General features: G+C 68.2%; 50 protein-coding genes (1 of these 50 only partly in view). 28 read left to right on the plus strand and 22 right to left on the minus strand.

Annotation, left to right across the window (positions count from 1 at the left end; genetic code table 11):
• A partial coding sequence (locus A8M77_RS25055; protein ID WP_238136963.1) for a hypothetical protein occupies positions 1-1,443 on the plus strand: 1,443 nt, incomplete at its 5' end.
• A gap of 1 nt (position 1,444) precedes the next feature.
• On the opposite strand, the gene A8M77_RS25060 is transcribed toward A8M77_RS25055, so the two are convergent.
• The 4 genes from A8M77_RS25060 to A8M77_RS25075 are packed head-to-tail and all read right to left on the minus strand — an operon-like array spanning position 1,445 to position 5,932.
• On the minus strand, positions 1,445-2,224 hold the full coding sequence (locus tag A8M77_RS25060) for an enoyl-CoA hydratase (protein WP_086924233.1): 780 nt from the start codon (positions 2,222-2,224) through the stop codon (positions 1,445-1,447).
• A gap of 59 nt (positions 2,225-2,283) precedes the next feature.
• The gene (locus tag A8M77_RS25065; RefSeq protein ID WP_086924234.1) at positions 2,284-4,077 is read right to left on the minus strand and encodes a M61 family metallopeptidase; all 1,794 of its coding nucleotides are present in this window, start codon (positions 4,075-4,077) and stop codon (positions 2,284-2,286) included.
• The gene (locus A8M77_RS25070) at positions 4,077-4,799 is read right to left on the minus strand and encodes a DsbC family protein (protein WP_086924235.1); all 723 of its coding nucleotides are present in this window, start codon (positions 4,797-4,799) and stop codon (positions 4,077-4,079) included. Before A8M77_RS25070 ends, A8M77_RS25065 begins: the two co-directional genes overlap by 1 nt.
• Before the next feature lie 23 nt (positions 4,800-4,822).
• Positions 4,823-5,932, minus strand: coding sequence for an FAD-dependent monooxygenase (locus tag A8M77_RS25075; protein WP_086924289.1), 1,110 nt, complete (start codon positions 5,930-5,932; stop codon positions 4,823-4,825).
• Positions 5,933-5,984: 52 nt separating this feature from the next.
• Between A8M77_RS25075 and A8M77_RS25080 the strand changes: the two genes are divergently transcribed.
• From A8M77_RS25080 to A8M77_RS25090, 3 genes are all read left to right on the plus strand, one after another.
• Positions 5,985-6,869, plus strand: coding sequence for an MOSC domain-containing protein (locus tag A8M77_RS25080; RefSeq protein WP_086924290.1), 885 nt, complete (start codon positions 5,985-5,987; stop codon positions 6,867-6,869).
• A gap of 95 nt (positions 6,870-6,964) precedes the next feature.
• Entirely contained in the window at positions 6,965-8,056 is a 1,092-nt protein-coding gene (gene ychF, locus A8M77_RS25085) for a redox-regulated ATPase YchF (protein ID WP_086924236.1), read from the plus strand.
• Between the two features lie 2 nt (positions 8,057-8,058).
• On the plus strand, positions 8,059-8,733 hold the full coding sequence (locus A8M77_RS25090) for a glutathione S-transferase family protein (protein WP_086924237.1): 675 nt from the start codon (positions 8,059-8,061) through the stop codon (positions 8,731-8,733).
• A 15-nt stretch (positions 8,734-8,748) separates the two neighbouring features.
• On the opposite strand, the gene A8M77_RS25095 is transcribed toward A8M77_RS25090, so the two are convergent.
• Complete coding sequence (locus tag A8M77_RS25095; RefSeq protein ID WP_086924238.1) at positions 8,749-9,219, minus strand: YqaA family protein; 471 nt, start codon at positions 9,217-9,219, stop codon at positions 8,749-8,751.
• 172 nt (positions 9,220-9,391) lie between these two features.
• Between A8M77_RS25095 and dusB the strand changes: the two genes are divergently transcribed.
• The 3 genes from dusB (at position 9,392) to purH (ending at position 12,424) form a co-directional block, all read left to right on the plus strand.
• Positions 9,392-10,450: a tRNA dihydrouridine synthase DusB gene (gene dusB, locus A8M77_RS25100; RefSeq protein ID WP_086924239.1), complete on the plus strand. Its 1,059-nt coding sequence runs from the start codon at positions 9,392-9,394 to the stop codon at positions 10,448-10,450.
• Between the two features lie 30 nt (positions 10,451-10,480).
• On the plus strand, positions 10,481-10,717 hold the full coding sequence (locus A8M77_RS25105) for a Fis family transcriptional regulator (RefSeq protein ID WP_068683508.1): 237 nt from the start codon (positions 10,481-10,483) through the stop codon (positions 10,715-10,717).
• Between the two features lie 129 nt (positions 10,718-10,846).
• Positions 10,847-12,424, plus strand: a complete 1,578-nt coding sequence (gene purH / locus A8M77_RS25110; protein ID WP_086924240.1) for a bifunctional phosphoribosylaminoimidazolecarboxamide formyltransferase/IMP cyclohydrolase — start codon at positions 10,847-10,849, stop codon at positions 12,422-12,424.
• Positions 12,425-12,471: 47 nt separating this feature from the next.
• On the opposite strand, the gene A8M77_RS25115 is transcribed toward purH, so the two are convergent.
• The 3 genes from A8M77_RS25115 to thiD are packed head-to-tail and all read right to left on the minus strand — an operon-like array spanning position 12,472 to position 15,253.
• Positions 12,472-12,978 carry a hypothetical protein gene (locus A8M77_RS25115; protein ID WP_086924241.1) on the minus strand — a complete coding sequence of 169 codons (507 nt, stop codon included), beginning with the start codon at positions 12,976-12,978 and terminating at the stop codon, positions 12,472-12,474.
• Positions 12,975-14,273, minus strand: coding sequence for a glutamate-1-semialdehyde 2,1-aminomutase (gene hemL / locus A8M77_RS25120; protein ID WP_086924242.1), 1,299 nt, complete (start codon positions 14,271-14,273; stop codon positions 12,975-12,977). The genes A8M77_RS25115 and hemL overlap by 4 nt, the downstream gene beginning before the upstream one ends.
• 14 nt (positions 14,274-14,287) lie before the next feature.
• On the minus strand, positions 14,288-15,253 hold the full coding sequence (gene thiD / locus A8M77_RS25125; protein WP_086924243.1) for a bifunctional hydroxymethylpyrimidine kinase/phosphomethylpyrimidine kinase: 966 nt from the start codon (positions 15,251-15,253) through the stop codon (positions 14,288-14,290).
• Positions 15,254-15,362: 109 nt separating this feature from the next.
• On the opposite strand from thiD, the gene A8M77_RS25130 reads away from it, so the two are divergent.
• The 6 genes from A8M77_RS25130 (at position 15,363) to A8M77_RS25155 (ending at position 25,343) form a co-directional block, all read left to right on the plus strand.
• Positions 15,363-15,533 carry a rubredoxin gene (locus tag A8M77_RS25130; RefSeq protein WP_007838397.1) on the plus strand — a complete coding sequence of 57 codons (171 nt, stop codon included), beginning with the start codon at positions 15,363-15,365 and terminating at the stop codon, positions 15,531-15,533.
• A 77-nt stretch (positions 15,534-15,610) separates the two neighbouring features.
• The gene (locus A8M77_RS25135; protein WP_086924244.1) at positions 15,611-16,009 is read left to right on the plus strand and encodes a response regulator; all 399 of its coding nucleotides are present in this window, start codon (positions 15,611-15,613) and stop codon (positions 16,007-16,009) included.
• A complete protein-coding gene (locus tag A8M77_RS25140; RefSeq protein WP_086924245.1) occupies positions 16,010-16,375 on the plus strand; it encodes a response regulator in 366 nt (121 codons plus the stop codon). It begins immediately after the preceding gene.
• 19 nt (positions 16,376-16,394) lie between these two features.
• A complete protein-coding gene (locus tag A8M77_RS25145) occupies positions 16,395-16,925 on the plus strand; it encodes a chemotaxis protein CheW (protein ID WP_086924246.1) in 531 nt (176 codons plus the stop codon).
• Between the two features lie 40 nt (positions 16,926-16,965).
• Positions 16,966-19,317 carry a methyl-accepting chemotaxis protein gene (locus A8M77_RS25150; RefSeq protein WP_086924247.1) on the plus strand — a complete coding sequence of 784 codons (2,352 nt, stop codon included), beginning with the start codon at positions 16,966-16,968 and terminating at the stop codon, positions 19,315-19,317.
• A 17-nt stretch (positions 19,318-19,334) separates the two neighbouring features.
• A complete protein-coding gene (locus A8M77_RS25155) occupies positions 19,335-25,343 on the plus strand; it encodes a hybrid sensor histidine kinase/response regulator (protein WP_086924248.1) in 6,009 nt (2,002 codons plus the stop codon).
• Between the two features lie 74 nt (positions 25,344-25,417).
• Here A8M77_RS25155 and A8M77_RS25160 read toward each other — a convergent pair whose 3' ends face one another.
• Positions 25,418-26,920 (minus strand): cryptochrome/photolyase family protein, encoded by a 1,503-nt coding sequence (locus A8M77_RS25160; protein ID WP_086924249.1) that lies wholly within the window; start codon positions 26,918-26,920, stop codon positions 25,418-25,420.
• Here A8M77_RS25160 and A8M77_RS25165 point away from each other — a divergent pair.
• The 8 genes from A8M77_RS25165 to A8M77_RS25200 all read left to right on the plus strand — a co-directional run bounded on the left by A8M77_RS25165 (position 26,919) and on the right by A8M77_RS25200 (position 32,609).
• Positions 26,919-27,518 carry a YqgE/AlgH family protein gene (locus A8M77_RS25165; RefSeq protein ID WP_086924250.1) on the plus strand — a complete coding sequence of 200 codons (600 nt, stop codon included), beginning with the start codon at positions 26,919-26,921 and terminating at the stop codon, positions 27,516-27,518. The genes A8M77_RS25160 and A8M77_RS25165 overlap by 2 nt on opposite strands.
• Before the next feature lie 10 nt (positions 27,519-27,528).
• Positions 27,529-27,951, plus strand: a complete 423-nt coding sequence (gene ruvX / locus A8M77_RS25170) for a Holliday junction resolvase RuvX (protein ID WP_086924251.1) — start codon at positions 27,529-27,531, stop codon at positions 27,949-27,951.
• Positions 27,948-28,442 (plus strand): bifunctional pyr operon transcriptional regulator/uracil phosphoribosyltransferase PyrR, encoded by a 495-nt coding sequence (pyrR, locus tag A8M77_RS25175; RefSeq protein WP_086924252.1) that lies wholly within the window; start codon positions 27,948-27,950, stop codon positions 28,440-28,442. Before ruvX ends, pyrR begins: the two co-directional genes overlap by 4 nt.
• An 88-nt stretch (positions 28,443-28,530) precedes the next feature.
• Complete coding sequence (locus A8M77_RS25180; protein WP_086924253.1) at positions 28,531-29,493, plus strand: aspartate carbamoyltransferase catalytic subunit; 963 nt, start codon at positions 28,531-28,533, stop codon at positions 29,491-29,493.
• Positions 29,490-30,761 (plus strand): dihydroorotase, encoded by a 1,272-nt coding sequence (locus A8M77_RS25185; protein ID WP_086924254.1) that lies wholly within the window; start codon positions 29,490-29,492, stop codon positions 30,759-30,761. Before A8M77_RS25180 ends, A8M77_RS25185 begins: the two co-directional genes overlap by 4 nt.
• Positions 30,762-30,778: 17 nt before the next feature.
• Entirely contained in the window at positions 30,779-31,522 is a 744-nt protein-coding gene (locus tag A8M77_RS25190) for a lysophospholipid acyltransferase family protein (RefSeq protein WP_086924255.1), read from the plus strand.
• Between the two features lie 374 nt (positions 31,523-31,896).
• Entirely contained in the window at positions 31,897-32,274 is a 378-nt protein-coding gene (locus A8M77_RS25195) for a hypothetical protein (protein ID WP_086924256.1), read from the plus strand.
• Positions 32,271-32,609, plus strand: a complete 339-nt coding sequence (locus A8M77_RS25200; protein ID WP_086924257.1) for an I78 family peptidase inhibitor — start codon at positions 32,271-32,273, stop codon at positions 32,607-32,609. The genes A8M77_RS25195 and A8M77_RS25200 overlap by 4 nt, the downstream gene beginning before the upstream one ends.
• Positions 32,610-32,637: 28 nt before the next feature.
• On the opposite strand, the gene A8M77_RS25205 is transcribed toward A8M77_RS25200, so the two are convergent.
• The 7 genes from A8M77_RS25205 to A8M77_RS25235 form a co-directional block, all read right to left on the minus strand.
• Complete coding sequence (locus tag A8M77_RS25205) at positions 32,638-33,711, minus strand: NUDIX domain-containing protein (protein ID WP_086924258.1); 1,074 nt, start codon at positions 33,709-33,711, stop codon at positions 32,638-32,640.
• A gap of 120 nt (positions 33,712-33,831) precedes the next feature.
• Entirely contained in the window at positions 33,832-34,815 is a 984-nt protein-coding gene (locus A8M77_RS25210) for a Bug family tripartite tricarboxylate transporter substrate binding protein (RefSeq protein ID WP_086924259.1), read from the minus strand.
• Between the two features lie 38 nt (positions 34,816-34,853).
• Positions 34,854-36,794, minus strand: a complete 1,941-nt coding sequence (locus A8M77_RS25215) for an acyl-CoA synthetase (RefSeq protein ID WP_086924260.1) — start codon at positions 36,792-36,794, stop codon at positions 34,854-34,856.
• A gap of 75 nt (positions 36,795-36,869) precedes the next feature.
• Positions 36,870-38,021 carry an acyl-CoA dehydrogenase family protein gene (locus A8M77_RS25220; protein ID WP_086924261.1) on the minus strand — a complete coding sequence of 384 codons (1,152 nt, stop codon included), beginning with the start codon at positions 38,019-38,021 and terminating at the stop codon, positions 36,870-36,872.
• A 13-nt stretch (positions 38,022-38,034) separates the two neighbouring features.
• A complete protein-coding gene (locus A8M77_RS25225; RefSeq protein WP_086924262.1) occupies positions 38,035-39,243 on the minus strand; it encodes an acyl-CoA dehydrogenase family protein in 1,209 nt (402 codons plus the stop codon).
• An 11-nt stretch (positions 39,244-39,254) separates the two neighbouring features.
• Entirely contained in the window at positions 39,255-40,445 is a 1,191-nt protein-coding gene (locus A8M77_RS25230; protein WP_086924263.1) for an acetyl-CoA C-acyltransferase, read from the minus strand.
• Between the two features lie 21 nt (positions 40,446-40,466).
• Positions 40,467-42,602, minus strand: a complete 2,136-nt coding sequence (locus tag A8M77_RS25235; RefSeq protein WP_086924264.1) for a 3-hydroxyacyl-CoA dehydrogenase NAD-binding domain-containing protein — start codon at positions 42,600-42,602, stop codon at positions 40,467-40,469.
• A gap of 143 nt (positions 42,603-42,745) precedes the next feature.
• On the opposite strand from A8M77_RS25235, the gene A8M77_RS25240 reads away from it, so the two are divergent.
• Complete coding sequence (locus tag A8M77_RS25240) at positions 42,746-43,666, plus strand: LysR family transcriptional regulator (RefSeq protein ID WP_086924265.1); 921 nt, start codon at positions 42,746-42,748, stop codon at positions 43,664-43,666.
• Here A8M77_RS25240 and A8M77_RS25245 read toward each other — a convergent pair whose 3' ends face one another.
• The gene (locus A8M77_RS25245) at positions 43,667-44,026 is read right to left on the minus strand and encodes a hypothetical protein (RefSeq protein WP_086924266.1); all 360 of its coding nucleotides are present in this window, start codon (positions 44,024-44,026) and stop codon (positions 43,667-43,669) included.
• Positions 44,027-44,347: 321 nt separating this feature from the next.
• Entirely contained in the window at positions 44,348-45,259 is a 912-nt protein-coding gene (locus tag A8M77_RS25250; protein ID WP_086924267.1) for a LysR family transcriptional regulator, read from the minus strand.
• 101 nt (positions 45,260-45,360) lie between these two features.
• On the opposite strand from A8M77_RS25250, the gene A8M77_RS25255 reads away from it, so the two are divergent.
• The 4 genes from A8M77_RS25255 to A8M77_RS25270 all read left to right on the plus strand — a co-directional run bounded on the left by A8M77_RS25255 (position 45,361) and on the right by A8M77_RS25270 (position 50,428).
• Positions 45,361-46,245, plus strand: coding sequence for an SDR family oxidoreductase (locus tag A8M77_RS25255; RefSeq protein WP_086924268.1), 885 nt, complete (start codon positions 45,361-45,363; stop codon positions 46,243-46,245).
• Entirely contained in the window at positions 46,242-47,738 is a 1,497-nt protein-coding gene (locus tag A8M77_RS25260) for an AMP-binding protein (protein ID WP_086924269.1), read from the plus strand. Before A8M77_RS25255 ends, A8M77_RS25260 begins: the two co-directional genes overlap by 4 nt.
• A 26-nt stretch (positions 47,739-47,764) precedes the next feature.
• Positions 47,765-48,742 (plus strand): Bug family tripartite tricarboxylate transporter substrate binding protein, encoded by a 978-nt coding sequence (locus A8M77_RS25265; protein WP_086924270.1) that lies wholly within the window; start codon positions 47,765-47,767, stop codon positions 48,740-48,742.
• 123 nt (positions 48,743-48,865) lie between these two features.
• Complete coding sequence (locus A8M77_RS25270) at positions 48,866-50,428, plus strand: methyl-accepting chemotaxis protein (RefSeq protein WP_086924271.1); 1,563 nt, start codon at positions 48,866-48,868, stop codon at positions 50,426-50,428.
• Between the two features lie 4 nt (positions 50,429-50,432).
• Here the strand turns inward: A8M77_RS25270 and A8M77_RS25275 are convergent, their stop codons facing one another.
• From A8M77_RS25275 to A8M77_RS25290, 4 genes are read right to left on the minus strand one after another with little or no spacing between them, the layout of a single operon-like run.
• Positions 50,433-50,831, minus strand: coding sequence for an ABZJ_00895 family protein (locus tag A8M77_RS25275; protein WP_086924272.1), 399 nt, complete (start codon positions 50,829-50,831; stop codon positions 50,433-50,435).
• A 25-nt stretch (positions 50,832-50,856) separates the two neighbouring features.
• Positions 50,857-51,294, minus strand: coding sequence for a JAB domain-containing protein (locus A8M77_RS25280; RefSeq protein ID WP_158100993.1), 438 nt, complete (start codon positions 51,292-51,294; stop codon positions 50,857-50,859).
• A gap of 22 nt (positions 51,295-51,316) precedes the next feature.
• Positions 51,317-52,567 (minus strand): RNA-binding domain-containing protein, encoded by a 1,251-nt coding sequence (locus A8M77_RS25285; protein WP_086924274.1) that lies wholly within the window; start codon positions 52,565-52,567, stop codon positions 51,317-51,319.
• Positions 52,568-52,597: 30 nt separating this feature from the next.
• The gene (locus tag A8M77_RS25290) at positions 52,598-55,255 is read right to left on the minus strand and encodes a TrlF family AAA-like ATPase (protein WP_086924275.1); all 2,658 of its coding nucleotides are present in this window, start codon (positions 55,253-55,255) and stop codon (positions 52,598-52,600) included.
• A gap of 206 nt (positions 55,256-55,461) precedes the next feature.
• Here A8M77_RS25290 and pyrC point away from each other — a divergent pair, with 206 nt between their 5' ends.
• Both pyrC and A8M77_RS25300 read left to right on the plus strand, forming a co-directional pair.
• On the plus strand, positions 55,462-56,508 hold the full coding sequence (gene pyrC, locus A8M77_RS25295) for a dihydroorotase (RefSeq protein ID WP_086924276.1): 1,047 nt from the start codon (positions 55,462-55,464) through the stop codon (positions 56,506-56,508).
• A 3-nt stretch (positions 56,509-56,511) separates the two neighbouring features.
• A protein-coding gene (locus A8M77_RS25300) for an NYN domain-containing protein (protein WP_086924277.1) crosses the window boundary here: on the plus strand, positions 56,512-56,766 show its start. Its footprint extends 546 nt past the window's final position; the window shows 255 of its 801 coding nt (coding positions 1-255); it begins with the start codon at positions 56,512-56,514; its stop codon lies off the right edge, out of view.

The following is a 56,766-nucleotide window of genomic DNA, read 5'->3' on the forward strand; positions in this document are numbered from 1 at the left end:
CAAGCGACGCCCGCCGCCGTGGACAACCCTGCGCCGCAGCTCCACTACGACTGCAATGAAAGAGAGGGTAGTCCAGTGAGCGGCATCATGGAAAGCGACGACGGCATGGACGATCTGCGCGACGAGCGGCTGCGGCGCGCACTGGCCCACGCACCGGACCACGCCGCGGCGCCGGACTGGCGCACGCGCAAGGCGATCCTCGATCAGGCGCGTGAAGCGGTCGCGCCCTCGCTGGCGGTGGTGCCGATGGAGCCGGCGCGATCGTGGTGGCAGCGCCTATTGGGCCTGGGCGGATCGGGCGGCGGTGCCCGCATGCCCTGGAACGCCGCTTTCGCGACCGTGCTGGTCGGGGTGCTGGTGACCGTGCTCTGGCAGCGGGAGCCGGTGCCCGGTGCGCGGCCCGATGGTGAGCCGCCTGCTGCGGCAACCGCTGCGAGGCCCGCCGAATCGCCCGCGGCGCCTCCTGCTGCGCCTGCCGCTGCACCGCCCCCCGCGCCGGTGCAGGCGCCGACGCCAGCTCCGGTGCCAGCCCCGTCCCAGCCAATGAGCGAGCGGGCGCTGCCGTCCAGCCAGGACATCCCGGGCACGCCCTTGCCCCCGCCCGAGCCGGCCCCGCCGGCCGCGGCGAAGGCAGCGCGGCCGGCGCGGCCGCCGGAGCGCCCCAATGCCGCGCCCGCCGAGCCGGCGCGCCGGCAGGCCGAGGAAGCGGCACTGGCGGCATCCGCCGGCGACAGCGCGAAGGAAGCGAGGAAGCGGGAGACACCCGCGATCCAGCCCGCGCCGCCGCCGGCGATGGCAGCTGCGCCTGCACCGGTCACGCCCCCGTCAGGGGCTGCCGGCGCGGCCGCTTCCCGCGATGCTTCGCTCGAGGGGCTGCGCCGGGAGGCAGAGCGAAGCGCCTCGAGTCAGCGCTTTGCCGCGCCGTCCGGTCCGACGCCCGGCGCGGCTCGCGCTGCCAACGAGCCCCCGCGCCCGGCCGCGGCCGCAGCCGCAGCCGCAGCCGCACCCCCCGCGCCGCGCGCCGCCGAATCGAGCGAGCTCCCCAGCTTTGCCGCGCTCTCGCAATGGAACCGCATGACCATCACGCCGCGCGGCGGCGCCGGCCGCAGCCTGTCGCGCAGGGAGGCGATGGAGCTCAATGCGCTGCTGGGGTCGGCCGCGCTCTCGGCCGTCGGCCCGCAGCCGCTGGCGGGCACGGCCGAGTGGCGCGTCACCCTCGAGCGCGGCAACGGCGAGGTGCTGGCCACCTTCGAACTGGGGCGCAACCAGGTGCGTTGGCGCGAGGGCCAGAAGCCGGCGACGACGGGTGCGCCTTCCGCAGCGTCGCTGGCCGCCCTGCGCGATGCCCTGCAGCACGCGGTGGAACCGCCGGCGCAGCCGCCCGCGCTGCCATGGAGACCGGCGCAGCCGCCGGCCGAGCCGGAGACAGCGCCTTCCCGCTGACTCACTCGTGCTTGAAGGCCGCCTTGCGCTTGTTGACGAAGGCGTCCATGCCTTCCTTCTGGTCCGTGGTGGCGAACAGCGCGTGGAACAGGCGCCGCTCGAACATCACGCCGTCGGCCAGGCCGCTTTCGAAGGCGCGGTTGACCGACTCCTTGGCCGCCATCACCGCCACCTGCGAGAAGTCGGCAATGATCAGCGCGGCACCCAGCGCCTCGTCCATCAGCTTGTCGTAGGGCACGACGCGGCTGACCAGGCCCGAGCGCTCGGCTTCGGCGGCGTCCATCATGCGGCCGGTCAGCGTCATGTCCATGGCCTTGGCTTTGCCGACCGCGCGCGGCAGGCGCTGCGTGCCGCCGGCGCCGGGGATCACGCCGAGCTTGATCTCGGGCTGGCCGAATTTCGCGTTGTCGGCCGCGATGATGAAGTCGCACATCATCGCCAGCTCGCAGCCGCCGCCCAGTGCGAAGCCGCTCACCGCCGCGATCACGGGCTTGCGCACGCTGCGGATGGTTTCCCAGTTGCGCGTGATGTAGTCGCCCTTGTAGACGTCGACGAAGCTGTAGCTCGCCATGGCGCCGATGTCCGCGCCCGCGGCGAAGGCGCGCTCGCTGCCGGTGACGATGATGCAGCCGATCGCCGGGTCGGCATCGAAGGCCTTGAGCGCGGTGCCGAGTTCGGTCATCAGCGCATCGTTGAGCGCGTTCAGCGCCTTGGGCCGGTTCAGCGTCACGATGCCGACCTTGCCGGCCTCGGTGCGGACTTCGATGGTTTCGTAGCTCATGGGGGAGGTCTCCTGGAAGGAAAGGAAGCGGGGGGCGGAAGAGGGAAGCGCCGCGCTCTCTACTGCGGCGCCAGCCATTGCGCGAGCTTCGCGGCGTCCTGCACGGCGAGCCGCCAGGTGGTGACGCCGCTGGGCAGCGTGAGCGGCAGGCGCAGCAGCCGCCGGTCGCGCGCCACCAGCGCGGTGATCTTCTTCAGCGGGCCGAGGTAGAGCGCCAGGTCGTCCAGCCGCGCGATGCGCCAGCCCTGCGCCGGCCGGCCCTTGTGCGCTGCCAGTTCGATGCCGATCCACTCGTCGTTGGCCGAGAAGCCGGCTTGCTCGGCTGCGCCGCCACGCAGCACCATCTTGACCTGCACGCTGCCGTTGGCTTCGGCCACGCGCAGGCCCAGTTCCTGGGCGCGCTGGGCCGGGTCCTCGTTGGCGCTCACGCCGTGTCGGCCCAGCTGCTCGGCCAGCGGCAGCTCATCGGTCGAATGCACCCACTGCGCGATCTCGTCCGCGAATGAGCGCCCGCCCACGGCCTCGAGCGCGGCCGCGAAGTCCGGCTCGGCCACCGGGCCGCCGCCGCTCTTCGTCCACAGCAGCCGCATCACGTCGTCCAGGGAGCCCTTGCCCTCGGCGCGCAGCGTCAGGTCGAAGCACAGCGCCACCAGCGCGCCCTTGGTGTAGTAGCTGATGGTGGTGTTGGCGGTCTGCTCGTCCTGCCGGTAGTACTTGACCCAGGCATCGAAGCTCGCCTGCGCCACCGACTGCACATGGCGCCCCGGCGCCTGCAGCACCTGGTTGGCGGTTTTGTTGATGAGCCGCAGGTAGCCCGCATCGTCCAGGCGCCCGGCGCGGCGCAGCAGCAGGTCGTCGTAGTAGCTGGTGAAGCCCTCGAACAGCCACAGCAGCTGCGTGTAGTTCTCCTGCGCGTAGTCGTAGCGCTCGAACTCCGCGGGCCGCAGGCGCTTGACGTTCCAGGTGTGGAAGTACTCGTGGCTGATCAACCCGAGCAGCGTGGTGTAGCCCTCGCCCTGCTTCTGCACGCCGAGCTGCGGCAGGTCGCGCCGCGTGCAGATGAGCGCGGTCGAGTGGCGGTGCTCGAGGCCGCCGTAGCCGTCGTCCACCGCGTTCAGCATGAAGACGTAGCGGTCGTGCGGAGGCTTCGGGCTGCCGCGCTTGCCGACCTTCGGGCCGTGCCAGAAGCGCATCTGCGTCTCGCAGATGGCGCGCGTGTCGGCGATCAGCCGCTCGCCGTCGAAGGAGGGCGGTGCGCCCGCGACCACGAAGCGGTGCGGCACGCCGCAGGCCTCGAACTCGGCGCTCCAGAAGGCACCCATCTCCACCGGACTGTCGGCCAGCTCGTCGTAACCGGCGGCCAGGTAGTGACCGAAGCCGTGGCGGTCGGTCTTGGTGGGCTCCAGGGCTGTGGCGCAGGACCAGCGTTGCTCGTCCGGTGCCAGCTTCGGCCCGACGATCTCGATCGCATGCGGCGCCTCGGCCTGGCCATCGACGCGCAGGCACAGGCTGGTGCCGTTGAAGAAGGCGCGCGTCGCATCAAGCCAGGCGGTGCGCACCGAGTTGTCGTAGGCGCAGACCTGGTAGCGCAGCTCCAGCGGCTTGCCGGGCGTGCAGTCGATCTGCCAGCTGCACTTGTCGAGCTGATGCACGGCCAGTGCGCGACGGCCCTGGCGGGCCTGGAGATCCTGCAGGTTCTTCGCGAACTCGCGCACCAGGTAGCTGCCCGGGATCCAGACCGGCAGCGCGACGCGCTGCCGCGCCGCGGGCCGCTCGATGCGCAGCAGGACGGCGAAGAGATGCGCGTGTCGGTCCGCGCACTCGACGCGGTAGTGGACAGCCGGCGCCACCATCAGTTGATTGCGGCGAGTTGTTTCTCGACCTGCGCTGCCGGAATGGCGCCCGGTGCGCGCGTGCCGTCACCGAAGATCAGCGTGGGCGTGCCGGTGATGTTGTACTTCTGGCCGAACTCGCGGTTGCGCGTGAGCGCGCCCGTGTCGCACTCGGCGTTCTCGGGCGCGGTGCCGCGCTGCATCCAGTCGGCCCAGGCCTTGGCCTTGTCCTTCGCGCACCAGATGTTGCGCGACTTGGTCACCGAGTCCGGCCCCAGCACGGGGTACAGGAAGAGATGGATGGTGACGTTGTCGACCTTGGTCAGGTCGCGTTCGAACTGCTTGCAGTAGCCGCAGTTCGGGTCCTCGAAGACGGCCAGCTTGCGCTTGCCGTTGCCGCGCACGATCTTGATCGCGTCCTTCACCGGCAGCTTGTCGAAGGCCACCTCGCTGAGCTTCTCGACGCGTTCCTCGGTCAGGTTGCGCCGGGCCTTGACGTCGATGAGGTTGCCCTGCAGCAGGTAGTTGCCCTGCTCGTCGGTGTAGTAGATCTCGAAGCCGTTGATGCGCACTTCGTAGAGGCCCGGCATGGGCGCCTTGCGGATCTCGTCGATCTTGGCGAACTGGGGAATGCGCGCGGCCAGGTTCTGGCGGATCTCTGCTTCGCCGGCCGCGGCGGTCAGGCTGCAGCCCAGGGCCAGTGCGGCAAGCCATGCAGCGAGGGGTGCGGATGCGGATTTCATGATGGTGGTGCTCGTTGCAGGGTTCAGGACAGGCCCATGGCCTGCTTCGCGATCCAGTTCTTGATCAGGCGCGTGCGGTCGAAGCCGCGCATGCCCCAGTTGCGCAGCGCCGGCAGCGGATCGGCGCTGTGCGCGAAGAGCTGCTGCAGACCGTCGGTGGCGAGACTCATCGACAGCACGTCGGCGCGGCGCGCGCGCTCGTAGCGGCGCAGCAGGCGGGCATCGCCCACGCTGCGCCAGTAGTCGCGGTCCTTGATCACGTCGGCCAGCGCCGCGGCATCGGCCAGGCCCAGGTTCAGGCCCTGGCCCGCCAGCGGATGCACCGTGTGGGCGGCATCGCCGGCCAGGGCCCACGCGTTGCCGTCGGCCAGGCGGCCGGTCCAGCGGTCGGCGATGGCGCGCTGCAGCGGCCACGCGGCGCGCTCGCTGACCAGGCGCAGACCGCCCAGTGCCCCGTGGCTGGCCTCGTGCAGCGCGTGGTTGAATGCGTCGGCGCCGAGCGCCAGCAATTCGGGCGCTCGCAGCTGGTCGACCGACCAGACCAGCGCGAGCTGCTTGTCCGTCATCGGCAGCAGGGCGAAGACCTCGCCCCGGTCGTTGAACCACTGGCGCGCGGCGCCGTCGTGCGGCTCGTCGGCGACCACGCGCGCCGCGATCGCGTGCTGCGGGTAGCGCGTGACCTCGTAGCGCACGCCCAACTGCTCGCGCGTGGCGCTGATGCGGCCTTCGCAGACCACCGTCAGCGGCGCCGCCACCGGCTCGGCGACCACCTCGATACGGGACTGGAAGCGCACCGCGTCGGCCAGTTGCTGCTCGAGCGCCGGCACGTCCACGATCCAGGCCAGGGCGTCGACCTTCTGCCGCGCCGCGTGGAACTGCACGCGGCCGCCTTCGTCACCGTGCACCAGCATCTCGCGCACCGGCGTGGCGTGCGGTGCGTCGGGCCAGCCGCGCAGCGATTCGAGCAGGGCCCTGGAGGCAGCATTGAGCGCATAGGCGCGCACGTCCTGCCGCTCGGGCGTGGCGGCGGGCGCCACCAGCGCCACCCGCACGCGCTCGCGTGCCAGCAGCAGCGCCAGCGTCCGGCCGACGATGCCGGCGCCGCGAATGCAAACCTCGGGGGGAAGAGCCATCGGGGCATTGTAGGAGTGCGGGACAATCGCGCCATCGCCCAAGGACTTGCCCGTGACCGCTCCCGCCGACTTCGACCTCCAGGCCCGCATCGCCCGTCTCTTCGTCTATCCCATCAAGTCCTGCGCCGGCGTCGAGCTGCCCGAGGCGCTGCTGACCGAGACCGGCCTGGAGTTCGACCGTGCGTGGATGGTGGTCGACGAGAACGGTGAATTCGTCACCCAGCGCGAGCTGCCGCGGATGGTGCTGATCCGCCCGCAGATGAAGTACTCGGAGATGGTGCTGCGCGCCCCCGGCATGCTGGCGCTGCACATCGCTTTCGACCGGGTCGAGCAGCCGGTGCGGGTACGCGTGTGGAACGACGAGGTGGCAGCCTACGACATGGGCGACATCGCGGCCCAATGGTTCAGCGACTTCCTGTCCGAGCCGGGCCGGCCGCGCCGGCTGCGCCTGGTGCGCTTCGACCCCGAGCACAAGCGCCTGTCGAGCCTGAAGTGGACCGGCGGCGTCGAGGCGCTCAACCAGTTCGCGGACGGCTATCCGCTGTTGGTAGCCAGCGAGGGCTCGCTGGCCGAGTTCAATGCGCGCCTGGCGGACGGTGGCCATTCGGCGGTCGGGATCGAGCGCTTCCGCCCCAACATCGTGCTGGCCGGCATCGAGGCGCATGACGAGGACCGGGTGGAGATGCTGCACGTGCAGACCGCCGAAGGCGAGGCGCGGCTGCAGCCGGTGAAGCCCTGTTCGCGCTGTCCCGTGCCCGACATCGATCCGGCGACCGCCGCATCCAGCCCCGAGGTCGGCGACACGCTTCGCCGCTACCGGCAGGACCCGCGGGTGGACGGCGCCATCACCTTCGGCATGAACTGCATCGTGCGCGAGGGCGTGGAGCATCTCTTCAAGGTCGGCCAGCCGGTGGCGGCGAACTACCGCTTCGATTGACCTGCCTGCGGCAGTGACACTGCCGGTGCCCGGGGCGCGCCCGGAGCCAGCGCCTAAAATCGCCGGCTTCCCAAGCATCCTGAGAAAGCCCCGCCATGAGTCTCCAGTGCGGCATCGTCGGCCTGCCCAACGTCGGCAAGTCCACCCTCTTCAACGCGCTGACCAAGGCCGGCATCGCGGCCGAGAACTACCCTTTCTGCACCATCGAGCCCAATGTGGGCGTCGTCGAAGTGCCCGATTCCCGGCTGGCCCAACTGGCCGAGATCGTGAAGCCGGAGCGCGTCGTGCCGGCCATCGTGGAGTTCGTCGACATCGCAGGCCTGGTGGCCGGCGCCAGCAAAGGCGAGGGCCTGGGCAATCAGTTCCTTGCACACATCCGCGAGACCGACGCCATCGTGAACGTGGTGCGCTGCTTCGAGGACGACAACGTGGTGCACGTGGCCGGCAAGGTGGACCCGATCTCCGACATCGAGGTGATCCAGACCGAGCTGTGCCTGGCCGACCTCGCCACCGTCGAAAAGGCCTTGGCGCGTCACGCCAAGACGGCGCGTTCGGGCGACAAGGAAGCGATCAAGCTGGTGGCGCTGCTGGAGAAATGCCAGGCCGCGCTCAACGACAACAAGCCGGTGCGTACGGTCGAGTTCAGCAAGGAGGACAGGCCGCTGATGAAGCAGTTCTCGCTGATCACCGCCAAGCCCGCCATGTTCGTCGGCAACGTGTCCGAGGACGGCTTCGAGAACAATCCCTTCCTCGATCGCCTGCGCGAATACGCCGCCGCGCAGAACGCGCCGGTGGTGGCCATCAGCGCCAAGATCGAATCGGAACTGGCCGACATGGACGAGGAGGACAAGAAGATGTTCCTCGCCGAGATCGGCCAGGAGGAGCCGGGCCTCAACCGCCTGATCCGCGCGGCCTATTCGCTGCTGGGCCTGCAGACCTACTTCACCGCCGGCGTGAAGGAAGTGCGCGCCTGGACCATCCACATCGGCGACACCGGCCCGCAGGCGGCCGGCGTGATCCACACCGATTTCGAGAAGGGCTACATCCGCGCGCAGACCATCTCCTTCGCCGACTACATCGCCTACAAGGGCGAGCAGGGCGCGAAGGACGCCGGGAAGATGCGGGCGGAAGGGAAGGACTACGTGGTGAAGGATGGGGATGTGATGAACTTCCTGTTCAGCGCCTGAACATGATCACCGTCCACCATCTGAACAACTCGCGCTCGCAGCGCGTGTTGTGGCTGCTCGAGGAGCTCGGGTTGTCTTATGAGATCGTCCATTACCAGCGCGACCCGAAGACGATGCTCGCGCCGCCCAGCCTGCGCGCCGTGCATCCACTGGGCAAGTCGCCGGTGGTGACGACCGGGGACGGCCTGGCGCTCGCCGAGTCGGGCGCCATCCTCGAGACGCTGGTCGAGCGCTACGGCGAGGGCCGCCTCGCGCCCGCCGCGGGCACGCCCGAGGCCTTGCGTTATCGCTATTGGATGCACTATGCGGAAGGTTCGGCCATGCCGCCGCTGTTGCTCAAGCTGATGTTCGACCAGATCGAGAAGGCGAAGATGCCGTTCTTCGCCAGGCCCATCGCCAAGGGCATCGCGGCCAAGGCGAAGGCCGCCTTCATCGTGCCGAACATCCGCAACCACCTCGACTTCATGGAGGCCGAACTCGGCAAGAGTGAATGGTTTGCCGGCGCTGACTTCTCTGGCGCGGACATCCAGATGAGCTTCCCGGTCGAGGCGGCGGTGGCGCGCGGTGGCCTGGATGCGAAGCGGCCGAAGCTGATGGCCTATCTCGAGCGCATCCATGCGCGGCCTGCATACCAGCGTGCGCTGGAGCGCGGCGGGCCCTATGGCCTGCTCAGTTGAAGGTCCCGACGCCTTTCAGTTCGGCCAGATGTACAGCAGCGCGACGGTCATCGTGACGTAGCGCGCGAACTTGCCGATCGCCATGTAGACCACGCAGGGCCAGAAGGAAAGGCGCAGCCAACCTGCGACCGCACAGAGCGGATCGCCCACGATCGGCAGCCAGGCCAGCAGGCAGGCCTTGGGCCCCAGCCGCTCGAGCCATGTCAGCACGCGCATGTGGTGCTTCGAGTGTGAGTACTTGTCCGCCACCTGGTGCGCGGCATAGCCGATCCACCAGTCGACGATGCCGCCCAGCGTGTTGCCGGCGGTCGCCACGAGCACGGCGGGCCAGAACAGTTCGGGATTGAGCTTGAGCAGTCCGAAGAGCGCCGGCTCCGAGCCGACCGGCAGCAGGGTGGCCGATATGAAGGCGACGATGAAAAGGGTGCTGAGCCCGAACTGCGGAAGCGCGAGAAGCGCGAGAAGGGAGTCGAGCCAGGCTTGCATGTGCGCCTCAGTATAGAAAGGCGCGCTGTTATTCGGCCTTGGCGTATACGCGATCTGCGCGTATTTCGGTTGTCGCGTAAAGTGCAAATCGTTGCAGCGGCGGCTCCGAGGCGCCGCTACAATCGTGCCTCATTTTTCAGCAGCACCCGGCGCGCTCGCCACTTTCCTCTCCATGAATCTGCAGATCGGCAACATCGCGCTGGAGAACCGCCTGTTCGTCGCGCCCATGGCGGGCGTCACCGATCGGCCCTTCCGCATGCTGTGCCGCGAGCTTGGCGCAGGTTATGCAGTGAGCGAGATGGTGACTTCGCGCAAGGAACTGTGGAACTCGCTGAAGACATCGCGCCGCGCCGACCACGAGGGCGAGCCGGGCCCCATTGCGGTGCAGATCGCCGGGACCGATGCGGCCATGATGGCCGAGGCCGCCCTGTACAACATCGAACGTGGCGCGCAGGTCATCGACATCAACATGGGCTGCCCGGCCAAGAAGGTTTGCAACAAGTGGGCCGGTTCGGCATTGATGCGCGACGAGCCGTTGGCGCTCGAGATCGTCGAGGCGGTGGTTCGTGCTGCGGCGCCGCATCACGTGCCGGTCACGCTCAAGATGCGCACCGGCTGGAGTGCAGACCATCGCAATGCCGTCGCGCTCGCGCAGCGATTCGAGAACGCAGGTGTGCGCATGCTTACCGTGCACGGCCGCACACGCGAGCAGGGCTACAAGGGCGAGGCCGAGTACGACACCATCACCGCGGTCAAGTCGGCGGTGCGCGTGCCGGTGGTCGCCAACGGCGACATCGATTCGCCCGAGAAAGCGAAGCGGGTGCTCGCGCTCACGGGCGCCGACGCCTTGATGGTGGGTCGGGCCGCGCAAGGCCGGCCATGGATCTTTCGCGAGATCGCGCACTACCTCGCGACCGGCACCCATCTCGCGCCGCCGCTCGTGGCCGAGGTGCGGCGCCTGCTGCTCGACCACCTGCAGCAGCACTACGCGCTCTACGGCGAGTACAGCGGCGTGCGCAGCGCGCGCAAGCACATCGGCTGGTATGTGCGCGCGCTGCCAGGCGGCGAGGCTTTCCGCGACAGCATGAACGCCATCGAGGATTGCGACGCGCAGTGGCGCGCGGTCGCGGGATTCTTCGATGGCCTGGCGGCGCGGATGGACCGCATCCCCGCGGACGCCGGCGGCGGCGCACAGGCGCCGAGGGACGAGCAGGCCGATGCGCTCGCCTGAGGATGACGAAGAAAAGAAGAGAAGAGGGCCATGAGCAAGAAACACATTGAAGACTGCGTGCGAAGCAGCCTGGACAGCTACTTCCGTGACCTGCGCGGCACCGAGCCCGACGGCATGTACGACATGCTGGTGCGCGTGGTGGAGAAGCCCCTGCTCGACGTCGTCATGACGCGGGCGGAGGGCAACCAGTCGAAGGCTGCCCAATGGCTGGGCCTGAACCGCAACACCCTGCGCAAGAAGCTGGTCGAACACAAACTCCTGAAGTAGCTCTTGCTCTCCCCCAGGCTGTGCGCACTTCGTGTCGCTCCGCCAACCCCCTCACCGGGGGCAACACCAGCGGCCCGGCAAAGCCGGTTCCGCGGTGTTCCTGGAATCTGAAACTCACCCAAGGCCAACATGGCACTGAACGCACTCATCTCCGTCTCCGACAAGACCGGCGTCCTCGAATTCGCGCAAGCCCTGCATGCGCTGGGCATCCGCCTGCTGTCCACCGGCGGCACCGCGAAGCTCCTCGCCGATGCCGGCCTGCCCGTGACCGAAGTGGCCGAGCTCACCGGCTTTCCCGAGATGCTGGATGGACGGGTGAAGACGCTGCATCCCAAGGTACACGGCGGCCTGCTGGCGCGGCGCGACGTGCCGGCGCACATGGCGGCGCTCGAGCAGCACGGCATCGACACCATCGACCTGCTGGTGGTCAATCTCTATCCTTTCGAGGCCACCGTGGCCAAGGCGGGCTGCACGCTGGAAGACGCGATCGAGAACATCGACATCGGCGGCCCCGCGATGGTGCGCAGCGCCGCGAAGAACTGGAAGGACGTGGGCGTGCTCACCGACGCCTCGCAATATCCGCAGGCGCTGGCTGAGCTCCGGGCCGACGGCAAGCTGACCCAGAAGACGAAGTTCGCCTTCTCGGTGGCTGCTTTCAACCGCATCAGCCAGTACGACGGTGCGATCAGCGACTACCTCTCGGGCCTGCAGGAAGACGGTACGCAGGCCCTGTTCCCGGCGCAGAGCAACGGACGCTTCGTCAAGCTGCAGGACCTGCGCTACGGCGAGAACCCGCACCAGCAGGCTGCCTTCTACCGCGACCTGTATCCGGCGCCGGGCTCGCTCGTCAGCGCGAAGCAGCTGCAGGGCAAGGAGCTGAGCTACAACAACATCGCCGATGCGGACGCAGCCTGGGAATGCGTGAAGAGCTTCGACACGCCGGCCTGCGTGATCGTGAAGCATGCCAACCCCTGCGGCGTGGCCATTGGGAAGGATGCGCACGAGGCCTATGCCAAGGCCTTCAAGACCGATCCGACCTCGGCCTTCGGCGGCATCATCGCCTTCAACCGTCCGCTGGACCGCGCCGCGGCCGAGGCCGTCTCCAAGCAGTTCGTGGAAGTGCTGATGGCGCCCGGCTACGCGCCCGATGCGCTGGAAGTCTTCAAGAGCAAGGTCAACGTGCGCATCCTCGAGATCGCGCTGCCGCCCGGCGGGAAGACGGCCTGGGAGCAGGGGCGCAACCTGGTGGACGTCAAGCGCATCGGCTCGGGCCTGCTGATGCAGACGGCGGACAATCGCGAGCTGGCCATCGACGAACTGAAGGTGGTGAGCAAGAAGCAGCCGACGCCGCAGCAACTGCAGGACCTGCTGTTCGCCTGGAAGGTCGCGAAGTACGTCAAGAGCAACGCGATCGTTTTCTGCGCCGATGGCATGACCATGGGCGTGGGCGCAGGCCAGATGAGCCGGCTCGATTCGGCCCGCATCGCCAGCATCAAGGCCGAACATGCCGGACTGTCGCTCAGGGGCACGGCGGTGGCGAGCGACGCCTTCTTCCCGTTCCGCGACGGCCTGGACGTGGTGGTGGATGCGGGCGCCACCTGCGTGATTCAGCCGGGGGGGTCGATGCGCGATCAGGAGGTGATCGACGCCGCCGACGAACGCGGTGTCGCGATGGTGTTCTCGGGCGTCCGCCACTTCCGGCATTGAGCGAGGCCGGCGCATGACGACAAAAGGGCGGCTTCGTGCCGCCCTTTTTATTTGCCGTCGCCGAAGCGGTACTTCAACTGGAAGCTGATCGCACCGTACAGGCGGTTCTTGATTGTCGGCACGTAGGCGATGTTGAGGCCCCAGTTCCTGCCCTCGATGGCCGCCGTGGGAATGAGGGCCGGGAACCAGTTGCCGTTGCGGTAGTTCGGGTAGCCGTCAAAGCCGCCCACCACCGCGCCGAAGCGCACACCGTGGAATTCGAAGGGCAGCACGTAGAGACCGAGGTAGTGCGACTGTCGTCGGTCACTGTTGTGGAAGGTGCCCAGCGTGACGCGGTAGACGTCATTGAGCGGGTACTCGAAGCCCAGGCCGGGGTTCTTGTTCTCCAGGCCGTTGTGGCGATCGAAATGCGCCGAGTAGAAACCGGCGTTGATCCAGGTCTTCTGAATGTCGAGGGGCTCGTCGATGTTCGGCAGCGCGAAATTCGTGGATTGCGCCAGCGCCAGGCCCGGAAGAAGAACGCTCAGGGCCGGCAGCAGGCGCAGGGGATTCATTTCGGTGGCTCGGTCTTGCTGAAGATCTGGCGGGCAGCTTCGATGGTGGCAGCGATGTCTTCGTCGCTGTGGGCGGCGCTGACGAAGCCGGCTTCGTACAGCGCGGGCGCAATATACACGCCGCGATCGAGCAGGCCGTGGAACAGTGCGTTGAAGCGCGCGCTGTCGGTTGTCATCACGGTGGCGTAGTTCTGCGGCAATTCGTTCATGAGGAAGAAGCCGAACATGCCGCCTTCGCTGTCGGCGCTGAACGGCTGTCCTTCAGCGCCCGCGGCGGCCTTCAGGCCCTCGATCAGCGAACGGGTCTTCGTAGCCAGCGCTTCATAGAAGCCGGGCTTGGCGATTTCCTTCAGGGTCGCGAGGCCGCAAGCCGTGGCGACCGGATTGCCCGACAGCGTGCCCGCCTGGTAGACGGGCCCCAGCGGCGCGAGCTGCTCCATGATGGCGCGCGGGCCACCGAAGGCCGCCAGCGGCATGCCGCCGCCGATCACCTTGCCGAGCACCGTAAGGTCGGGCCGGATGCCCAGCACGCCCTGGGCGCCGTGCAGGCCGACGCGAAAGCCGGTCATGACTTCGTCGAAGATCAGCAGCGCGCCGTGCCGCGTGCACAACTCGCGGCAGCGCTTCGCGAAGGCGGCGCTCGCGCGCACGAAGTTCATGTTGCCGGCGATGGCCTCGATCATCAGGCCTGCGATCTCGTGGCCGTGCAGCGTGAAGGCCTCCTCCAGCTGCGCGAGGTTGTTGTACTCGAGGACCAGCGTGTGCTGCACCACCTCGGGCGGCACGCCGGCCGAGGTCGGGTTGCCGAAGGTCGCGAGGCCGGAGCCGGCCTTCACCAGCAGCGCATCGGCGTGGCCGTGGTAGCAGCCCTCGAACTTGATGATGTACTTGCGGCCGGTGGCGCCGCGCGCGAGGCGCAGGGCACTCATCGCGGCCTCGGTGCCCGAGCTCACCAGGCGCACCATTTCCATCGAAGGCACCAGCGCGAGGATGGCCTCGGCGAGCTCGATCTCGCGCTCTGTGGGTGCGCCGAAGGAGAAGCCATCGGTCACGGCGCGCTGCACCGCCTCGACCACTGCGGGGTGGCCGTGGCCCAGGATCATCGGCCCCCATGAGCCGATGTAATCGACGTAGCGCTGGCCGGCAGCGTCCCAGAAGTAGGCGCCCTGGGCGCGCTGCACGAAGCGCGGCGTGCCGCCCACGGCACGGAAGGCGCGCACGGGCGAATTGACGCCGCCGGGGATCACGGCACGGGCGCGCTCGAAGAGGATGTCGTTGGCGTTGTTGTCGGGCATGGATGGAAGCGCGGTCAATGTCGGGTGTCGTGAGGAGGCAGGGCCAGGTCGATGGGGGACGGATCGCCGTCCGTCTCGCCCTCGTCTTCTTCTTCCGGCTGCGCCCAGAACAGGCGATCGGGCAGCACATGGCCCATACCGGGGCGGAAGCCCGCGTCGAGGCAGCGGTCCATGTAGCTCAGCGCCTCGGTGGTCGCGGCGGCCAGGTCGCTGCCGCTGGCCAGCAGCGCGGCCAGGGCGCCCGAGAGCGTATCGCCCGCGCCAGCGAAGATGGCATCGAGCCGCTCATACTTCTCGCTGGCGAGCACCGTCTGCGGCGAGGCCAGCACGTTGTCGATGTACTGTTCCGGCAGCACGATGCCGGTCACCAGCGTATAAGGCACGCCGAACTCGCTGGCGGCGCGCGCGATGTCGCGCGGGCCGGGCGGACGCTCGCCGGCCCAGTCCGGCAGCAGCCAGCGCCACAGCGTGCTGTGGTTGCCGACCAGCACGGTGGTCTGCGGCAGCACCAGTTCGCGGAAGGCGTCCAGGTAGGCCTCGATCTGGGTGTCTTCCCACCAGGAGAGGTTGGGCATGTAGGCGACCACGGGGACGTCGGGATAGTCGGTCGCAGTCTCGGCCACGGTGCTCAGGTTCTCCGGCGTCCCGACGAAGCCCACCTTGATCAGCTGGACCTCCACGTCCTCCAGGATGGTTCGCGCCTGTTCCGCGACGGCGTCCTCGTCGAAGGGGAAGTGGTCGAAGATCTCGGCGGTGTCGCGCGCATAGGCGCCGGTCACCACGGGCAGCATGTGCGCACCGACCGAGGCCATGGCCACGGCGTCGCATGCCAGGCCACCTGCACCGCTGGGGTCGCTGGCGTTGAAGACCAGCACGCAGGGCGGGTTGGGACCTTCCTCCGCGCTGTCTTCGTCGGTGGTCGGGTCGTTAAGATCGCTCACTTTGTGGTCTTGCTCCGGTGGTAATAAGTAAGTTGTCATACGCAGCGGGGCTCGCCAGATGGTGGCGTATCTGAGACGCTTCTCACGCGAATTCCGGATACGTTTGGATACGATCGTTGCATTCTATGAACAGGGACCTTAAGCTGCGATGAATACGAAAACCTGGATGTGCCTGATTTGCGGGTGGATCTACGACGAAGCGGTGGGAGTGCCAGAAGATGGTATTGCGGCCGGCACGGCATGGGCAGATGTTCCGATGAATTGGACCTGTCCCGAGTGTGGAGCGCGCAAGGAAGACTTCGAGATGGTGGAAATCTGAAGCATGGCACAGGGCCGTGCTTCTGGCGCCCCGTTCGGGGCGTTTCGGTCTTAGAGTGTCACAAAGGAGCGCCGCCAATGAGCTCGAATGGATCCGGTTACAAAGTGCTTGTCATTGACGACAGCAATACCATTCGGCGCAGTGCCGAGATCTTTCTCAAGCAGGGCGGTCATGAAGTGCTGCTCGCCGAAGACGGCTTCGATGCGCTCTCCAAGGTCAACGACCACAAGCCGCACCTGATCTTCTGCGACATCCTGATGCCGCGGCTCGATGGTTATCAGACCTGCGCCATCATCAAGCGCAACGCCCACTTTTCGAAGGTGCCGGTCGTGATGCTGTCCTCCAAGGACGGCGTGTTCGACAAGGCGCGCGGCCGTATGGTCGGCTCGCAGGACTACCTCACCAAACCCTTCACCAAAGACCAACTGCTGCAGGCCGTGCAGCAGTTCGGCACTGTCTCGCAGGAAGTGCAGTAAATGGCTATTCGCAAAGTTCTCGTGGTCGACGACTCCAAGACGGAGCTGCTCTTCCTGACCGATCTGCTCCAGAAAAACGGCTTCTCCGTGAAGACCGCCGAGAACGCCGAGGACGCCATGCGCCGCCTCGAGGAAGAGCAGCCCGACCTGATCCTGATGGACATCGTGATGCCGGGGCAGAATGGCTTCCAGCTCACCCGTGCGATCGCGCGCAATCCGCAGTACGCGTCGGTGCCAATCATCATGTGCACCAGCAAGAACCAGGAAACCGACCGGCTCTGGGGCATGCGGCAGGGCGCCCGCGACTACATCGTCAAGCCGGTCAATGCGGCCGAGCTGATCGCCAAGATCAGCGCGCTCGCCTGAATCGCTTCGCTTCTTCTTCATGGCCAACCGCGACGCTCTACGCGCTTTCCAGTCCCGGCTCGCCACTCGCCTGCAGGCGGCGCGCACCTCGGGCGTGTCCGCCTCCTGGCTCGCGGTGGAGGCGGGCGACGCGAAATACTTGTTCCCGCTCGGCCATGCCGGCGAGATCTTTCCCTGGACCCCGCCGCAGGCGGTGCCCTACGTGCAGCCATGGTTCCTCGGCGTCGCCAACCTGCGCGGCGGCGTGTATGGCATCGTGCAGCTCTCCACTTTCGCGACTGGCGAAACGGCGCCGGCAACCAGCGAGGCCGCGCGCGCGCAATCGCGCCTGGTGGCGCTCAACGAAATGCTGGAAGTCAACTGCGCTCTGCTGATCGACCGGCTGGTGGGCCTGCGCGGCGTGGAGGCCTTCACCGCATCGCAGGCGCCAACTGATGGCGCTCCCGCCTGGCTGGGGCATGCCTACACGGATGCCACCGGCGAGCGCTGGCAGGAGATCAACCTGCAGGCGCTGTCGCAGCAGCCGCAATTTTTGAGCATCGGCGCCTGAGCACAGGGCCGGGCACCGAACACTACCTGAAGGACCGACCGTGAGCTCGATCGCCGACAAGTTCAAGAAATTCCTGCCTGCGGGTGGCGACAATGTCAGTGGGCGCGTGGACAGCGGGTCGACCCTGTCGCTGGACGGTGCCGAAACCGTCCAGCCCGCCGAGGAGAAGACGGTGCGCATCCGGCGCGATTCGGCCCCGGAAGGCCCCCCCGAAACAGTGGTGCTTGCAATGGATGCTGCGAACGATCAGGCTCCGGCCGTGACCCCTGCCGTTGCTGCCGACAACGACCCCGTGCTCTCCGATGCCCCAGGCTTCGCGCCGGCGGAACCGGCGGCGGGCGGTGGCTCGCTGCGCTCCAATCCTGCGCGCCAGCAGCGTGTGCTGGCGATCGTCCTGGCCGTGGTGGTGCTGTTGCTGCTGCTGGTGGCCGGCTCCGCCATCCTGCGCGCCGAACGGCTGGCCCAGCAGGTGGCGGCCACCGGCCAGTCGCTGATGCAGTCGCAGCGCCTGGCCAAGTCGGTGTCGCAGGCCCTGGTGGGCAACGTGCCCGCCTTCACGGAAGTCAAGGAAGCCTCCGATGACCTCACCCGCCGGGTGCAGGGCCTGTCGAACGGCGACGATGCCCTCAAGCTGGAACGCGTCGGCAACCAGTACGAGGCCGAGCTCGCCAAGATCACGCCGCTGGTCGAGCGTGCCGACAAGAGCGCCAAGGCCGTGCTGGCGCAGCAGAAGATCCTGACCCAGGTCGGCACCGCACTGCGTGACATCAACCGCCAGTCCTCCGACCTTCTGGAGATGACCGAGACCGTGGCCTCGCTCAAGATGCAACAGAACGCCTCGCTGCCCGAGATCTCGGCCGCCGGTCAGCTGGTGATGCTGACGCAGCGCATCGGCAAGTCGGCCAACGAGTTCCTCACCGTCGAAGGCGTCAGCCCCGACGCCGTGTTCCTGCTCGGCAAGGATCTGAACACCTTCCAGGAAGTCACCCGCGGCCTGCTCGAAGGCAACGCGCAGCAGCGCCTGCCGGGCACGCGCGACGCGCAGACCCGTCAGCAGCTCGAGGCCATCCTCAAGACCTACGAGCAGACCCGCACGCAGGCCGGCGCCATCCTGGGCAACCTACAGGGCCTGGTGGCCGCGCGCGAGGCGCAGGCTGCGATCCTGGCCGACAGCGAACCCCTCAGGACCTCGCTCGGCGACCTGCAGGAAAAGCTTTCGGCCCGCACTGGCCTCGGTGCCGGCACGGTGGTGATGCTCTTCGTGCTGTCGCTGGCCGCCCTGGCGTTGGCCGGCGCGATCGGCTTCGTGCAGGTGCGCGAAGGCCGCGAGCGCGCGCTGTCCGCCGAACGCGAGCGGCTGGCCGCCGAGCGCGCGAGCGAGGATGCGAGCCGCGTCAACGCCGCCAACCAGGCCGCCATCTTGCGCCTGATGAACGAGCTGCAGACAGTGGCCGAAGGCGACCTGACGCAGGAAGCCACCGTGACGGAAGACATCACCGGCGCCATCGCCGACTCGGTGAACTACACGGTGGAAGAACTTCGCCTGCTGGTGGGCAACGTGCAGAACACGGCGACCCGGGTTGCGCAGACTACCTCGCAGGTGGAAAGCACCTCGACCGAGCTGCTGGCCGCCTCGACCGAGCAGCTGCGCGAGATCCGCGAAACCGGCCAGTCGGTGCTGACAATGGCCGAGCGCATCAACGGTGTGTCCTCGCAGGCGCAGGAATCCGCCACGGTGGCGCGCCAGTCACTGCAGGCCGCCTCATCGGGCCTGCAGGCCGTGCAGAACGCCATCGGCGGCATGAACTCGATCCGCGACCAGATCCAGGAAACCTCCAAGCGGATCAAGCGCCTGGGCGAATCGTCCCAGGAGATCGGCGAAATCACCGAGCTGATCTCGGACATTACCGAACAGACCAACGTGCTGGCCCTGAACGCTGCCATCCAGGCGGCCTCCGCCGGTGAAGCCGGCCGCGGCTTCTCGGTGGTGGCGGAAGAAGTGCAGCGACTGGCCGAGCGCTCCGCAGATGCCACGCGCCAGATCTCGGCGCTGGTGAAAGCCATTCAGACCGACACGCAGGACGCGGTCGGCGCCATGGAGCGGTCCACCCAGGGTGTGGTCGAGGGGGCCAAGCTCTCCGACAACGCCGGTACCGCGCTGTCCGAGATCGACCGCGTGTCGCGCCGGCTCGCCGAGCTGATCGAACAGATCTCGCAGTCTGCCTCCCGCGAAGCCGATTCGGCCAACGTGGTGGCGGCAAACATCCAGCACATCTTCGCCGTGACGGAACAGACCGGTGAGGGCACCCGCACCACCGCCCAGCAGGTGCGCGAGCTCTCGCACATGGCCGAGGAACTGCGCCAGTCGGTGGCGCGCTTCAAGATCGCTTGAACCCCTGAGCGTCCAACGTGTCGACCCAAAGCCCCGCAACCGCCCCCCGAGCCGGTCACGCGCCGGTGCATGAAGATCTCGGGCCGCTGGCCTGGGTGCTCGGAGAAATCCAGAAGTCGCTCGACAACGCGAGCAAGACGCTGAAGCGCTTCGCCCGCGAGTCCGGAGGCAGCGAGCCGGACACCGCGCCGCTGCGCCTGGCCCGGCAGCAGCTGCACCAGGCGGTGGGCGCGCTGCAGATGGTGGGACACTCGGCGCCCGCGCTGGTGCTCGGAGCGATGGAATTCGCAGTGCAGAGCTTCGTCGCAGAACCGGTGCGCTGCACCGACGCGGCGGCGCAGAAGATCGACCGCGCAGGCTTCGCGGTCGCCGATTTCCTCAATGCTTTGCTGGCAGGCAAGACCGTGTCCTCGGTGGCGCTTTTCCCGCAGTACCGCGACGTGCTGGAGCTGGTGGGCAACGAGCGGGTCCATCCGGCCGACCTCTGGGACATGAACTGGCGCTGGGCCGAGATCAAGCCCGCGCCCACGCAGACCGCGATGGTGTACGACCCGGCGGTGCGCTCCAAGCTGGACCGTGAAGTTCTCAAGATCGTCAAGAACGGCGACGACCATGCGGCGCGGCGCCTTCAGGCCTTGTGCCTGAGCCTGGGCCGCGGCGCCTCGGTGCCGCGGGTGGCCAGCTTCTGGACGCTGGCGGCCGGTTTCTTCGAGGCGCTGGCGCTGGCGCTGATCCCCGCCGACGCCCACGTCAAGCGCGCCGCCTCGCGCGTGCTGCTGCAATACGCGACCCTGGCGCGCGGCGACAACACCGTCTCCGACCGCCTGGGCCAGGATCTGCTGTTCTTCTGCGCACAGGCCGTGCCCGGTCCCCGCGACGAGGCCACCACCCTGCGCGCGGTGCGCGTGGCCTGGGGCGTGGTCAACGAGCAGAAGGTCGACTACACGATCGAGCAGTTCGGGCGCTTCGACCCGCAGGTGCTGACGCAGGCGCGCAAGCGCATCGAGACCGCCAAGGAGATGTGGTCGGCCCTGTCGGGCGGCGACGTCTCGCGCACGCGCCAGGTGGCCGACACCTTCGCCCAGCTGGGTGAGTCGCTGCAGAGGCTGCATCCGCCGAGCCAGCCGATGGTGCAGGCGCTGAACAACGCCGTCGATGCCTCGATGCGCTCGGGCCGCCCGCCGGGCACTGAACTCGCGATGGAAGTCGCGACCTCCGTCCTCTACCTTGAGGCCGCCTTCGAAGATCTCGATCCGCACGACCGGCAGTTGACCGCCCGCACCGTTCAGCTGGCCGGCCGCATCGAGCGCGCGCGCGACGGCGGCCGCTCGGAGCCGCTGGAGCCCTGGATGGAGGAGCTCTACCGCCGCGTGAGCGACCGCCAGACCATGGGCACTGTGGTCGGCGAGCTGCGCAGCCACCTGGGCGAGCTCGAGAAATCGCTCGACCAGTTCTTCCGCCGTCCCAGCGAGAAGGGCCTGCTGCGCGCGGTGCCCACGCAGCTGCTGCAGATGAAGGGCGTGTTCTCCGTGCTCGGGCTCGACCAGGCTGCGCAGACCGTGCAGCGCATGCGGGACAACGTCGATCGCCTGCTCGCCGAGGAGCCGTCCGCGACCGACGCGAAGGACTTCGATGCGCTCGGCAACAACCTGGGCGCGCTGGGCTTTCTGATCGACATGCTGAGCTACCAGCCGGCCCTGGCCAAGCGCCTGTTCGTGTTCGACGCCGAGGCCGGCGAACTCAAGCCGCTGATGGGTCGCCAAGCCGCCGAAGCGGCTGCATCCGACGCGGCGGTGCCCTCGGCATCCTTTGCCGCGGCCTCCGGACCGGTCTCGGTCACCGAGACGGTGCTCAGCGTCGAAGAGGTCGATGCCCAGATCGCGGCCAAGCTCGCCGCGCTCGCGACACCGGCGCGCAAGGCGCCGCCACCTCCCATCGAGGAGGTCAGCCGCCCGGCTGCGAGCTGGACCGCCAAGATCACCGGCCCCGCCCCCCTGGAGGCCCTGCCCGACACCGAAGTGCGGGAGCTGGAGGAAGACGACCTCCAGAACATCTTCCTCGACGAGGCGCGCGAGGTGCTCCACAACGGCCTGGCAGCTGTCTCGGCGCTGGGCGCGCGTCCGGACGACAACGGCGAGCTGACCGTCCTGCGCCGTGCCTTCCATACCCTCAAGGGCAGCTCGCGCATGGTCGGGCTGATGGATTTCGGCGAGGCCGCCTGGTCCTTCGAGCAGGTGCTCAACACCTGGCTGGCCGACCAGCGCCCTGCCACGCCGGAGCTGCTCGCCGGCACGCGCCGCGCGCTGACCGATTTCGCCAAGTGGGTCGAAGCCATTGCCGGCAACGAGCCGCACGGCTGGCAGTCGGCCCCCTTCCGCAGCGTGGCGGAAGCCCTGCGCACCGGCGAGCCGATCGCGCCGCCGGCGCCGGTGGCCGATGCCGATGCGCTGGTTGCGGCTGCGCGCCACATCGCAGCCGAGGAATCCATCACCGAGGCCGTGGCGGAACCCGAGCCCGAGCCCGTGGCGGTGCCCGAGCCGCAGCCTTTGCCGCTGCCTGACCTGCCCGACCTGGAGCTGGGTCCCCTCTCCTTCGACGTGCCGGATGCGGCAGCGCCGACGGCGCCGGCCACACAGCCGCTTCCCACGACGCCCGAGCCCGCCGTCGTCGACGACGAATTCGCCATTACCGATTTCCTCGATTTCGAGGCCCGACCCAAGCCCCAGCCGGAGGAGCCGTTGCTGCCGGCCGAGCTGGAAGAGGTGGACTTCCTCGAGACAGCCCACGTGGCGATCGAACCCGCCCTCTCTCTGCCGGTCGCAGAGCCGGAGCCCGACGCGCTTCCCTCGCCCTTGTTGAAGGCCGAGTCGCAGGAGGGGCCCGCGCTTGCGGAACCTCTTCCCGAGTTTTCGCTGGAGTTGCGATCGGAGTCGGCGCTGGAGCCGGAAGCCGTCGCCGAGCCGCAGGCCGAGCAGCTTCCTCCGGAGGAACACGTCGCAGTGCAGGCCGTCGAGGCTGCGGAGGCTGCGCCCGCCGAGGCTCTGCCCGAGTTCGAGCCCGAGCTGCCCGGGGCGATTCCCGAGCCCGTCGCCACGGCGCTTGCCGAGCGCCCAGCCGTGCCTGGCGCGGAGGACCAGGTCAAGGTGATCGGCCCGCTGCGCATTGGCATCGCGCTCTACAACGTCTACCTGGTTGAAGCCGACGAATGGTCGCGGCAGCTCGCCAACGAAGTGGGCGAATGGGCGCTCGAGTCGCAGCAGCGGGTGCCGGAATCGACCATCAACCTGGCCCACTCGCTCGCCGGCAGCTCGGCAACGGTCGGTTTCCAGGGCCTGTCGGACATGGCCCGCTCCTTCGAGGCCGCGCTGCAGCACTTGCACATGCAGGGCCGCGGCACGCCGGCGCAGGGCGCGGTGCTGGTGGCCGCGGCCGAGGAACTGCGGCGCCTGCTGCACCAGTTCGCGGCCGGCTTCCTCAAGGAGCCCGCCGTCGCGACACTGCAGGCCTTGCGCGAGGTCGCGGAGTCGCCGATGCCCGCCGAGGCCGGTGAGGTGACCGCCGCAGGCGCTGCGCCGCTGCAGCGCTTCGGCGGGGCCGATGTGGCGCTCGACGAGAGCGAAGATGCGATCGACGTGACCGATGCGGTCGACGTCGACCTGTTCCCGGTGTTCGAGGAGGAGGCGGCCGAACTGCTGCCCCAGCTCGGCGCCGCGCTGCGCGAGTGGTCGCAGCACCCGGATGACCCGGCACCGCGCGCCTCGACGCTGCGCACCCTGCACACCCTCAAGGGCAGTGCCCGCCTGGCCGGCGCCATGCGCCTGGGCGAGCGCGCGCACCGCATGGAGTCGGAGATCGAAGCGATCGCCGCGCCGGGCGCGGACCGTGGCGCCGTCGAGCAGCTCCTGACGCGTTTCGACGCGCTGCAGGCCACCTTCGACGCGCTGCGGGTGGCGGACGACGCCATGCAGGCCGAACTGGCACAGCGTGTTGTCGCACCCGCGCCGGCGGCTGCCGCGGAGCCACAAATCGAAGAAGCGTCCGTGTCCCAGGTGGACGCTGACGCCGTGGAGGCTCCCGCCGCCGCGCAGGAGGGCGAGGCACCGCAGCGCCCAGCCGTGGCACTGCCTTCTCCTTCGGCACTTACGCCGCTGCGTCCGATCGCCAGTCAGGCGGTGCGCATCCGCACCCATCTCCTCGATCGCCTTGTGGCGCAGGCTGGCGAGGTGATCATCACGCGCTCGCGGCTGGAGGCTGAGCTCAGCCAGCTGCGTGGCTCACTGCACGACCTCACCGGCAACCTGGACCGCCTGCGCCAGCAACTGCGCGACATCGAAGTGCAGGCCGAGAGCCAGATGCAGTCGCGCCTGGCCCAGGCCAAGGATTCGGCGCAGGCCTTCGATCCGCTCGAGTTCGACCGCTTCACGCGGGTGCAGGAACTCACCCGCATGATGGCCGAGTCGGTCAACGACGTGGCGACGGTGCAGCGCACGCTGCAGAAGACCGTGCAGGCCACCGAGGACGACCTGAGCGCCCAGGCGCGCCAGACGCGCGAACTCCAGCGTGGCCTGCTGCGCACGCGCATGGTGGAGTTCGAAGGGATTTCCGAGCGCCTCTACCGTGTGGTGCGACAGGCCTCCAAGGACACCGGCAAGCAGGTGCGCCTGGACATCGTCGGCGGCACCATCGAGATGGACCGCGGCGTGCTGGACCGCATGACGCCGGCCTTCGAGCACCTGCTGCGCAACTGCGTGGCGCATGGCATCGAGGACGCGCAGGCGCGCGAGCAGGCCGGCAAGGACGCCAGCGGCCTGATCGCTATCGAGCTGCATCACGAGGGCAACGACGTCTCGGTCAGCTTCCGCGACGACGGCGCCGGGCTCAACCATGCGCGCATCGTCGAACGGGCACGCGCGCTCGGCTTGGTCGCCGCCGGTCACCAGCCGAGCGAGGCCGAGGCGGCCGAGCTGATCTTCACGCCCGGCTTCTCCACGGCCGAGCAGGTCTCGGAGCTCGCAGGCCGTGGGATCGGCATGGACGTGGTGCGCGCGCAGGTCGCCGCGCTCGGTGGCCGCATCGAGACCCGAAGCAAGGCGGGCGAGGGCACCGAATTCAAGCTGGTGCTGCCGCTGACCACCGCGGTGACGCACGTGGTTATGCTGCGCGCCGGCGCCAACTCCGTGGGCGTGCCCTCCAACCTGGTGGAACTGGTCCAGCGTGCCAGCGGCTCCGAGCTCGACGCCGCTTACCAGAGCCAGCGTTATGCCTTCGGCGGCGAGCAGGTGCCCTTCTTCTGGGCCGGTGCGCTGCTGCAGTCGTCCGCGCGCAGCGACCGCGGGGCGGGCAAGACCAACACCGTCGTGATCGTGCGAAGCGCGGCCCAGCGGGTGGCCCTGCACGTGGACGAAGTGCTCGGCAACCAGGAAGTGGTGGTCAAGAACCTGGGGCCGCAGCTGTCGCGGCTGCCAGGCATGGCCGGCATCTCGGTGCTGGCTTCAGGCGCGGTCGCGCTGATCTACAACCCCGTGGCGCTGGCCGCGGTGCATGGCGAGCAGGCACGCCAGCTCCAGGCCGGCGCCGTGGCGGCGATGGCCGCCGTGCGCGGCACCGACACGCCGGCCGTCCAGGCGCCGCCGCAGATTCCGCTGGTGCTGGTGGTCGACGATTCGATCACCGTGCGCCGGGTCACCCAGCGGCTGCTGCAGCGCGAGGGCTACCGCGTCGCGCTGGCGGCCGACGGCCTGCAGGCGCTGGAGCGCCTGCAGCAGGAGCGTCCGACGGTGGTGCTCTCGGACATCGAGATGCCGCGCATGGACGGCTTCGACCTGGCGCGCAACATCCGGGCCGACGCCTCGCTGGCCGACCTGCCGATCATCATGATCACCTCGCGCATCGCCGAGAAGCACCACGACCATGCGCGCGCACTGGGCGTCAACCATTACCTCGGCAAGCCCTATTCGGAGGAAGAGCTGCTGCGGCTGGTGCGGCACTACGCCAGCGCCGAGACCCCGCAGGCCATGGCGGCCTGAGGGCTTGTCCACTCATCGGATACCTTCGCCTTCGGCTGCGGTACGAGCCCCCTTCGGAACGGCCGGGCGGGGGCTCAGGCCCGGCCCTTCTTCACACGCGCCGGCTCGCGCACCACGGCATAGCGCTGCAGGGTGCGCTCCCGCGCATCGGCGTGGTCGACGATGGGCTCGGGATAGTTGTCGCCCAGCCGCACGTCCGCCGCTTCCAGCTCCACCGGCGTCGCGGTCCAGGGTGCATGGATGCTCGTGTTCGACAGCTTCGCGAGCTGTGGCAGGTAGCGGCGGATGAACTTCCCCTCGGGATCGAAGCGCTCGCTCTGCGTGATCGGGTTGAAGATCCGGAAGAAGGGCTGTGCGTCGCAGCCGCTGGAACTTGCCCACTGCCAGTTGCCGTTGTTCGACGACAGCTCGAAGTCGTTGAGCTGCAGTGCGAAATAGCGTTCGCCGCGCCGCCAGTCCAGGCCCAGGTCCTTGCAGAGAAAGCTGGCCACCACCATGCGCAGGCGGTTGTGCATGTAGCCGCTCTGGTTGATCTGCGCCATCGCCGCATCCACGAGCGGGTAGCCGGTGCGTCCCTCGCACCAGGCCTCGAAGAGCATGTCGGCGTGTTTGCCGTGGTGCCACTGGATCCGGTCGTATTCGGGCCGGAAGCTCTTGCCCTCGGCGACCTGCGGGTGGTGGGCCAGCACCTGGAAGAAGAAGTCGCGCCAGATCAGCTCGCCCAGCCAGGTGGAAGCGCCCTCGTCGCCCTGCAGCGCAAGCTGGTGGGCCACGCCCGCCATCTGCCGCACCGAGACGGTGCCGAAGCGCAGGTGCACCCCGAGATAGCTGGGCCCGCGCACGGCGGGGTAGTTGCGCGTCTCGTCGTAGCGCTCGATGCGCTCGAAGAAGTCCTCGAAGAGGGCTGCACCGCCCTGGCTGCCGGTCGGCATCTCCAGTTCGCCGAGATTGCTCTTCTCGAAGCCGATGTCGGCCAGCGCCGGCACCGGCGAACGATGGTCGGCGGGCGGCGGCGCCAGGGCGTCGGCGTGGCCGCGGACCGGGTAGGCCTTCAGGTAGAAGGCGTCCACCTTCGCCAGCCAGGCGCGCCGGTAGGCGCTGAAGACGGTGTAGGGCTGACCCGTCTTCGTCAGTAGCTCGTCGCGATCGAAGACGGCCTGGTCCTTGTAGGTGTGGAAGCTGATGCCGCCGTTGGCCAGCGCGCCCAGCACCTTGGCATCGCGTTCCAGCGCCTGCGGCTCGTCGTCACGGTTGGCGAACACGGCCTGGACCTCCAGGGCGCGTGCCAACGGGGCGATCTCGTCCTGCGCCACCGCGTGCCGCACGACCAGCCCGCCGCCCAGGGTGCGCAGTTCGGCCTCCAGTTCGACCAGCGACTCGCGAATGAACTCCACGCGCCGGTCCGCCCGCGGCAGATCGTCGAGGATGGCCCGGTCGAAGACGAACACGCACACCACCTGCCGGCAGGCGCGCAGTGCGTGGTAGAGCGCCGCGTTGTCATCCACCCGCAGGTCGCGGCGGAACCACATCAGGCCCTTGGCGTAGGTCTTGTCGACGGCCAGTAAAATCGGCGGCATGGCTTCCGATTCTGCCCCGATGAACCTCACGCATCATTTCCTGATTGCGATGCCGGGTCTGACGGACAAGGCCTTCAGCCGCAGCGTGGTCTATCTCTGCGAGCACAGCGAGCGCGGTGCGCTCGGCCTGGTGATCAACAAGCCCAGCGACATCAACCTCGGCGTGCTGTTCGAGAAGATCGAGCTTCGCCTCACGCGCCCCGAACTCGGCAGTGCGCCGGTGTTCCAGGGCGGTCCCGTGCAGACCGAGCGCGGCTTCGTCCTGCACGAGCCGGTGTTCGGGGAAGGCGAGAAGCCCAATGAGTCGGTCTACGCCTCCACCATGACCATCCCCGGCGGCCTGGAGATGACCACCTCCAAGGACGTGCTGGAGGCCCTGGCCACCGGCGCCGGCCCGCGCAAGGTGCTGGTCTCGCTCGGCTATGCCGCCTGGGGCGAGGGCCAGCTCGAATCCGAGCTGGCCGAGAACAGCTGGCTCACCGTGGGCGCCGATCCGGCCGTGATCTTCGACACCCCCATCGAGCAGCGCTATGACAAGGCGCTGTCGCTGCTGGGCCTGCAGGCCTGGACGCTGTCGCCCGAAGCAGGGCATGCATGAGACTCCGGCAATGCCCGACAGCGCTGCCCCTCCTGCTTCCGTTCCTTCCCACTTCCAAAGCTTCCTGGCCTTCGACTTCGGGCAGAAGCGCACCGGCGTGGCCAGCGGCAACCGGCTGCTGCGCAGCGCGACGCCGCAGCCCACCATCCGGGCCGAGGGCGACGCGCGTTTCGCGCAGGTCGAGGCCCGTATCCGCGAGTGGCAGCCCGATGCGCTGGTGGTGGGCGTTCCATACCATCCCGACGGCGCCGCGCACGACAACACCCGTGCCGCTCAGCGCTTCGCCCGCCAGCTGAAAGGGCGATTCGGCCTGCCCGTCTACGAGGTCGACGAGCGCTACAGCACGACCGAGGCGCTGGCCGGCGGCGCACGCGATGCCGATGCCGCATCGGCCTGCATCATTCTTGAACAATTTCTGAGGAGTCTCCCGTGACTGCCATCCCCGACGCCGAAGCGCTCTACCTCGAACTGCTGCGCGGCGTGAAAGCCTTGATACATCAGGATACGCGCCTGGTGGGCGTGACCTCCGGTGGTGCCTGGCTGGTCGAGCGCCTGCAGAAAGACCTGGGCCTGCCCGGCGCGCCCGGCATCATTTCCTCTGCCATGCACCGCGACGACTTCGCGCGCCGCGGGCTGGCCGCCAGCGCACAGACCTCGCTGCCCTTCGACGTGAACGGTGCCGACGTGCTGCTGCTGGACGACGTGCTCTACACCGGCCGCACCATCCGCGCCGTGCTCAACGAGCTGTTCGACTTCGGCCGTCCCGGCTGCGTGCGGCTCGCGGTCATGGTCGACCGCGGCGGTCGCGAGCTGCCGGTGGCGGCGGATTTCGCCGCGGCCCGGCTCGAGCTGCCGGCGTCCCAGTCGTTCGCCCTCGCACGTGATGCCCAGGGCGTCTTCAGCTTCCAGGTGGAGCAAGCCTGATGAACAGCCCCCACGCTCATCACTTCGTGTATTCGCTGCCCCCCGAGGGGGCGCAGGCCTCCCTTGGGGCGGCCCGGCGGGAGTCCTGATGCTCTACAAGCGCAACCCCCAGCTCAACAAGAACGGCGAGCTGATCCACCTCCTGTCCATCGAGGGCCTGCCCAAGGCCATCCTCACGCAGATCCTCGACACGGCGGCCAACTTCACCAGCGTGAGCGACCGCGAGGTCAAGAAGGTGCCGCTCCTGCGCGGCAAGAGCGTGTTCAACCTTTTCTTCGAGAACTCGACGCGCACCCGCACCACCTTCGAGATCGCGGCCAAGCGGCTGTCCGCGGACGTGATCAACCTCGACATTGCGCGCTCCTCTGCGAGCAAGGGCGAGTCGCTGCTCGACACCATCGCCAACCTGAGCGCGATGGCGGCAGACCTGTTCGTGGTGCGGCACAGCGAGTCGGGCGCGCCCTACCTGATCGCCCAGCACGTGGCGCCCCACGTGCACGTGGTGAACGCAGGCGACGGCCGCCATGCGCACCCGACGCAGGGGCTGCTCGACATGTACACGATCCGCCACTACAAGAAGGACTTTTCCAACCTCACGGTGGCGATCGTCGGCGACGTGCTGCATTCGCGTGTGGCGCGCTCCGACATCCACGGCCTCACTACCCTGGGCTGCGCCGAGGTGCGCGTGGTCGGGCCCAAGACCCTGGTGCCCGGCGACATGGCGCAGATGGGCGTGCGCGTGTGCCACTCGCTCGAGGAGGGCATCAAGGACTGCGACGTCATCATCATGCTGCGCCTGCAGAACGAGCGCATGAGCGGGGCGTTGCTGCCTTCGTCGCAGGAGTTCTTCAAGACCTATGGCCTCACGCCGCAGAAGCTGCAACTGGCCAAGCCCGACGCGATCGTGATGCATCCGGGGCCCATCAATCGCGGGGTCGAGATCGACTCGGCGGTGGTCGACGGGCAGCAGAGCGTGATCCTGCCGCAGGTCACCTTCGGCATCGCCGTGCGCATGGCCGTGATGAGCATCGTCGCTGGAAACGAAGCATGAGAATCCTGATCACCCACGGCCGCGTCATCGATCCAGCGTCCAGCCTCGACAGGCAGGCCGATGTGGCCGTTGCAGACGGCAAGCTGCTCGCCATCGGCGATATGCCCGCCGATTTCAACGCCGACCGCACCCTCGATGCCTCGGGCTGCCTCGTCCTTCCCGGCCTGGTCGACCTGGCCGCCCGCCTGCGCGAGCCCGGCTACGAGCACGAGGGCATGCTGGAAAGCGAGATGGCCGCGGCCGTCGCCGGCGGCGTGACCAGCCTGGTCTGCCCACCCGACACCGACCCGGTGCTCGACGAGCCCGGCCTGGTCGAGATGCTCAAGTTCCGCGCCGAGAAGATGCAGGCCGCGCGCCTCTTCCCGCTGGGCGCGCTGACGCGCAGCCTGAAGGGCGAGGTGCTCACGGAAATGGCCGAGCTCACAGAGGCCGGCTGCATCGGCTTCAGCCAGGCCGACGTGCCGCTGTCCAACACCCAGGTCTTGCAGCGCGCGCTGCTCTACGCCAGCACCTTCGGCTACACCGTGTGGCTGCGGCCGCAGGACCGCGACCTGGGGCAGGGCGTGGCGGCCAGCGGCCCGCTCGCCACGCGCCTGGGCCTGTCCGGCGTGCCGGTGGCGGCCGAAACGATCGCGGTCTTCACCATGATCGAACTGATGCGCAGCACGGGCGCGCGCGTCCACTTGTGCCGCCTGTCGAGCGCGGCCGGCGTCGCACTGGTGCGCGCGGCCAAGGCCGAGGGCTTGCCGCTGTCCTGCGACGTCAGCATCAACTCGCTGCACCTGGCAGACACCGACATCGGCTACTTCGACAGCCGCGCAAGGCTCAACCCGCCGCTGCGGCAGCAGCGCGACCGCGATGCGCTCTCGGCCGCGCTGGCCGACGGCACCATCGACGCGCTGGTGTCGGACCACACCCCGGTGGAAGCCGACGCCAAGACCCTGCCCTTCGCCGAGAGCGAGCCCGGCGCCAGCGGTCTCGAACTGCTGCTGCCGCTGGCCCTGCAGTGGGGCGAGCAGAGCGGCGCAGGCATCATGCGTGCGATCGAGGTGGTGAGCGCCGCGCCGGCGCGGCTGATCGGCGCTGCCGAGGCGGGCCGCCTGGCGCCGGGTGCGGCGGCCGATCTCTGCGTGGCAGATCCCGCCATCGAATGGCAGGTGCAGCCCGAGGCGCTACGCAGCCAGGGCAAGCACACGCCCTTCGGCGGCTACGCCCTCCGGGGGCGGGCCAGGCATACGCTGGTTGGTGGCCGGCTCGTCCACGGCTGAGGCCGCGCGCGCCGCCGATGCAGTCCTTGTCTGCTTTTCTCAAACTGCTGCGCGCCCTGGCCCATGCGCATGCCGGCTGGTGGACCATCCGCACCAAGTTCCCGAAGCTTTCCCAGGCCGAGCGTGAGCAGCATGTGCAGGAATGGGCGCAGCAGATGCTCACGCTCATGGGCATCCGCCTGGAGGTGCGTGGCACACCGCCCGCGCAGGGGCCTGTGCTCATGGTGAGCAACCATGTGTCATGGCTGGACATCCTCACCATCCACGCAGCGCGGCACGTGCGCTTCGTCTCCAAGGCGAACGTGCAGCGCTGGCCGCTGATCGGGACGCTGTCCAACGGCGCTGGTTCGCTCTACATCGAGCGCGAGCGGCGCCGCGACGCGCTGCGCGTGGTGCACCACATGACCGAGGCGCTGGGCAAGGGCGACGTGATCGCGGTCTTTCCAGAGGGCACCACCGGCGACGGCAGCACCTTGTTGCCCTTCCATGCCAATCTGCTTCAGGCGGCCATTTCATCCGGCGCGCCGGTTCAGCCAGCGGCACTGCGCTTTGCCGATGCGGCCAGCGGCGCCACCAGTCTTGCGCCGCGTTACATCGGGGCGGACAACCTGTGGGTGTCGCTCTGGCGAGTGCTGAAGGCGCCGCCGCTGCTGGCGATCGTGCACTTCGGCGAGCCGCAGGCATCCTGGGGACGGGACCGGCGGGCTTGGGCGCTGTCGCTGCATGCGGACGTGCAGGTCCTGTGGCACGAGACTCACTGAACGCCGGCCCAAAAAAACAGCGCCCCGAAGGGCGCTGTGCAACGGCGCCAAGGGCGCCGGGGAGGAGGAAACAGTGGCGTTCGTCGCTGTCGGGATGCCAACGGAAATCACGAACCTTTTTCCGATGGCGTTGAGCACAGCTTAGTTGCCATCTCGGGGTCCTTCCTGCCGGAAAAGGCAATCCCCGTGCGTGGTCCCCGGCCTACAGGCGGCCTTGCCGGAGCAGCTTCTGCTGCACCGCGGCGAACGTTGCGTGAACGAGTCGACGCGGCTGACAACCCGACGGCGATCGAATCTGGTCAATTGTCGCGAGAGATCGAGCGCTTGCGCAGCGCCGGACATCATTCGCGCACATTCAGCCAACCGGACGAGCCATGGACGCCATTCTTCTGCTGATCGCCATCAGCTTTCTTTCCGTGCCCTTTCTGCAGGAATCCGAAGCCCAGGGGGCGAGGCTTCGGCGCTTTCCGGACCTGCCACAGATTCTGCGACTGGCGCATGTACGTCGATGCGGCTGGCTCGGCCCCTTCTGCGGCCTCACTCTTTTCCTCTTCATCCTGGTTCTGGCCCGCGGGCGCGCTGCCGCCGTGGACGGCCTGGTCCTGGCCCTTCATGCCGCCATCATCCAGTGCGTGCTGTGGACGGTGGTCGTCCTGAACGTGCGCCGTCGGGCGCGTGCTCCGAATGGTCAAGGAGTCGCACTCGGCACGGCGGCATGCGCTGACGTTCAATCACTGTTGCACCGCTCATGAGCGCTGGCGGCCGCTCGGTTCGGCTGGCGCCGTTCCTGCTGTCATTGGCCGCGCTGGGCGCCTGTCAGTTCCGCGGCGAGCCGAGACCTCTTTCATCGGATGCTCCTTCGCCACCGGCCTTCGTCGATGCGCCGGCGCGCTGCACGGCGGCGCGTATCCGATTCGGACTGGGCCAGCGTGCCAGCCTGCCCCTGCTGGAGGAAATGCGCCTGCGTGCTGGCGCGCGTCGGGCGCGCATCGCGTTGCCGACCGACGCGCCGCTGCCCTATGACGCCGCACGCCTGATGGTGGACATCGAGCCGAACGGCCGCGTGGTCGGGGCGCGCTGCGGCTGACTTCCTGCCTCGGGCGCGTCTGCGCGCTTCAGGCGTCGATGGGAGGGCGGGGCAGCAGGCCCAGGAAGTGGTCGAGCATCTGGAAGTGATCGTCCAGGAGCTGGTCCTCCAGGCTGGTCAGTGCCTGGACCGGGATCCACTCGGCGGCCGCGGCATCGTCATCGGCACGCACGGCGGGCGGGTGGCGATCACCCAGATCGAAGAAATGACCGTGAGTGATGGTGCGGCCGCGCTGGCTTCGGTCGGGGCGGTCGAAGACCTCGGTGCTGGCCAGGCAGGCAAGAAGTTCAGCCGGGGGCAGGTCCAGATGCGTCTCTTCCTCCAGCTCGCGCAGCGCGGACTGCAGTGTCGTTTCCCGCAGTTCCAGGAAGCCGCCCGGCACCGCACGCAGGCCCTTGCCCGGTGCGTGGCCGCGGCGGATCAGCAGCACATGCTCCCCGCACCTGACCACGCAATCCACCGTGACCAGAACGACCGGGTAGGGCGCCACCGACCAGGAGGCATCGTGCTGACGCAGCATCTCCCATTCCTGGGCGAGCGCGGCATGATGCGGCGTCTTCATCCATGATTGCAGGAAGCCCAGAGTGCCGGCCGGGACTGCGCGTGACAACGCCTCCGGTGCGTCTTTCGCGCCGCTGAAAAGGGCCTCGCGGACAGTGGCCGCGCTCGCGCTGTGTACGCGCTCGATGGCATGGAGCGTCCAGCCGTCGAAGCCGTGCAGGTAGTCCCGCGTGGCGTCCTTGACATGGCCGACCAGCACGGTGCTCGCGGGAGATGCCACGCCCTGAAGGGCCAGCGCCGCATCGACGGCGAGGCGCAGCTCGACGAACCAGCGCTCCTCGTCGAAGTGGTCGCGCATCGGCACGAACAGCACCCGGGCACGGTCGGCCTCGTCCAGTGCCAGCCGGATCATGTCCGCGCGCTCCTGCCAGCTGAAGGGATTCTTGGGCGAACGCGCCTGGAAGGCCGAGCCGATCACCACCGCCACGTGGCGCGCCGCATCGAGGGCCCTGCGCAGCAGGACCTGGTGGGCATTGTGGAAGGGCTGAAAGCGGCCGACAAGAACCGCGAGGTCATGGCTGGCGCTCGGGCGGTGGATCATGTTGAGGGTGGAGTCGCCGCGGCGAGCGCGTGAGGATCTTCCATCTTACCCACGAAGCCGTCCCATCAGGAGATCGACCGGCGCGCCGCTGGGCCGGCCGTCAAGCGTCAGCGCGACAAGTCAATCCAGCTTGACACCCGTCTCCTTGATCAGCCGCTCCCACGCCGGCCGTTCCTTCTTGTACGCGGCGGCGAAGGCCTCGGGCGAGCTGTCCTTCAGCTCGAAGCCCATGGCCGCCACTTTCTGCTGCACGTCGGGCTGCTGCGTGGCCTTGCGGATCTCGTCGGCCAAGCGCTTGACGATGGGCACCGGCGTCTTCGCCGGCACCGCCACCGCCAGCCAGCCGGTCAGGCGATAGGTGTCGTCCTTCAGGCCCTGTTCTGCGAGCGTGGGCACGTTGGGCAGCGTGGAAAGGCGGCGCTCGCCGGTCACGCCGATCGCGTTGAGCTTGCCGGCCTCGATCTGCGGCTTGGCCTGCAGCGCGCTGGCGTACGCCATCTGGATCTGGCCGCCGATCAGGTCCTGGATCATCGGCGCCTCGCCCTTGTAGGCCGCGTGGTTCATGTCGGCGTTCTGCGTTGCGCTCATGTGGGCGCCGGCCAGGTGCGGGTAGGCGCCCAGGCCGTAGGAGCCGTAGGCCAGCTTGCTCTTGTTGGCCGCCACGTATTTGAGCAGCTCGGGCCCGGTCTTGGCCGGCACGCTGGGATGCGTCACCAGCACCAGCGGGCCCATCGCCACCTGGTAGACCAGGGTGAGGTCGCGCTCGGGGTTGTAGGGCAGCTTTTCGTAGAGGAACTGGTTGGTCAGGAGCGCGTTCGACAGCGACAGCGTGATGGTGTAGCCGTCCGGCGCAGCCTTCGCGACCGCGTCGGTACCGATGATGCCGGCCGCGCCGGGCTTGTTGTCGATCACCACCGGCTGGCCCATGCTGGCCGACAGTTTCTCGGCGAGCACGCGCGCCAGCACGTCGGTGCCGCCGCCGGCGGCGAAGGGCACGACCATCTTGATGGGCTTGCTGGGGTAGTTCTGGGCGAGCGCGGGCGCTCCGGCGGCGAGGGCGAAGGCCGCGGCGAGGAGCGAGCGGCGGGTCGGGTCGAATCTCATGGTTGTCTCCGGATGCATCGGGAAGGGAGTAACGGGGCCTACTGCAGGACCACCGTGGACTTGAACGGCAGCCGGCCGATCGACTGCGACAGCCGCTCGTGCAGCGCCTGCGCCGCCGGGCCGGCGGCCGCCGCATCGATGACGATGCGCAGCGCGCTCTCGCCCTCGGGCTGCACCGCGGGCCGCGCGGCAGGGCCCAGGTCGAGGTCGGCCCAGGCCTCCTCGACCAGCGCCTCGGCCACGCGGCGCGCGGCCAGGGCGCGCAGCTCGGGCTTGTAGATCTTGCCGACGTTGGTCATCGGCATCTGCTCGATCACCACCACCGACTTCGGCTTGGCCGGCGCCTCGTCCACGCGCGCGGCGGTGAAGGCCAGCAACTCGGCCTCGCTCGCCTTCATGCCGGGCACCAGCGTTGCGAAGGCCACGGGGAGCTCGCCTGCATAGGCATCGGGCTGGCCGACCGCGGCACACAGCTGCACGGCGGGATGCGCGCCCAGCGCATCCTCGATGGTCTTGGGGTCGATGTTGTGGCCGCTGCGGATGATCAGGTCCTTCGAGCGCCCGCTCAGGTTGAGCCGCTCCTCGCCATCGATCCAGCCCAGGTCGCCGGTGGCCAGCCAGCCGTCGGCGGTGAAGGCCTTGGCCGTGTCGGCCGGGTCGACGAAGCCCGAGAACAGGTTGGGCGACTTGAACAGCACCATGCCCTGTTCGCCCGGCGGCAGCTCGCGGTCGCTGGCGTTGCCGTTCGCATCCAGCGCCACGATGCGGATCTGCACATACGGCAGCCGGAAGCCGACGCAGCCGGGCGGGCCGATCACGCCCGGCGGCGTGATGGTGGAGATGCCGGCCATCTCGGTCATGCCCAGGCTCTCGTGCACATGCAGGCCGAAGAGCCGCTCGAAGCGCGCCGCCAGCTCGGGCGGCAGCACGGCGGCGCCCGTGCGGCAGTAGCGGATGGAGGAGATGTCGGCGCCAGCCAGCGGCACGTTGGCCAGCGCCGCCAGCACCGTGGGCACGGCCGACAGCGTGGTCGGACGGTACTTCTCCACCAAGCGCCAGTAGTTGGCCATCACCTGCTTGTTGCGCAGGAGCGTGGTGGTGGGGATGACCACATTCACGCCGGCCGAGAGCGCGGCCAGCGAGGCCGGCAGCACGCCCGCCACGTGGAACAGCGGGTAGCCGTTGATCGTCGTGTCTCCCGGCCCCAGGCCGGTCATGTTCACGCTGGCGAAGGCGGTGAAGACCTGGGCGCCATGGCTGTGGCGCGCCAGCTTGGGCGCGCCGGTGGTGCCGCCGGTATGGAAGTAGGCGGCGATGTCGGTCGGCTGGATGTCGCGACCGCTCACCAGGCGGTCGTCGGGCTCGGCCGCGCGCGCCGCGGCGAAGTCGAGCACGCCCTCGGGCAGCGCGCCTGCGGCACCCGGCGCCTCGTCGTGCGGCGCCACGCGCAGCACGGTGGTCAGCGTGGGCACCTGGCCGCGCAGGCGCATCGCCTTGGACCACATGCCGCCATCGTTGTCCGTGCCATATGCGATCAGTACCTTGGCGCGGCCGGCCGTCATCAGCGAGACCAGTTTCTCGTCGGTGAGCAGCGGATTGAGCGGCTGCGCGATGCCGGCCGCACTGCCGCCCCACAGCGCCAGTTGATTGTCGAGGCAGCCCGGGAGGAGGATGGCCACCGCATCGTCCGGCCCCACGCCCAGCGTGTGCAGCAGGTTCGCGGTCTGGTGGATGCCCGCCAGCAGCTGCGAGTAGGTCCAGAGGATCGGCTCATCGGCCGGGTCTCCGGTGCGCAGGAAGGTCAGCGCCGTTTTGTCGCCGAAGGCCGCGGCCGAGTTGCGGAAGATCTCGTAGGTGCTGCGCACCGTCAGCGCCTCGGCCAGCGGCGTCTGCTCGAGCCGGCGCACGTCCTCGATGCCGCGGATGGGGAAGGACGCACTGAAGGGCGCGGCCGTGCCGCGTGTCTCGCTCGTGCTCATGGACAGTCTCCTCATTCTGGCGTGGGCCGATGCGCGCCGCGAGCGCGCGGGCCCGCATCGCCCGTTGTCACGACCTCAGTGCGCGGCGGCCATGGCCTGCCGGCCGAGGGCGGCGAAGCGCTGCAGGTGGTGGTCCTCGTCGCCCAGCTGGTGATCGATCATCACCAGGCGCTTGGCATAGTGAGCGAGCGGAAGCTCCCAGGTCATGCCGATGCCACCATGCATCTGGATGCTTTCCTCGGCCACCAGCGTGCCGATGCGGCCGATGCTGGCCTTGGCGGCCGACAGCGCGCGCTCGCGCGCCACGCGGTCCCCGCCGTCGATCGCGGCAGCGGCGTTGATCACCGCCGAGCGCGCCTGCTCCACTTCCAGCAGCAGGTCCGCCATGCGGTGCTGCAGCGCCTGGAAACTGCCGATCAGCTGGCCGAACTGCTTGCGCGTGCGCAGGTATTCCAGCGTTGCCGTCTTCGCCGCTTCCATCGCGCCCAGGCTTTCGGCGCACAGCGCGAGGATGCCGCGGCCGATGGCGCGCTCGAGCGTCGCATGGCCATGGTCTTCGGCGCCCAGCAGCGCGTCGGCGGGAAGGGCCACGCCGTCGAACACGACCTCGGCCACGCGGCCGCCATCGATGGCGGGGCAGGCGCGCACTTCAACGCCTTTCGTCTTCGCCGGCACCAGGAAGAGCGAGATGCCCGCTTCGTCGTCGTCCGCGCCCGATGTGCGGGCCGAGACCACCATCAGGTCGGCGTGCTCGCCCTGCGGCACCACCGCCTTGGCGCCGTTCAGCAGCCAGCCGGTGCCGTCGCGCTCGGCGCGCGTCCGCACATGCGCAAGCTCGTAGTGCGCGCCGGGCTCGTCATGCGCCAGCGCGGCGATGGTGCTGCCCGCGATGATGCCGGCGAGATGTTCCTTCTGCGCATCGCTGCCCGCCGCGGCAATGGCCTCGCCGGCCATCACCGCGCCCAGCATCGGCTCGACCACCAGGCCGCGGCCCAGCGCCTCGAAAACGACGGCGACATCGAAGCCGCCGCCGCCGAAGCCGCCGTCCTCCTCGCGGAACAGGGCGCCGATCACGCCCAGTTCGGCGAACTGCTGCCAGATCTCGGTGCTGTAGCCCTGGGCCGACTTCGCGATCCTGTCGCGCGCCTCGAAGGCATATTGCTCGGCGATGAAGCGGTTCAGGCTGTCCGCGAGCATGCGCCGGTCTTCGGTGTGTTCGAAGTTCATGACGTGTCTCCTCTCAGAGGCCCAGGATCATCTTGGAGATGATGTTCTTCTGGATTTCATTCGAGCCGCCGAAGATCGACAGCTTGCGGTTGTTGAAGTACTTGGCCGCGGCGGGCGCCGCCTCGGCCGGGCCGAAGGGCACGCCGTCGAAACCTTCCTCGAGCGCGGCCTCGACGTAGGGCCGCGCATAGGGCCCCATGGCGCGCCGGATCAGCGACGAGATCTCCTGCCGGATCTCGGTCCCGCGGATCTTGAGCATCGAGCTCTCCGCGCCCGGCACGCCGCCGCCGGCCACCGCCGCGATCACGCGCAGGTTGGTGGTCTTCATGTTCTCCAGGTCGATCTCCACCCGCGCCATGCGCGCGGCGAAGGCCGGGTCTTCCGCGAGCGGCTTGCCGTTCTTCGTCTGCTTCGCGGCAATGGCCTTGAGCTGCTCCATCGCCGCCACCGAGAAGCCCACGCCCGCGATGTTGGTGCGCTCGTAGGTCAGCAGGTACTTGGCACAGGTCCAGCCCTTGTCTTCCTCGCCGACCAGGTTCTCGGCCGGCACGCGCACGTCGGAGAAGAAGACTTCGTTGACCTCGTGGTCGCCGTCCAGCGTGATGATCGGCCGCACCTCGACGCCGGGCGAGTTCATGTCGACCAGCAGGAAGCTGATGCCCTCCTGCTTCTTCGCCTCGCGGTTGGTGCGCACCAGGCAGAAGATCATGTTGGCGTGCTGGCCCAGTGTGGTCCAGGTCTTCTGGCCGTTGACGATGTAGTGCGGACCCTGGGCGTCGATGCCGCGCACGGCCGAGGTCTTGACCGAGGCCAGGTCCGAGCCGGAGCCCGGCTCGGAGTAGCCCTGGCACCACCAGTCCGAGCCGTCCAGGATGCGCGGCAGCCAGCGCTGCTTCTGTTCCTCGCTGCCGTACTTGATCATCACCGGCCCCAGCATGTTCACGCCGAAAGGCACGATGCGCGGCGCATGGGCCAGCGCGCATTCGTTCTCGAAGATGAACTTCTCGATCGCCGTCCAGCCCGGTCCGCCGTACTGCTCCGGCCAGTGGTTGGCGAGCCAGCCACGCTCGTTGAGGATGGCGTGCCATTGCGCCATGTCGTCCTTGCCCAGGTGCTTGCCGGTGGCCACCTTGTCGGAGAGGCGCTTGGGCAGCTTCTCGGCGAGGAACTGGCGCACCTCGTCGCGGAAGGACTGCTCTTCGGGGGTGAAGTTGAGATCCATCGCCGGTCTCCTCAGAAGATTTCGAACAGGCCGGCGGCGCCCATGCCGCCCGCGATGCACATGGTCACGACCGCGTACTTCGCGCCGCGCCGCTTGCCTTCGATCAGCACGTGGCCCGCGAGCCGCGCGCCCGTCATGCCGAAGGGATGGCCGATGGAGATCGCGCCGCCGTCGACATTGAGCAGCTCGGACGGAATGCCGAGCTTCTCCTGGCAGTAGATGGACTGCGAGGCAAAGGCCTCGTTGAGTTCCCAGAGGCCGATATCGTCGACCTTCAGGCCGTGGCGCGCCAGCAGTTTCGGCACCGCGAACACCGGGCCGATGCCCATCTCGTCCGGCTCGCAGCCGGCCAGCGCCAGGCCGCGGAAGGCGCCCAGGGGCTTCTGGTTGGCGCGCTCGGCCTCCTTGGCTTCCATCAGCACGCAGGCCGAGGCGCCATCGGAGAGCTGCGAGGAGTTGCCGGCGGTGACGAACTTGTCGGCGCCCATCACCGGCTCCAGCTTGGCCAGGGCCTCGTAGGTGGTGCCGGCGCGGTTGCAGGTGTCGTGGTCGATGGTCACTTCGCGGTGGCTGACCTGCTTGGTTTCCTTGTCGGTCACTGCCATGGTGGTCGTGCAGGCCACGATCTCGTCCTTGTAGCGGCCGGCCTGCTGCGCTTCCGCCGTCTTGCGCTGGCTTTCGACCGAGAAGCGGTCCTGTGCCTCGCGGCTGATGCCGTAGCGCCTGGCGACGATGTCGGCGGTTTCGATCATCGACAGGTACAGCTGCGGCTTGTGCTCGACGATCCACGGGTCCATGCCCGAATCGCCGCTGTCGGTGGCGCTGCGCGTGCGGATCTGCGAAATGCTCTCCACGCCGCCCGCGATCATGGCCGGCACGCCTTCGAGCACGATGCGGCCCGCCGCCATCGCGATGGCCTGCAGGCCCGAGGCGCAGAAGCGGTTGACCGTCGTGCCGGCGATCGTGATCGGCAGGCCGGCGCGCACGACCGTCTGGCGCGCCACGTTGCGGCCGGTGGTGCCCTCGGGGTAGCCGCAGCCGAGGATGGCGTCCTCGATCAGCGCCGGGTCGATGCCGGCGCGCTCCACCGCCGCCTTGACGGCGAAGGCGGCCAGCGTCGGGCCGGGGGTGATGTTGAACTCGCCGCGGTGTGCCTTGGTCAGCGGCGTGCGGGCGGTGGAAACGATGACGGCTTCACGCATGGGTGTCTCCTGCTGGTCGATTTACTCGGACTGATTGAGGCTCGCGAAATCGGCGCCGCGTTCCACCAGCTCGACCAGGAGCGGAGAGGGCTGCCAGAACAGCGGGTCTTCCTTGGCGAACTCGCGGATGTCGGCCAGCACCTGGGGCAGGCCCACCGTGTCGGCGTACTTCATCGGCCCGCCGCGGTGGCGCGGGAACCCGTAGCCGTAGAGGAAGGTCACGTCCACGTCCAGCGGGCGCAGCGCGATGCGCTGGTGCACGACGTTGGCGCCCTCGTTGATCATCGCGGCCATGTAGCGGCGCATGATCTCCTCGTCGGTGAAGGGGCGCGGGGTGATGCCGGCGCGCTGGCGCTCGGCGTCGATGATGGCCAGGACCTCCGGGTCCGGCGACCCGGTGCGCGCGCCCTCGGGGTAGAGGTAGTAGCCGCGGCCCGTCTTCTGGCCGAACCAGCCGCGCTCGCAGATGCGGTCGGCGATCTGCACGTAGCGCGCCTTCGGGTCACGCGTGGCGGCCTTGCGCTTGCGCGTGGCCCAGCCGATGTCGCCGCCGGCCAGGTCCGAGACCTGGAAGGGGCCCATCGGGTAGCCGAACTCGCGCACCGCCTTGTCGATCTGGTAGGGCGAGGCGCCGTCTTCCATCATGTGGTCGGCCGCCTGGCGGTACACCGCGAGGATGCGGTTGCCGATGAAGCCGTCGCACACGCCGGCGCGCACCGGCGTCTTCTTCAGCTTCTTCGCCAGCTCGAAGCCGGTGGCGACCACGTCGGCGCTGACCTTCGCCGGCACCACGATCTCCAGCAGCTTCATGATGTTGGCCGGCGAGAAGAAGTGCAGGCCCAGCACGTCGGCCGGGCGTGAGATGCTCGCGGCGATTTCGTCGATGTCGAGGTAGGAGGTGTTGGTGGCCAGCACCGCGCCCTTCTTGCACACGCGGTCCAGCTCGGCGAAGACGGCCTTCTTCACGCCCATGTCCTCGAACACGGCCTCGACCACCAGGTCGACCCCGGCCAGCGCGTCGTAGGCGGTCGAGCCGCTGAAACGCGCCATCACCGCCGCCTTGGCCTCGGCCGTCATGCGGCCCTTGGCGATCAGGCCGTCGTAAACTTTCTCGACGTGCGCGCGGCCGCGCGCCAGGCTGGGCTCGTCGCGCTCGATCATGGTCACCGGCAGGCCGGCGTCGAGCATCGCCACCGCGATGCCGGCGCCCATGGTGCCGCCGCCGACGATCCCGCAGGATTCGATGGCGCGCGGCTTCGCGGCCTTGGTCTCGGGCGCCTTCAGCACTTCGCGCTCGGCGAAGAAGGCATGGATCAGGCCGGCGCGCTGCGGGCTGTCGATGCACTGCAGGAACAGCTTGCGCTCCAGCGCCATGCCCTCGTCGAAGGGCTGATCGAGGGCGGCCTCGGTGGCCTCGATGATCTTCATCGGGGAGAACAGGCCGCGGCTCTTCTTCGCGGTGTCGGCGCGGGCCGCCTCGAGCGCGGCCCGCTGGGCTTCCTTGTCAGCGAGCGCGGCGCCGGCATCGCGGGTGCGGCGCACCGGCGCCTTGGCCGCGACCAGTTCCTTCGCATAGGCCAGGCCTTCCGCCAGCGCATCGGCGCCTTCGCCCAGGCGATCGGCCAGGCCCAGGGCCAGCGCTTCCTTGGCGCCGGCGTGGCGGCCGCTCAGCATCAGGTCGAGTGCGGCCTTCACGCCGATCAGGCGGGGCGCGCGCTGCGTGCCGCCGGAGCCGGGGATCAGGCCCAGTTGCACCTCGGGCAAGCCGAGCTTCGCGGAAGGCGCGGCCAGGCGGTAGTGGGCCGAGAGCGCGATTTCCAGCCCGCCGCCCAGCGCCGCGCCATGGATGGCCGCGACCACCGGCTTGCTGCAGTTCTCGACACGCGCGCAGACTTCGGGCAGCGACGGCGGCTGCGGCGGCTTGCCGAATTCGCGGATGTCCGCGCCGGCGATGAAGGCACGGCCCGCGCCGGCCAGCAGCACGGCGGCGACGGCGCCGTCCGCCTCGGCTGCGTCGATGGCCGCGACCAGGCCGCGGCGCACGTCCACGCCCAGGGCATTGACGGGCGGGTTGTCGATGGTCACGACCAGCACATCGGCCTGGCGCTCGAAGCGGACGGGTTCGGGAACGGAAGAAGAAGTGGCGGGGGTGGCCATGCGGGGGGTGTCTCCGTTAGGGGGCGAACCTGGGCCGGTTCGCTAGGCGGGGGGAATCCGCCATTCTTCGACATGGCCCTCGTTTTGACAATTGCATCGCCGGTTGACAGACTGTCAAAGAATTTTTGACACAATCGTCACCGATGGACTTGCAATCGCTGACTCTGCTGGTGGAAATCCTCGATGCCGGCAACCTGAGCGAGGCCGCGCGCCGGCTCAAGATGAGCCGCGCCAACGTGAGCTACCACCTGAACCAGCTGGAGCGCTCGGTCGGTGCCCAGCTGGTGCGCCGGACCACCCGCCGCGCCGAGGCCACCGAGATCGGCCAGCGCCTCTACCAGCACGGCCTGGCCATCCAGAACGAGTTGCAGGCCGCGCGCGAATCGGCCTCGTCGCTGGGGCAGGGGTTGGTGGGCCGCGTGCGCTTGTCGGTGCCCAGCGGCTATGGCCAGCTGGTCATGTCGGACTGGCTGATCGAATTCAAGCGGCTCTACCCGGGCATCGTGCTGGACGTGCTGTTCGAGAACCGCATCGAGGACCTGCTGCGCGACGAGGTCGACATCGCGGTCCGCGTCATCCCCGAGCCGCCGCAGAACCTGGTGGCGCGCGACCTCGGGCCGGTGCGCTACGTGGCCTGCGCCTCTCGCGCCTACGCGCAGGCGCACGGCCTGCCCACGCAGCTCGACGACCTGCAGGGCGCGCCCATGGTCACGGCCGCGGTGATCGGCCGCCAGCTGCGCGTGGCCGCCTACCAGGGCGAGGAGCGGCGCGAGGTGGTGCTCGAGCCCACGCTGGTCTCCGAGAACTTCCTGTTCCTGCGCCAGGCCATCCTGGCGGGGCTGGGCATCGGGCTGGTGCCCGACTACGTGGTGCAGGAGGACGTCCGCCGCGGCGCGGTGCTGACCACGCTGGACGACTGGCGACTCAGCATCTTCGGGACGCAGATGTTCATGCTGTACATGCCGAACCGGCAGCACACGCGGGCCACGCGGACGTTCATCGATTTCATCCTGGAGCGGGCGAGAGGTGGCGATGTGAAGACCGACCCGACCAATCTCCGCTAGCTACTGCAGCGCGTATCGCCTGTAGAGCTGTTGCTCCAGATTTGGTGGCGTGACGCAACGAGCCAGAAGTTCGACGGACATGTGACTCCATCCTCTTTTCCTGTCGAACTGACTTCCGTGCTTCGAAGCTGAAACCTGCAGCCTCACCATTTGATGAGACGAGCTGAAGTTTTCCGCTTCAGCAATGGCCTGCCGCATGTCTTCCTTGATTCTCGTTTCGGCCGCCTTGTTGTTCGCTTTGCCGGCCATATCCAGAGCGTTGCTGTAAGCGAGTTCCACGCGGCGCCGATAGTCGAACGTCTGGCCGGCAGCGATTCTCGAAGCATCCCCGCCACCGTTATTGACGCTGTGCTGGTGCACTCGGTGATTCATGATGACGTGGCCGACTGGTGCCGTCGCTGTGCACGAGCGCGGACAGTCACTGCCACCCCAACTCGCCGTACATCGCGCTTCGCAGCCCGCGACCCACTTCTCCGTTCCGACTTGGCAGAACTCTTGGGCGCCCGCTGTGCCGAGCAGCGCGGAGCAGGTGGCGAAGACAACGGCGAAATTCCTCATACTGAACCTCCAGACTGATGCGTCTCTGACACCCCAAGGTGTTTACACAGCTATTTTTCTTGAGGCGCAGACACATGGCATCCCGGCGAGGGGATGTGCTGAGTGGTTCCAACAGCATGTCTGCTAGGGCGCCAAGTTAGTCTCGCCCAGGGGGCGCAGTGTGTCCCGCAGGTAGTCCGTCAACACCCGCACCGCATGCGACGGATGCCGGTCCTGCATCGTCAGGATGTAGAGCGCATTGCCCAGCCCCTGCGCCTGCCAGTCCGGCAGCACGCGCCGCGCGCGGCCGGTGCGCCGATCTTCCGTCATCGCGTAGTCCGGCAGGAGCGCGATGCCAGCGCCGGCCAGCATCGCGCTTCGCAGGAAAGGGAAGTGCTCGCTCTGCAGATGCGGCGGCAGCCGCAGTTCGCGCCGCTGTGCCGCCTGCTGCAGCACCAGCCGGAAGAGGCGCTCGGGGCCAGGCGTGCAAAGCATGCGATGCGTCTCCAGGTCCTCGGGCACAGCGATGGCGGATCGCGCGTCGAGGTACGCCGGCGCGGCATACAGGCCCCAGTTGATCGGGCACAGCTCGCGTGCCACCTGCTCCGGCGGCGGGTAGGAGGTGATGCGCACGGCCACGTCGATCTCCGCGGCGATCAGGTCCACCACGCGGTTGGCGAACAGCACGCGCAGCGAGATGTCGGGATGGGCCTGCTGGAAGGTCAGCAGCTTCTCGCCCAGGTAGAACTCGCCCAGCCCGCTCGGGATGCTGAGGCGCACGTGGCCGCGCACCGTGCGGCCCAGGCTGTCGATGGCGGCGCGCGCCGCGTCCACCTCGGCCAGCATGCGCAGCCCGTGCTCGTAGAGCTCGCGGCCGGCATCGGTGGGTGCGAGCCGGCGCGTGGTGCGGCGAAGCAGGGTGGCGCCGACCTGGCGCTCCAGGCCCTTGAGTTCCTTGCTGATCTGCGAGCGCGTCACGTTGCGGCGGCGCGCGGCTTCGCTGAGGTTGCCGGCGTCCACGATCTCCACCAGCGTGCGAACCAGGTTCAGGTCCATGGAATTGTCAACCCAACGGAAACAGACTGAGTCTTGAGAGACGGATTGTATGGATCCGGGGCGACGATAAAGTCAGTCCATCCCCCCGAAAGGAGACAACCATGTTCAAGGACAACCTGTTCGCGGGCCAGCGCGTGCTCGTGACCGGCGGCGGCACCGGGCTCGGCTTCGAGATGGCGAAGCAGCTGGCTGCGCTGGGCGCCGAAATTCACCTGTGCGGCCGGCGCGCCGGCGTGCTCGACGAGGCGGCCGAACAACTGCGCGGGGGCTTCGGCGCCACCGTCGGCACCCATGCGCTGGACATCCGCTCGCCGCAGGCGGTGGACGAGATGATGGAGCGCATCTGGACGCAGCACGGCCCGCTCGATGCGCTGGTCAACAACGCCGCCGGCAACTTCATCAGCCGCACCGAGGATCTCTCGCCCAACGGCTTCCACGCGATTTCCGACATCGTGTTCCGCGGCACCTTCTATGCGACGCAGGCCGCGGGCAAGCGCTGGATCGCGGGCGGGCGCGGCGGCAGCGTGCTGTCCATCGTCGTCACCTGGGTCACGACCGGCTCGCCCTTCGTCGTGCCCTCGGCGATGTCGAAGGCCGGCATCGACGTGATGACCAAGTCGCTGGCGGTGGAGTGGGGCCCCAAGGGCATCCGGCTCAACGCGATCGCGCCGGGCGTGATCCCGACCGCGGGGGCCACCGGCCGCCTGCGCCCCGGCGAGGACAACCAGCAGGACCAGCGCGGGCGAGAGAACCCGACGCGCCGCCTGGGCACCGGCGAGGACCTGGGCCGGCTCGCGGCCTTCCTGCTGGCGCGCGAGAGCAGCTGGATCAATGGCCAGACGATCACGCTGGACGGCGGCGATGCGCTGGCCAACGGTGCCTACTTCACGCAGTACCAGGACTGGGGCGATGCCGACTGGCAGGCCGCGCGCGAGCGCATCCAGGCCCTCAACGCGGCGGACAAGGCACAGCGGGGCGCGGAATGAGCGTTTGCGACGTCCATCTCGAGGGCCGCGTCATCGATGCGGCCACGCAGGCCGCGCGCGGCGCGCGCCTGGCCGGCGGCCTGCGGCGCCTGGGCCTGCAGGAAGGCGACGTGGTCGCCGTGCTGCTGCGCAACGACGCGGCCTACATCGACGTGGTCCACGCCTGCCGCCAGGCCGGCATCGCCTACTGCCCGGTCAACTGGCATTTCACGGCGGAGGAGGTCGCCTTCCTGCTGCGCGACAGTGGCGCCAAGGCGCTGCTCGCCCAAGGCGAACTGCTGGATGCGGTGGCGGCTGCGCTGCCCGGGGAGATGGCCGTGCTGGCGGTCGGCCAGACCCGGTTGCCGCAGGCGCTGGCCTATGAGCCCTGGCTGGCCGCGCAGCCGCCCTACGACGGGCCGGTCGTCTCGCCGCGCGCGCACATGGCCTACACCTCCGGCACCACCGGCCGCCCCAAGGGCGTGGTGCGCGCACCGATCCCGGTGGCCGAGCTCCAGGCGCGGCAGGCGCACATCCGGCAGCTGGTCGCGCTGAGCTTCGGCCTTACGCCGGGCTGCCGCGCGCTGCTGCCGGCGCCGCTCTACCACAGCGCGCCCAGCGTGTTCCTGCAGAACGCGCTGCTCGTCGCCGAGCGCCTGGTGCTGATGGCGCGCTTCGACGCCGAGGCGCTGCTCGCCGCGATCGAGCGGCATCGCATCGAGGTGGTGTACCTGGTGCCGATCATGTATGTGCGCCTCTTGCGGCTGCCGGAGGCGGTGCGGCAGCGCTACGACATCTCCACGCTGCGCTTCGTGGCCTCCACCGGCGCACCCTGCGCGCCCGAGGTCAAGCGCGCGATGATCGAGTGGTTCGGCCCGGTGATCCACGAGACCTATGCCTCCAGCGAGGCGGGCATGGTCACCGCCATCAGCGCCGTCGAGGCGCTGGCGCGGCCCGGCAGCGCGGGCCAGCCGCTGCTCGATGCGCAGGTTCGCATCCTCGACGAGGAAGGCAGGGCGCTGCCCACCGGCGAGGTCGGGCTGATCTACGTGCGGCAGCCCGCGTATCCCGATTTCACCTACCGCCACAACGACGAGGCGCGCCAAGCCGTCGAGCGCGACGGCCTCGTCAGCCTCGGCGATATGGGTTATCTCGATGCCGACGGCTATCTCTACGTGTGCGACCGGGCCTCGGACATGGTGATCTCGGGTGGCGTCAACATCTACCCCGCCGAGATCGAGCACCGGTTGCTCGCGTTCCCCGGCGTGGCCGATTGCGCGGTCTTCGGTGTGCCCGATGCCGAGTACGGCGAGCGCCTGCACGCGGTGGTCGAGGCTGCTGCAGGCACGGCGCTGCAGCCGGCCTCGCTGCGCGAATGGCTGCAGGGCGGCCTGTCTTCCTTCAAGGTGCCGCGCAGCATCGAGATCGCGCCGCTGCCGCGCGACGACAACGGAAAGATCGCCAAGCGCCGCTTGCGCGAGCAGCACTGGCAAGGCCAGGCCCGCCGCGTCTGATCACTAATACGAACGGAGACATCACCATGAAGCAACTGCTGGGCGCCATCGCCCTTTCTCTCGCCTGTACCGCCGGCCTGGCGCACGCGGACTACCCCGATCGACCCCTGAAGCTGGTCGTGCCCTACACGCCCGGCGGCTCCGCCGACATCCTGGGCCGCGCGCTTGCCGCCGAGCTGGGCAAGGAAGTCGGCCAGCAGGTCGTGGTCGAGAACAAGCCGGGCGCCAACACCATGATTGCCGCAAGCGCCGTGGCGCGCGCGCCCGCGGACGGCTACACCCTGCTGCTGGGCAGCAGCGCCAGCATGGTGCTCAACCCGCTGCTCTACAAGAAGATGAGCTACGTGCCGCAGAAGGACTACCGTGTGCTCGCGGTGGTGGCCGAGGCGCCGCTGGTGGTGGTGAGCAACGACAAGGTGGCGGCGCAGAACCTCAAGGATTTCACTGCCTATGCCAAGGCCAATGCCGGACGCCTCAACTACAGCTCCGTCGGCCTGGGCAACCCGCTGCAGCTGGCCACCGAGATGCTCAAGGGTGAGTTGCAGTTCGAGGCGACCCACGTGCCCTACAACGGCAGCGCACCCGCGCTGGCCGCGCTGCTGGCCAACGACACGCAGCTGATGGTCGACGTGGCCGCCACCTCGCTGCCGCACATCCGCGCCGGCAAGCTGCGCGCGCTGGCCGTCACCGGCAGCGAGCGCCTGAAGTCGTTGCCCGAGGTGCCCACCGTGGCCGAGTCGGGCGCGCCCGGCTTCCACGCGGCCACCTGGTTCGGCGTCGCGGTGCCGGCCGCCACGCCGGCGCCGGTGGCGCAGCGCCTGCAGGCGGCGCTGGCGAAGGTGATGGCCGTACCCGCCTTCCGCAGCCAGCTGGAGGCGCAGTCGCTGCTGGCGCAGCCGCCGCGCGGCGAGGCCGAGCTGGACAAGTACATCGAGCGCGACCGCGCCAGCTGGGGCAAGGTCATCCGTGCCCACAACATCACGCTGGAAGCCTCGGGAACCTGAGTCCCGGAGTTGAGGGCGTTTCGGGCCTCTGATCGCCCGTTTGCTTCGGTGTCGCCCCCGAAAAGAATGGTCCACCCGCACCACGAGTGCGGCGGACTATTGCTTTTCAAGGGACTCCACGCAATGAAGAACTGGAAGATCAGCGCCCGCCTGGGCCTGGGTTTCGCCATCCTGCTGCTCTTGCAGATGGCCATCGCCGCCATCGGCCTGAACCAGATGGCAGGGCTTTCGGACCAGATCCGCATCACGAACGAGATCGGCGCAGGCAAGCTCAACGAACTCACCAACGTCCAGTTCGCCATCGGCAAGCGGGCCATCGCCGCGCGCAACCTTGCGCTGGTCGCCGACCCGGCGCTCCAGAAGAGCGACCTGGACCTGGTCAAGTCCTCCCAGGCCGAGATCGACAAGGGCATGGAGCGGCTGGCGGGCATCATGAAAGATCCGGCCGCCGCCACGGCCGGCGAGCGCCGCATGCTCGAACAGCTGAGGGAGCTCGAGGCGAAATACCTGCCGATCGCCGGCAAGGTCGTGTCGCTCGCCACCTCGGCCAGGACCGAGGAGGCGGTCAAGGCACTGACGCAGGAGTGCATGCCGCTGCTGACCCGGGTGATCGCCCACGTGGAGGCCTTCGAGAAGATGCTGAAGGCAGGTTCCGAGCAGAGCGTCGCCGCCGCGCAGGCCACCTACGGCAGTGCGAAGTGGGTGATCATGCTGATCAGCGGCCTGTCCCTGCTGGCCGGCGCGGTCACCGCCGTCCTGCTGACCCGCTCCATCACCCGCCCGCTCAACGAGGCGGTGCATGTGGCCCAGACCGTCGCCTCGGGCGACCTGAGCAGCCGCGTGACGGCCAGCACCCGCGACGAGACCGGCCTGCTGATGACCGCGCTGCGCGACATGAACGACAGCCTGGCCAAGGTGGTCGGCGAGGTGCGCAGCGGCACCGACACCATCGCCACCGCCTCGGGCCAGATCTCGGCCGGCAACCAGAACCTGTCCTCGCGCACCGAGGAGCAGGCCAGCTCGCTGGAGGAAACCGCGGCCTCGATGGAGCAGCTGACCTCCACCGTCAAGCAGAACGCCGAGAACGCGCGGCAGGCCAACCAGCTGGCGATCTCGGCCTCCGGCGTCGCGGTCAAGGGCGGCGAGGTCGTGAGCCAGGTGGTGGACACCATGGCCTCGATCCACGCCTCCTCCAAGAAGATCGTCGACATCATCGGCGTCATCGACGGCATTGCCTTCCAGACCAACATCCTGGCGTTGAATGCGGCGGTGGAAGCCGCGCGCGCCGGCGAGCAGGGCCGCGGCTTCGCGGTGGTGGCCTCGGAGGTGCGCAACCTGGCGCAGCGCTCGGGCGCGGCCGCCAAGGAGATCAAGGGCCTGATCGACGACTCCGTCGGCAAGGTGGACGCGGGCACGGCCCTGGTCGGCGAGGCTGGCAAGACCATGCAGGAGATCGTCGCCAGCGTCCAGCGCGTGACCGACATCATGGGCGAGATCACCGCCGCCAGCCAGGAGCAGACCGCCGGCATCGAGCAGGTCAACCAGGCCATCGCGCAGATGGACCAGGTGACGCAGCAGAACGCCGCGCTGGTGGAGCAGGCCTCGGCGGCCGCCCAGTCGATGCAGGAGCAGGCCGGTGGCCTGTCTCAGGTGGTGAGCGTGTTCAAGCTCGGGCGCGGCGCCTAGGCCCCTAGGCGCGCGGCTGCGACCGCGCGAACTGCCGGCCCGCCAGGCCGACGAAGACGTAGATCACCAGCGCGTGCAGCGCCCCGATGACCAGCAGGGCCAGGGCCAGCGCGGCGACGGGGATCTCGCCCTGGCTGGCCGACGCGACGAGCGAGAACAGCGCCTGGATGCCGAGATCGACCGCCAGCATGCCCAGCACGGCGCGGCGCTTTTCCGGGCGGGAGAAGTAGCGGCCGTTCCTGCGCGCAAAACCGAGGCAGGACCACATCACCGCACCCAGCAGCGCCGCGACGTTGACGCCCGCGTTGTTCTGCACGCCGATCGCGGTGAGCAGCGCGCCTGCTGCGAGTAGGAGCAGCAGGTAGGCGATGCCGAAGCGGAGAAGAAGATTCGAGATGGACACGGGCGGAGGTGCGCGGTGGGAAGGGTCAGATATGCAAGCGTTCTCTGAAGCTGTAGAACTCGCCTTCGCCGATGATGATGAAGTCCTGCAGCATCAGGTTGTGAAGCTCCCCGAGCGCATGCATCCGCTCGGCAATCTCGATGTCCTGCACGGAGGGCGTGCAGTTTCCCGAGGGATGGTTGTGGACCACGATGATGTTCGAGGCCCGCGCGAGGATCGCGTTGCGGAACACCTCGATCGGCTCGATGAGCGCGCTGGTGCCCGTCCCGATCGATGCCACCTCGTACGACAGCACCTCCAGTTGCGGATTCAAGTGAAGGACGACGACCTTCTCCTTGGTTTCGTCCTGCATGTCCTTGAACAACTCGTAGACTTGACGCGGGTTGTCGATGGGTGTGTTGAGCAGATCGTCATCGACGCGTCGTCTTGTGAAGGTGACCTTGAGTTCCTTGAGATAGGCCATGTCGCTCGCTCCCTTGTACGAATCACGATGGGGCTGCTCCGCCTTGCCGGACGGCCGGCAGAGATACTTGGACGAAGTCATCCGTGACATCAAACGCCGCGTCGCGGCCGGAGAAATCACGGGTCAATGGAACTATCTTTCGGCGAACGCCCATGCCGCGTTGCTCCACGTAGCCGTAGTCGCGCATGACCTCCATCACCACTGGGTTTCGAGCAGAACGCTGACCAGCCAACATCTTTTCGACCGTCATCGAGTTCTGCAATGACCCCGGGCTCTTGATGTCCAGCCGATCGGCATAGTTCACGACCTCGACTTCTACCGGGCGTGTCCAGTCTCGGTGCACGAGGGCGTTCAAGACGGCCTCGCGCACGGCTTCCGGCGCAAACCGATTCCCCACCTCTCGGCGCAGACCATCCTGGAGTTCTTCCGCCTTGAGCGTGATGAACGGCTGCATGCGATCCGACAAGCGTTCCAGTAGACCCGCATCGACCGGCGGTTGGCTATGATCGCCTGTCCACAACGCAACGAGCGGCCCGTCGATCACGCCGTCGTCCTGTGCCTGATACGTCATATCGATACCGGAGAACGACATCCAGCGGACGCCTGCGTATCGGACCTTCTGCCGCGGGCTATGGCCGAAGAGCACCATCCCAGCGATCGAGCACACCGGCGGACCATCGTTGCGCGCGACCATGAACCCAAGCCCGATGAGTCGCTGATGCCAAGCGTCGTCGTCAGGTGGCGATGCGGGATCGCCGACCACACGCACGAGGTAATCCTCCAGTCGGTTTCGGTCCAGGTCGACCAGAGCCGAGCCGGATACCGGCAGCAGTTCAGCATGCAACATACCACCACTCTCGAACAACCGCGCGAGTTGTTCCCGGGTTGCCCGGCGTGACGTACTGCCTACGCGAACGAATACCTCTTCACGGTCGTTGTGGCGGACCGTATAGGGCTTGGCAGTGCCCTCGGTCAGCGTGATGACCGCAACGCGCTTTCCGTCATCGAGCGCCACCACTTCGTAGTAAGGAAGAATCATCGGGTGCACATAGCGCCCGAAGACAGTGTCCATGACCCACCGCTCCAGATCGTCGCGCTGGATGCCGCTGATGCTTCCATCGTCTTCCACGCCCAGAAGGATCATGCCGCCCTTCAGGTTGGCAAGTGCGACGATCTCCTTGGCCAGTTGTTCGGGGCGCAGGTCGTCGCGCTTGAACTCGGCGCCCGAGTTCTCGCCGTTGGCAACGAGTTGCAGCAGATCACTCTTGAGCATGGCCTCTCCTGATTTGTTTGAGCATTCGCGTTAAAACTCGTATTTGGCCTTGCGCTGCATGAAGGCATCACGACCACCTTCGAGGATCGTGGCCACGCTGTCCCGGATTGCCGGCACATCGATGGAGCCTTGAGCTTCGGCGCCGAGGCTGCCATGCGACTCCGTGGCGCTGAACACGCCGATCCATTCCGCATCACCGAACACCGGAATATTGGCGTTGTGCGTGGCGAAGATGAACTGCCGGTGAGTCTTGGCCTTACGCAGTTCCCGCACGATGCGATCAGCGATGAAGGCGTTGTCCAGGTTGTCCTCGGGCTGGTCCATCACCAAGGGGTCTGGGTTGTCCAGCAGCAGCAGATGAAGGATGGCCGTGCATTGCTGGCCCGTGGAGAGTCTATCCAGCGGCTTGTAGTTCGGAGGCGCATCCCCCTGGGCGACGTTCAACTCGATGCCGACGCGGTGCTCTAGCTCAAGCGACTCCAGCGCCATCAACTTGGCCCTGGGCAGCTTGCTTAGTGCATCCGCCACCATCGGCGTCAGGCCCCAGTCCGCTCCAAGATCTCCCTTGCCTTCACGAATGCTCTTGGCCAGCTCTATGGTCGAGAACGAGCGTCGCTCGTCGATCCATGCCAACCGTCTCTCCCCGACGCCCTCCAGCTTGCAGTCCAGCAGGAAATTCCTCAGGGGTCGCCGGTCGCCCTCAGGTTGAATGTGCACGCGCAGCCGTCCATCGAGCCGTCGGTTCAGCTTCTTGGCCGCGCTTTGCAGTGCCTGTAGTCGGGCATGCCGATGATCGGAGAGTTCAGCCAGCAGGTTCCTGCGCTCTTGCTCCAAGGTTTCGATCAACTGCGCAAAGGTCGACACCCTGGCCCGGAGCGGGCGGATGCGCTCAATTTCCTGCTGAAGCTTCTGATATTCGACGCCGATCTGCTGGCCGGTTCTCCCGGCCGCGGAGGGAAGGCTGCGCAAGGCACCGTCGATCTCGGCTTGTGCCGAAGACTGGGCGGACTGCCATGCTTGACGGGTCACCCGCATCTGATCTGTGGCCTTGTCCAGCACGCCTTGCCCTTGCCTCAGCAGAGCCATCATCGAATCGCGGAGTCCATCCAGAACGACGCGCGTAGCGGCCAGCTTTGCAGCATGGGGCAGACCTTCAAGTGCCTTGTCGCTTATGAAGGTCGTATCGGGAAGCGCATCCTGCAGACTGGTCAGCGCCGTTTGCAGGCCCTTCAGCTCTTCCTGGGCGCGAGTATCGATTTGCCGCTCCCTTTCAAGGAGTGGCACGCGTGCGAGCTTGTCCTTGAGACCGAGCGCCTCGTAGCTCTGCAACTGCTCCTGCAGCTTGGGCAGGCGGTTGACTTGCTCGTACAGCGTGTCCGCGTCGTCGAAGGCCTTGGTCAGTTTGTCGGCGTTTTCTCGCAGGCGTTTCTGCACTTGGTCCGACTGCGCTCGACCGTCCTGGTCATGCGGCAGAAATCGCTCCAGCAAGCGTAGGCGGCTGCTCTCGTCCTGCGCCAATTCGTAGATTTCGTTCTGGCCATAAATATCCAGTTCGGGCAGCAGGTCGCGCGGATTCAGGGTTGATACCTGGCCTTCCGCATCACGAACGATGGGTGCCTCTCCGAAGCGGCGCGTCACCGTGTAGCGCCTGCCGTGCTGCGTGAACGACGTGAGATGAACTTCGACCCGCCCCATTTCCCTGCCCAGGTTTTCCTTGATGATCTCGGCGTGCTGCTTTCGTGCCTGAGTCCCCTTGGGCGCCATGTCGAGCACGAATCGCAGGCATTCGATCAAGGTCGACTTGCCCGTGCCGCGGCCACCGATGACCGTGTCGAGATGGCCGGACAGCACCGCATTCATGCCATCGAGATATCCGCCACTGACTCTTACGCTGTGAACGGCGCTGGGCTTGTCCTCCGGACGCTCGGAGTTCAATCGCACGCGTGACTCGGGATCGAGGAACGCCACTTTGAAAGCCGAGAAAGTCGGCTGAGTCATCTTGATCCAGCAGGTGGCGCCAGGGTGCTCCAGATCGGAGGGCTTGGCAACATCCTTGGCATTGATCGCTGCCATCGGATGCTCTCGCTCGTAAGCCTTGTCCTTGTTCAGGAAGACGCGCCGATAGAAATCATCCTCGATGCCCTTGAGGTCTTCAATGCTGCCGGGGATCTGTGCGGCACGAAGCCTGGAAAGCTGCCAAACGTGGCTCAACCGCTGTTTCAGCAGGCCACGATCTTCCGTGCAATGGGCCGCATAGATAAAGCCCCCGAGCTGATCGACCACCTGCTCGATCAAATGCACAGAACTCAATCGCGAGGGACGCACGCCATTTTCGGGACTCAGCAATTGGAGGTGCCCAAGGTATCGCTCCAACATCTGGCTCGTAGTGTCCTCGGCGAAGAGGCACACGAAATGCGTCTTGTCATTTGACGCGATCTCGAAGCCAGGGAAGACGACGATGCCCGCGGGCTCGAGTACTTTCCTTGTTGCGTCGATGCTGGCGACGCTGCCATGGTCGGCCATGCCCACGACTCGAATGTCCTGCTTCTGGCATTGCTCCAGCAAAGCTTGGTTGTAGGAAGCTTCAGACAGGCCGTGATCGCCGCCGCGGTGGTTGGCGAGGTAGCCGGCTGGATTTACCTGAAGTGCACAGCGCCAGAAGCGCGCGAAAGGGTAGGTCTCGCTCACTCGCGACTCCTGTGGATTCGCAGCTGGGCCGCCGCGCCGCGCGCGATGGTCTTGGTTGGAGGGAACGGGGCCGGCTGTGTTCTCTGCATGGGTCGAAGCTTGCCGCTCGTGCTTGTGTGTCTTGCTGCGCAGCATACCCAAGTTGCGTCGCTGATCCTTGCCCGATAAGGGAGCGGTCGGATTGTGCCAAATGGGACAATCCCCCCATGACCCGCTCCGCCGACACCCTCACCCTCACCCGCCCCGACGACTGGCACCTGCACGTGCGCGACGGCGCCGCGCTCGAAGCCGTGGTGCCGCATTCCGCCCGCCAGTTCGGCCGCGCGCTGATCATGCCCAACCTGCGCCCGCCCGTGACCACGGCCGAGCAGGCACGGGCCTACCGTGACCGCATCCGCGCCGCCGTGCCCGAGGACCTGAGCTTCGAGCCGGTGATGTCGATGTACCTCACCGACAACCTGCCGCCCGAGGAGATCGCCCGCGCCGCCGCGGCCGATGTGTGCGCGCTCAAGCTCTACCCGGCCGGCGCCACCACCAACAGCGATGCCGGCGTGACCGACATCCGCAAGACCTACCCCACGCTGGAGGCCATGCAGAAGCACGGCCTGCTGCTGCTGGTGCATGGCGAGGTCACCGACCCGGCGGTGGACCTGTTCGACCGCGAAGCCGTCTTCATCGACCGCGTGATGATCCCGCTGCGGCGCGACTTCCCCGAGCTCAAGGTGGTGTTCGAGCATCTGACCACGAAGGAAGGCGCCCACTACGTGCGCGACGCGGACCGCTTCACCGGCGCCACCATCACCGCGCACCACCTTCTCTACAACCGCAATGCCATCTTCACCGGCGGCATCCGGCCGCACTACTACTGCCTGCCGGTGCTCAAGCGCGAGACGCACCGCGTCGCGCTGGTCGAGGCGGCCACCAGCGGCAACCCGCGCTTCTTCCTCGGCACCGACAGCGCGCCGCATCCGGCCCACCTGAAGGAGCATGCGCTGGGCTGTGCCGGCTGCTACACCGCGCTCACGGCACTGGAGCTCTATGCCGAGGCCTTCGACCAGGCCGGCGCGCTGGACAAGCTGGAAGGCTTTGCCAGCTTCCACGGCGCCGACTTCTACGGCCTGCAGCGCAACAGCGACACCGTCACGCTCCAGCGCGAGCGCTGGAGCGTGCCCGAGACCGTGCCCTATGGCGAGGCCACGCTCAAGCCGCTGCGCGGCGGCGAGCAGGTCGGCTGGCGTGTCGTCGAGGGCTGAGCCATGAACGGCCCCGCGGTTTTCCTGATCGACGCCGACAATCTGAGCGATGCCAACGCCATCCGCCAGGCCTTCGAGCAACTGACGGCGCTGACCGGCCCGGTTGCGATTCGCCGTGCCTACGGCAGCGCGGAGAACCTCAAGGGGTTGGCTGCGGTGATCGGCGAACTGGCGATCCAGCCCTGCCAGACCTTTCCGCTGTCCAAGAACACCACGGACGCAGCCCTGGTCGTCGGCGCCATGGAACTGGCCTGCGAG

It is taken from the genome of Variovorax sp. JS1663 (assembly GCF_002157355.1).
Classification (GTDB): Bacteria; Pseudomonadota; Gammaproteobacteria; order Burkholderiales; family Burkholderiaceae_C; genus Variovorax.

Excerpts from the sequence above, each read along its gene's own strand:
- A8M77_RS25060 (WP_086924233.1), bottom strand. The coding sequence starts at position 2,224 with ATGAGCTACGAAACCATCGAAGTCCGCACCGAGGCCGGCAAGGTCGGC.
- A8M77_RS25065 (WP_086924234.1), bottom strand. The coding sequence starts at position 4,077 with ATGGTGGCGCCGGCTGTCCACTACCGCGTCGAGTGCGCGGACCGACAC.
- A8M77_RS25070 (WP_086924235.1), bottom strand. The coding sequence starts at position 4,799 with ATGAAATCCGCATCCGCACCCCTCGCTGCATGGCTTGCCGCACTGGCC.
- A8M77_RS25075 (WP_086924289.1), bottom strand. The coding sequence starts at position 5,932 with ATGGCTCTTCCCCCCGAGGTTTGCATTCGCGGCGCCGGCATCGTCGGC.
- ychF (WP_086924236.1), top strand. The coding sequence starts at position 6,965 with ATGAGTCTCCAGTGCGGCATCGTCGGCCTGCCCAACGTCGGCAAGTCC.
- A8M77_RS25090 (WP_086924237.1), top strand. The coding sequence starts at position 8,059 with ATGATCACCGTCCACCATCTGAACAACTCGCGCTCGCAGCGCGTGTTG.
- A8M77_RS25095 (WP_086924238.1), bottom strand. The coding sequence starts at position 9,219 with ATGCAAGCCTGGCTCGACTCCCTTCTCGCGCTTCTCGCGCTTCCGCAG.
- dusB (WP_086924239.1), top strand. The coding sequence starts at position 9,392 with ATGAATCTGCAGATCGGCAACATCGCGCTGGAGAACCGCCTGTTCGTC.
- A8M77_RS25105 (WP_068683508.1), top strand. The coding sequence starts at position 10,481 with ATGAGCAAGAAACACATTGAAGACTGCGTGCGAAGCAGCCTGGACAGC.
- purH (WP_086924240.1), top strand. The coding sequence starts at position 10,847 with ATGGCACTGAACGCACTCATCTCCGTCTCCGACAAGACCGGCGTCCTC.
- A8M77_RS25115 (WP_086924241.1), bottom strand. The coding sequence starts at position 12,978 with ATGAATCCCCTGCGCCTGCTGCCGGCCCTGAGCGTTCTTCTTCCGGGC.
- hemL (WP_086924242.1), bottom strand. The coding sequence starts at position 14,273 with ATGCCCGACAACAACGCCAACGACATCCTCTTCGAGCGCGCCCGTGCC.
- thiD (WP_086924243.1), bottom strand. The coding sequence starts at position 15,253 with ATGACAACTTACTTATTACCACCGGAGCAAGACCACAAAGTGAGCGAT.
- A8M77_RS25130 (WP_007838397.1), top strand. The coding sequence starts at position 15,363 with ATGAATACGAAAACCTGGATGTGCCTGATTTGCGGGTGGATCTACGAC.
- A8M77_RS25135 (WP_086924244.1), top strand. The coding sequence starts at position 15,611 with ATGAGCTCGAATGGATCCGGTTACAAAGTGCTTGTCATTGACGACAGC.
- A8M77_RS25140 (WP_086924245.1), top strand. The coding sequence starts at position 16,010 with ATGGCTATTCGCAAAGTTCTCGTGGTCGACGACTCCAAGACGGAGCTG.
- A8M77_RS25145 (WP_086924246.1), top strand. The coding sequence starts at position 16,395 with ATGGCCAACCGCGACGCTCTACGCGCTTTCCAGTCCCGGCTCGCCACT.
- A8M77_RS25165 (WP_086924250.1), top strand. The coding sequence starts at position 26,919 with ATGGCTTCCGATTCTGCCCCGATGAACCTCACGCATCATTTCCTGATT.
- A8M77_RS25160 (WP_086924249.1), bottom strand. The coding sequence starts at position 26,920 with ATGCCGCCGATTTTACTGGCCGTCGACAAGACCTACGCCAAGGGCCTG.
- ruvX (WP_086924251.1), top strand. The coding sequence starts at position 27,529 with ATGCCCGACAGCGCTGCCCCTCCTGCTTCCGTTCCTTCCCACTTCCAA.
- A8M77_RS25180 (WP_086924253.1), top strand. The coding sequence starts at position 28,531 with ATGCTCTACAAGCGCAACCCCCAGCTCAACAAGAACGGCGAGCTGATC.
- A8M77_RS25185 (WP_086924254.1), top strand. The coding sequence starts at position 29,490 with ATGAGAATCCTGATCACCCACGGCCGCGTCATCGATCCAGCGTCCAGC.
- A8M77_RS25190 (WP_086924255.1), top strand. The coding sequence starts at position 30,779 with ATGCAGTCCTTGTCTGCTTTTCTCAAACTGCTGCGCGCCCTGGCCCAT.
- A8M77_RS25195 (WP_086924256.1), top strand. The coding sequence starts at position 31,897 with ATGGACGCCATTCTTCTGCTGATCGCCATCAGCTTTCTTTCCGTGCCC.
- A8M77_RS25200 (WP_086924257.1), top strand. The coding sequence starts at position 32,271 with ATGAGCGCTGGCGGCCGCTCGGTTCGGCTGGCGCCGTTCCTGCTGTCA.
- A8M77_RS25205 (WP_086924258.1), bottom strand. The coding sequence starts at position 33,711 with ATGATCCACCGCCCGAGCGCCAGCCATGACCTCGCGGTTCTTGTCGGC.
- A8M77_RS25210 (WP_086924259.1), bottom strand. The coding sequence starts at position 34,815 with ATGAGATTCGACCCGACCCGCCGCTCGCTCCTCGCCGCGGCCTTCGCC.
- A8M77_RS25215 (WP_086924260.1), bottom strand. The coding sequence starts at position 36,794 with ATGAGCACGAGCGAGACACGCGGCACGGCCGCGCCCTTCAGTGCGTCC.
- A8M77_RS25220 (WP_086924261.1), bottom strand. The coding sequence starts at position 38,021 with ATGAACTTCGAACACACCGAAGACCGGCGCATGCTCGCGGACAGCCTG.
- A8M77_RS25225 (WP_086924262.1), bottom strand. The coding sequence starts at position 39,243 with ATGGATCTCAACTTCACCCCCGAAGAGCAGTCCTTCCGCGACGAGGTG.
- A8M77_RS25230 (WP_086924263.1), bottom strand. The coding sequence starts at position 40,445 with ATGCGTGAAGCCGTCATCGTTTCCACCGCCCGCACGCCGCTGACCAAG.
- A8M77_RS25235 (WP_086924264.1), bottom strand. The coding sequence starts at position 42,602 with ATGGCCACCCCCGCCACTTCTTCTTCCGTTCCCGAACCCGTCCGCTTC.
- A8M77_RS25240 (WP_086924265.1), top strand. The coding sequence starts at position 42,746 with ATGGACTTGCAATCGCTGACTCTGCTGGTGGAAATCCTCGATGCCGGC.
- A8M77_RS25250 (WP_086924267.1), bottom strand. The coding sequence starts at position 45,259 with ATGGACCTGAACCTGGTTCGCACGCTGGTGGAGATCGTGGACGCCGGC.
- A8M77_RS25255 (WP_086924268.1), top strand. The coding sequence starts at position 45,361 with ATGTTCAAGGACAACCTGTTCGCGGGCCAGCGCGTGCTCGTGACCGGC.
- A8M77_RS25260 (WP_086924269.1), top strand. The coding sequence starts at position 46,242 with ATGAGCGTTTGCGACGTCCATCTCGAGGGCCGCGTCATCGATGCGGCC.
- A8M77_RS25265 (WP_086924270.1), top strand. The coding sequence starts at position 47,765 with ATGAAGCAACTGCTGGGCGCCATCGCCCTTTCTCTCGCCTGTACCGCC.
- A8M77_RS25270 (WP_086924271.1), top strand. The coding sequence starts at position 48,866 with ATGAAGAACTGGAAGATCAGCGCCCGCCTGGGCCTGGGTTTCGCCATC.
- A8M77_RS25280 (WP_158100993.1), bottom strand. The coding sequence starts at position 51,294 with ATGGCCTATCTCAAGGAACTCAAGGTCACCTTCACAAGACGACGCGTC.
- A8M77_RS25285 (WP_086924274.1), bottom strand. The coding sequence starts at position 52,567 with ATGCTCAAGAGTGATCTGCTGCAACTCGTTGCCAACGGCGAGAACTCG.
- pyrC (WP_086924276.1), top strand. The coding sequence starts at position 55,462 with ATGACCCGCTCCGCCGACACCCTCACCCTCACCCGCCCCGACGACTGG.